Annotated in this window: 48 protein-coding genes; 25 read left to right on the top strand and 23 right to left on the bottom strand. The window is 70.9% G+C overall.

The window, feature by feature from the left end; genetic code table 11:
- Positions 1 to 214: 214 nt before the first annotated feature.
- Together manB and V2J85_RS37050 are read right to left on the bottom strand one after the other, a co-directional pair.
- A complete protein-coding gene (gene manB / locus V2J85_RS37055) occupies positions 215 to 1,297 on the bottom strand; it encodes a mannose-1-phosphate guanylyltransferase (protein WP_330824034.1) in 1,083 nt (360 codons plus the stop codon).
- Positions 1,298 to 1,549: 252 nt separating this feature from the next.
- Positions 1,550 to 2,893: a peptidoglycan recognition protein family protein gene (locus tag V2J85_RS37050; protein WP_261951116.1), complete on the bottom strand. Its 1,344-nt coding sequence runs from the start codon at positions 2,891 to 2,893 to the stop codon at positions 1,550 to 1,552.
- 129 nt (positions 2,894 to 3,022) lie between these two features.
- Between V2J85_RS37050 and V2J85_RS37045 the strand changes: the two genes are divergently transcribed.
- The 4 genes from V2J85_RS37045 (at position 3,023) to V2J85_RS37030 (ending at position 8,973) form a co-directional block, all read left to right on the top strand.
- The gene (locus V2J85_RS37045; RefSeq protein ID WP_330824033.1) at positions 3,023 to 3,787 is read left to right on the top strand and encodes a TIGR03089 family protein; all 765 of its coding nucleotides are present in this window, start codon (positions 3,023 to 3,025) and stop codon (positions 3,785 to 3,787) included.
- Positions 3,788 to 3,977: 190 nt separating this feature from the next.
- Positions 3,978 to 5,201: an LCP family protein gene (locus V2J85_RS37040; protein ID WP_419836867.1), complete on the top strand. Its 1,224-nt coding sequence runs from the start codon at positions 3,978 to 3,980 to the stop codon at positions 5,199 to 5,201.
- A gap of 237 nt (positions 5,202 to 5,438) precedes the next feature.
- Positions 5,439 to 7,205, top strand: a complete 1,767-nt coding sequence (locus V2J85_RS37035) for an LCP family protein (protein ID WP_330824032.1) — start codon at positions 5,439 to 5,441, stop codon at positions 7,203 to 7,205.
- A 70-nt stretch (positions 7,206 to 7,275) separates the two neighbouring features.
- A complete protein-coding gene (locus tag V2J85_RS37030) occupies positions 7,276 to 8,973 on the top strand; it encodes an LCP family protein (RefSeq protein WP_330824031.1) in 1,698 nt (565 codons plus the stop codon).
- A gap of 93 nt (positions 8,974 to 9,066) precedes the next feature.
- Here the strand turns inward: V2J85_RS37030 and V2J85_RS37025 are convergent, their stop codons facing one another.
- A complete protein-coding gene (locus V2J85_RS37025) occupies positions 9,067 to 10,101 on the bottom strand; it encodes a glycosyltransferase family 2 protein (protein WP_261951112.1) in 1,035 nt (344 codons plus the stop codon).
- Positions 10,102 to 10,316: 215 nt separating this feature from the next.
- On the opposite strand from V2J85_RS37025, the gene V2J85_RS37020 reads away from it, so the two are divergent.
- From V2J85_RS37020 to V2J85_RS37010, 3 genes are read left to right on the top strand one after another with little or no spacing between them, the layout of a single operon-like run.
- The gene (locus V2J85_RS37020; RefSeq protein WP_261951111.1) at positions 10,317 to 11,768 is read left to right on the top strand and encodes an LCP family protein; all 1,452 of its coding nucleotides are present in this window, start codon (positions 10,317 to 10,319) and stop codon (positions 11,766 to 11,768) included.
- Between the two features lie 22 nt (positions 11,769 to 11,790).
- Positions 11,791 to 12,249, top strand: a complete 459-nt coding sequence (locus V2J85_RS37015) for a hypothetical protein (RefSeq protein ID WP_261951110.1) — start codon at positions 11,791 to 11,793, stop codon at positions 12,247 to 12,249.
- Between the two features lie 42 nt (positions 12,250 to 12,291).
- The gene (locus tag V2J85_RS37010) at positions 12,292 to 12,873 is read left to right on the top strand and encodes a VanZ family protein (RefSeq protein WP_330824030.1); all 582 of its coding nucleotides are present in this window, start codon (positions 12,292 to 12,294) and stop codon (positions 12,871 to 12,873) included.
- Here the strand turns inward: V2J85_RS37010 and V2J85_RS37005 are convergent.
- The gene (locus V2J85_RS37005) at positions 12,824 to 13,378 is read right to left on the bottom strand and encodes an acyl-CoA thioesterase (RefSeq protein ID WP_261951108.1); all 555 of its coding nucleotides are present in this window, start codon (positions 13,376 to 13,378) and stop codon (positions 12,824 to 12,826) included. The genes V2J85_RS37010 and V2J85_RS37005 overlap by 50 nt on opposite strands.
- A 643-nt stretch (positions 13,379 to 14,021) precedes the next feature.
- Here V2J85_RS37005 and V2J85_RS37000 point away from each other — a divergent pair.
- The 6 genes from V2J85_RS37000 (at position 14,022) to V2J85_RS36975 (ending at position 18,549) form a co-directional block, all read left to right on the top strand.
- On the top strand, positions 14,022 to 15,305 hold the full coding sequence (locus V2J85_RS37000; RefSeq protein WP_261951107.1) for an LCP family protein: 1,284 nt from the start codon (positions 14,022 to 14,024) through the stop codon (positions 15,303 to 15,305).
- Positions 15,306 to 15,711: 406 nt separating this feature from the next.
- Positions 15,712 to 15,903: a hypothetical protein gene (locus tag V2J85_RS36995; protein ID WP_065960306.1), complete on the top strand. Its 192-nt coding sequence runs from the start codon at positions 15,712 to 15,714 to the stop codon at positions 15,901 to 15,903.
- On the top strand, positions 15,887 to 16,411 hold the full coding sequence (locus V2J85_RS36990) for a DUF6879 family protein (protein WP_261951106.1): 525 nt from the start codon (positions 15,887 to 15,889) through the stop codon (positions 16,409 to 16,411). Before V2J85_RS36995 ends, V2J85_RS36990 begins: the two co-directional genes overlap by 17 nt.
- Positions 16,408 to 17,238 (top strand): helix-turn-helix domain-containing protein, encoded by an 831-nt coding sequence (locus V2J85_RS36985; protein ID WP_261951105.1) that lies wholly within the window; start codon positions 16,408 to 16,410, stop codon positions 17,236 to 17,238. The genes V2J85_RS36990 and V2J85_RS36985 overlap by 4 nt, the downstream gene beginning before the upstream one ends.
- Before the next feature lie 527 nt (positions 17,239 to 17,765).
- A complete protein-coding gene (locus V2J85_RS36980) occupies positions 17,766 to 17,990 on the top strand; it encodes a DUF397 domain-containing protein (protein WP_261951104.1) in 225 nt (74 codons plus the stop codon).
- Between the two features lie 82 nt (positions 17,991 to 18,072).
- Positions 18,073 to 18,549, top strand: a complete 477-nt coding sequence (locus V2J85_RS36975) for a hypothetical protein (protein WP_261951103.1) — start codon at positions 18,073 to 18,075, stop codon at positions 18,547 to 18,549.
- A 422-nt stretch (positions 18,550 to 18,971) separates the two neighbouring features.
- Here the strand turns inward: V2J85_RS36975 and V2J85_RS36970 are convergent, their stop codons facing one another.
- The 3 genes from V2J85_RS36970 to V2J85_RS36960 all read right to left on the bottom strand — a co-directional run bounded on the left by V2J85_RS36970 (position 18,972) and on the right by V2J85_RS36960 (position 21,713).
- On the bottom strand, positions 18,972 to 19,598 hold the full coding sequence (locus V2J85_RS36970) for a hypothetical protein (protein WP_261951102.1): 627 nt from the start codon (positions 19,596 to 19,598) through the stop codon (positions 18,972 to 18,974).
- A 1,321-nt stretch (positions 19,599 to 20,919) separates the two neighbouring features.
- The gene (locus tag V2J85_RS36965; RefSeq protein ID WP_261951101.1) at positions 20,920 to 21,090 is read right to left on the bottom strand and encodes a helix-turn-helix domain-containing protein; all 171 of its coding nucleotides are present in this window, start codon (positions 21,088 to 21,090) and stop codon (positions 20,920 to 20,922) included.
- A gap of 80 nt (positions 21,091 to 21,170) precedes the next feature.
- On the bottom strand, positions 21,171 to 21,713 hold the full coding sequence (locus V2J85_RS36960; protein WP_330824029.1) for a hypothetical protein: 543 nt from the start codon (positions 21,711 to 21,713) through the stop codon (positions 21,171 to 21,173).
- A 131-nt stretch (positions 21,714 to 21,844) separates the two neighbouring features.
- On the opposite strand from V2J85_RS36960, the gene V2J85_RS36955 reads away from it, so the two are divergent.
- Positions 21,845 to 23,020, top strand: coding sequence for a tyrosine-type recombinase/integrase (locus tag V2J85_RS36955; RefSeq protein WP_261951099.1), 1,176 nt, complete (start codon positions 21,845 to 21,847; stop codon positions 23,018 to 23,020).
- 199 nt (positions 23,021 to 23,219) lie between these two features.
- Here V2J85_RS36955 and V2J85_RS36950 read toward each other — a convergent pair whose 3' ends face one another.
- Positions 23,220 to 24,392, bottom strand: coding sequence for an acyl-CoA dehydrogenase (locus V2J85_RS36950; protein ID WP_261951098.1), 1,173 nt, complete (start codon positions 24,390 to 24,392; stop codon positions 23,220 to 23,222).
- Positions 24,393 to 24,599: 207 nt separating this feature from the next.
- On the opposite strand from V2J85_RS36950, the gene V2J85_RS36945 reads away from it, so the two are divergent.
- A complete protein-coding gene (locus V2J85_RS36945) occupies positions 24,600 to 25,940 on the top strand; it encodes a UDP-glucose dehydrogenase family protein (RefSeq protein WP_261951097.1) in 1,341 nt (446 codons plus the stop codon).
- A gap of 301 nt (positions 25,941 to 26,241) precedes the next feature.
- Here the strand turns inward: V2J85_RS36945 and V2J85_RS36940 are convergent, their stop codons facing one another.
- A complete protein-coding gene (locus tag V2J85_RS36940; RefSeq protein ID WP_330824028.1) occupies positions 26,242 to 26,787 on the bottom strand; it encodes a CGNR zinc finger domain-containing protein in 546 nt (181 codons plus the stop codon).
- 72 nt (positions 26,788 to 26,859) lie between these two features.
- On the opposite strand from V2J85_RS36940, the gene V2J85_RS36935 reads away from it, so the two are divergent.
- The gene (locus V2J85_RS36935; protein ID WP_261951095.1) at positions 26,860 to 27,228 is read left to right on the top strand and encodes a VOC family protein; all 369 of its coding nucleotides are present in this window, start codon (positions 26,860 to 26,862) and stop codon (positions 27,226 to 27,228) included.
- 9 nt (positions 27,229 to 27,237) lie between these two features.
- Here V2J85_RS36935 and V2J85_RS36930 read toward each other — a convergent pair whose 3' ends face one another.
- The 3 genes from V2J85_RS36930 to V2J85_RS36920 are packed head-to-tail and all read right to left on the bottom strand — an operon-like array spanning position 27,238 to position 30,097.
- The gene (locus V2J85_RS36930; protein ID WP_330824027.1) at positions 27,238 to 28,425 is read right to left on the bottom strand and encodes a dipeptidase; all 1,188 of its coding nucleotides are present in this window, start codon (positions 28,423 to 28,425) and stop codon (positions 27,238 to 27,240) included.
- Entirely contained in the window at positions 28,422 to 28,961 is a 540-nt protein-coding gene (gene purE, locus V2J85_RS36925) for a 5-(carboxyamino)imidazole ribonucleotide mutase (RefSeq protein ID WP_261951093.1), read from the bottom strand. Before purE ends, V2J85_RS36930 begins: the two co-directional genes overlap by 4 nt.
- Entirely contained in the window at positions 28,958 to 30,097 is a 1,140-nt protein-coding gene (locus tag V2J85_RS36920) for a 5-(carboxyamino)imidazole ribonucleotide synthase (RefSeq protein ID WP_315975376.1), read from the bottom strand. Before V2J85_RS36920 ends, purE begins: the two co-directional genes overlap by 4 nt.
- Positions 30,098 to 30,275: 178 nt before the next feature.
- On the opposite strand from V2J85_RS36920, the gene V2J85_RS36915 reads away from it, so the two are divergent.
- Both V2J85_RS36915 and V2J85_RS36910 read left to right on the top strand, forming a co-directional pair.
- Positions 30,276 to 30,689 (top strand): protease inhibitor I42 family protein, encoded by a 414-nt coding sequence (locus V2J85_RS36915; RefSeq protein WP_330824026.1) that lies wholly within the window; start codon positions 30,276 to 30,278, stop codon positions 30,687 to 30,689.
- A gap of 89 nt (positions 30,690 to 30,778) precedes the next feature.
- Positions 30,779 to 31,309 (top strand): GtrA family protein, encoded by a 531-nt coding sequence (locus V2J85_RS36910; protein ID WP_261951091.1) that lies wholly within the window; start codon positions 30,779 to 30,781, stop codon positions 31,307 to 31,309.
- Between the two features lie 33 nt (positions 31,310 to 31,342).
- On the opposite strand, the gene V2J85_RS36905 is transcribed toward V2J85_RS36910, so the two are convergent.
- Both V2J85_RS36905 and V2J85_RS36900 read right to left on the bottom strand, forming a co-directional pair.
- On the bottom strand, positions 31,343 to 32,590 hold the full coding sequence (locus V2J85_RS36905) for an ATP-binding protein (protein ID WP_261951090.1): 1,248 nt from the start codon (positions 32,588 to 32,590) through the stop codon (positions 31,343 to 31,345).
- Positions 32,591 to 32,596: 6 nt separating this feature from the next.
- Positions 32,597 to 33,277 (bottom strand): response regulator transcription factor, encoded by a 681-nt coding sequence (locus tag V2J85_RS36900; protein ID WP_030416075.1) that lies wholly within the window; start codon positions 33,275 to 33,277, stop codon positions 32,597 to 32,599.
- 508 nt (positions 33,278 to 33,785) lie between these two features.
- On the opposite strand from V2J85_RS36900, the gene V2J85_RS36895 reads away from it, so the two are divergent.
- Positions 33,786 to 35,291, top strand: coding sequence for a peptide MFS transporter (locus V2J85_RS36895; RefSeq protein WP_261951089.1), 1,506 nt, complete (start codon positions 33,786 to 33,788; stop codon positions 35,289 to 35,291).
- Positions 35,292 to 35,372: 81 nt separating this feature from the next.
- Here V2J85_RS36895 and V2J85_RS36890 read toward each other — a convergent pair whose 3' ends face one another.
- From V2J85_RS36890 to V2J85_RS36870, 5 genes are all read right to left on the bottom strand, one after another.
- The gene (locus tag V2J85_RS36890) at positions 35,373 to 36,842 is read right to left on the bottom strand and encodes a hypothetical protein (protein ID WP_330824025.1); all 1,470 of its coding nucleotides are present in this window, start codon (positions 36,840 to 36,842) and stop codon (positions 35,373 to 35,375) included.
- The gene (locus V2J85_RS36885; RefSeq protein ID WP_410011317.1) at positions 36,842 to 37,897 is read right to left on the bottom strand and encodes a hypothetical protein; all 1,056 of its coding nucleotides are present in this window, start codon (positions 37,895 to 37,897) and stop codon (positions 36,842 to 36,844) included. The genes V2J85_RS36890 and V2J85_RS36885 overlap by 1 nt, the downstream gene beginning before the upstream one ends.
- A 1,038-nt stretch (positions 37,898 to 38,935) precedes the next feature.
- Positions 38,936 to 39,652 carry an LPXTG cell wall anchor domain-containing protein gene (locus V2J85_RS36880; RefSeq protein WP_261951087.1) on the bottom strand — a complete coding sequence of 239 codons (717 nt, stop codon included), beginning with the start codon at positions 39,650 to 39,652 and terminating at the stop codon, positions 38,936 to 38,938.
- Between the two features lie 232 nt (positions 39,653 to 39,884).
- A complete protein-coding gene (locus V2J85_RS36875; RefSeq protein WP_030416080.1) occupies positions 39,885 to 40,388 on the bottom strand; it encodes an ATP-binding protein in 504 nt (167 codons plus the stop codon).
- Positions 40,389 to 40,561: 173 nt separating this feature from the next.
- On the bottom strand, positions 40,562 to 40,930 hold the full coding sequence (locus V2J85_RS36870) for an STAS domain-containing protein (protein WP_030416081.1): 369 nt from the start codon (positions 40,928 to 40,930) through the stop codon (positions 40,562 to 40,564).
- A 262-nt stretch (positions 40,931 to 41,192) separates the two neighbouring features.
- On the opposite strand from V2J85_RS36870, the gene V2J85_RS36865 reads away from it, so the two are divergent.
- Complete coding sequence (locus V2J85_RS36865) at positions 41,193 to 42,131, top strand: RNA polymerase sigma factor SigF (protein ID WP_410011316.1); 939 nt, start codon at positions 41,193 to 41,195, stop codon at positions 42,129 to 42,131.
- A 120-nt stretch (positions 42,132 to 42,251) separates the two neighbouring features.
- On the opposite strand, the gene hutI is transcribed toward V2J85_RS36865, so the two are convergent.
- The 4 genes from hutI to hutU are packed head-to-tail and all read right to left on the bottom strand — an operon-like array spanning position 42,252 to position 47,699.
- Positions 42,252 to 43,433 (bottom strand): imidazolonepropionase, encoded by a 1,182-nt coding sequence (gene hutI / locus V2J85_RS36860; protein ID WP_330824024.1) that lies wholly within the window; start codon positions 43,431 to 43,433, stop codon positions 42,252 to 42,254.
- Positions 43,434 to 43,450: 17 nt separating this feature from the next.
- On the bottom strand, positions 43,451 to 44,809 hold the full coding sequence (locus V2J85_RS36855) for a formimidoylglutamate deiminase (RefSeq protein ID WP_261951084.1): 1,359 nt from the start codon (positions 44,807 to 44,809) through the stop codon (positions 43,451 to 43,453).
- Complete coding sequence (locus V2J85_RS36850) at positions 44,800 to 46,017, bottom strand: allantoate amidohydrolase (protein WP_261957099.1); 1,218 nt, start codon at positions 46,015 to 46,017, stop codon at positions 44,800 to 44,802. The genes V2J85_RS36855 and V2J85_RS36850 overlap by 10 nt, the downstream gene beginning before the upstream one ends.
- A 17-nt stretch (positions 46,018 to 46,034) precedes the next feature.
- The gene (gene hutU, locus V2J85_RS36845; RefSeq protein ID WP_261951083.1) at positions 46,035 to 47,699 is read right to left on the bottom strand and encodes a urocanate hydratase; all 1,665 of its coding nucleotides are present in this window, start codon (positions 47,697 to 47,699) and stop codon (positions 46,035 to 46,037) included.
- Positions 47,700 to 47,927: 228 nt separating this feature from the next.
- On the opposite strand from hutU, the gene V2J85_RS36840 reads away from it, so the two are divergent.
- The 5 genes from V2J85_RS36840 (at position 47,928) to V2J85_RS36820 (ending at position 52,315) form a co-directional block, all read left to right on the top strand.
- Positions 47,928 to 48,449, top strand: coding sequence for a hypothetical protein (locus V2J85_RS36840; RefSeq protein ID WP_261951082.1), 522 nt, complete (start codon positions 47,928 to 47,930; stop codon positions 48,447 to 48,449).
- Complete coding sequence (locus V2J85_RS36835; protein ID WP_261951081.1) at positions 48,446 to 48,829, top strand: transcriptional regulator; 384 nt, start codon at positions 48,446 to 48,448, stop codon at positions 48,827 to 48,829. The genes V2J85_RS36840 and V2J85_RS36835 overlap by 4 nt, the downstream gene beginning before the upstream one ends.
- Positions 48,826 to 49,791 carry an ABC transporter ATP-binding protein gene (locus tag V2J85_RS36830; protein WP_261951080.1) on the top strand — a complete coding sequence of 322 codons (966 nt, stop codon included), beginning with the start codon at positions 48,826 to 48,828 and terminating at the stop codon, positions 49,789 to 49,791. Before V2J85_RS36835 ends, V2J85_RS36830 begins: the two co-directional genes overlap by 4 nt.
- Positions 49,792 to 49,830: 39 nt before the next feature.
- Positions 49,831 to 50,796, top strand: coding sequence for an ABC transporter permease (locus V2J85_RS36825; protein WP_330824023.1), 966 nt, complete (start codon positions 49,831 to 49,833; stop codon positions 50,794 to 50,796).
- A 196-nt stretch (positions 50,797 to 50,992) separates the two neighbouring features.
- A complete protein-coding gene (locus V2J85_RS36820; protein ID WP_330824022.1) occupies positions 50,993 to 52,315 on the top strand; it encodes a type III PLP-dependent enzyme domain-containing protein in 1,323 nt (440 codons plus the stop codon).
- Positions 52,316 to 52,590 lie beyond the last annotated feature (275 nt).

The following is a 52,590-nucleotide window of genomic DNA, read 5'->3' as shown; positions in this document are numbered from 1 at the left end:
CTGCGGGCGGGGGGGCGGGGGCGCCGGGGCGGGGGCGCGGGCCGCCGGGGGTGGGGGTGCGGGACGCCGGGGGCTGGGGCGCGGGCCTTAGGGGCGGGGCGAACGGATCCCGTAGGGGGTGCGAGGGCCCCCTGCGGGGCCTCAACCGGCCGGGTGGGGGCGGTATTCCCGGTGTCCCGGCCACCGGCCCGGCCCGGCCACCGGCCCGGCCCCGCTACTGGTCCGACGAGAAGCGCACCGATCCGGCCGGGATCTCCGCGTCGCACCAGATGCGGATGCCGTCGCGGAGTTCGTTGTCGGCGCCGATGCGGGCGCCGTCGCCGATGACCGCGCCGTCGAGCACCGTACGGGCGCCGATGCGGGCGCCCGCGCCGATCAGGGAGTCGCGGATCACGGCGCCGGGTTCGACGACCGCGCCCTCCAGGACGGCGCTGCCGTCGAGTTCGGCGCCGGCGCCGATGACGGTGCGCGGGCCGACGACCGTACCGCCGGTGAGCTTGGCGTCCGGGGCGACCTCGGCCGTCTCCAGGACGAGGCGGTCACCGCGGCGGCCGGGCACCGCCGGGGACGGGGCGCGGCCCAGGACCAGGTCGGCGGAGCCGCGGACGAAAGCCTGCGGGGTGCCGAGGTCCAGCCAGTACGTGGAGTCGACCATGCCCTGGAGGTGCGCGCCGTCGGCGAGCAGCCCGGGGAAGGTCTCGCGTTCGACGGAGACCGGGCGGTCGGCCGGGATGGTGTCGATGACCGACCGGTTGAAGACGTAGGCGCCGGCGTTGATCTGGTCGGTGACGATCTCCTCGGGCGTCTGCGGCTTCTCCAGGAAGGCGGTGACCCGTCCGGTGCCGTCGGTGGGGACGAGACCGAAGGCGCGCGGGTCCTCGACGCGCGTGAGGTGCAGGGAGACGTCGGCGCCGGAGGTGCGGTGGGTGTCGACCAGGGCCTTGATGTCCAGGCCGGTGAGGATGTCGCCGTTGAAGATCAGGACCGGGTCGCCGGGGGCGGAGTGCAGCCGTTCGGCGACGTTGCGGATGGCGCCGCCGGTGCCCAGCGGTTCCCGCTCGGTGACGTACTCCAGGTGCAGCCCGAGCGCCGAGCCGTCGCCGAAGTACGGCTCGAACACCTCGGCGAGGTAGGAGGTGGCCAGGACGATGTGCTCGACGCCGGCGGCCCGGGCGCGGGCCAGCTGGTGGGTGAGGAACGGCACGCCGGCCGCCGGGACCATGGGCTTGGGCGTGTGCACCGTCAGCGGGCGCAGCCGGGTGCCCTTGCCGCCGACCAGGAGGATCGCTTCTGTCACCTGTCGTCTCTGCTTCCTGCTGGGGTCGGCCGGTCGGCGGACCAGTGTAGGCAGACGGGCCCCCGGCCGGCCCCGGCGGAGGGGCGGGTTCCGGCCGCGGGCGGACGCCGTCATCCCAAGTCGTGGTCGCTAAGACGTGTCTGCCGCAGGAACGGTTCAGTGGTGCCCGGGACGACCCGGAAGGCGGCCTTCCTCCTCGTCCGGCCGGCGGCGGTCTCCCGTCCCCGGGGGTGCCCCCTACCGGTATCCCGTTCAGCGCCCCTGGAGTTGCGCGGCGGCGAGCCGGGTGGCGGCGAGTTTGTTGTAGAGGTGGTTGCCGGGGCAGTCGGTGGTGAAGCCGTCGCGGTGGCCGGAGATGACGTGCAGGCCGACCTTGGTTCCCTTGGGATAGCGGTTGCCGCCGCTGGAGACCATCTTTGTGGTGGCGCGCGGATCGGCGTTGGACAGGCCGAGCTTCCAGGCCGTCAGGTGGGCGACCGCGGCAACGGCGGCCTTGGGCGGTTCGGTGTCGGTGAAGGTGCCGAGGACGGCGATGCCGGTGGAGTCGTTGTTGAAGCCGAGGGTGTGGGCGCCCATGACGGGCTTGGCGACGCCGCCGGCGCGGCCCTCGTAGACCGTTCCGCACTTGTCGATGAGGAAGTTGTAGCCGATGTCCCGCCAGTGGTTGCTCTTGACGTGGAAGCGGTACATGGCGCGGATCAGCTTGGGGGCCTGGGCGCAGGTGTAGTTGTTGCCGGAGCCGCTGTGGTGGACGAAGGCGGCGCGCACCGCGTGGGTGTAGAGGAACGACTTCTCGCGCAGCTTCTCGTTGGCGCCCCAGCCGGCCCGGGTGACGATGCGGGGGCGCGGTCCGACGTAGGTCGGGCCGGCGGGCCGGCCACCGCCGGCCGCGGCGATGTCGGCCTGGGAGGCGGCGCGGTCGAGGGCGGGGATCTCGGTGGCGCCGACCGGGGCGAGGGCGGCGTTGGCGACGGAGGCGGCGGTGGCGTCGGGGCCGAGGGGGGCCGGCGGGCCCTGGATGCTGCGCCGGGCGGGCGGTGCGCTGCCGGGGTCGACGAGTTCGAGGCGCAGTCCGCGCGGGACGGCGACCGGTGCGCGGTTGCGGGTCTGCGGGGTGATGCGCAGTTGGACGGCGTCGGAGTCGCCGACCCACAGGGGCGCGGTGCTGCCGCGGACGTCGCTGTCGTGGCGTTCGGCGGCGTCGAGGTCGGGGGCGTCGTCGTTGTGGGTCTGGACGTCCTGCCAGCCGGACCAGGCGCCGGTGCGGGTGGCGCGGGTGCGGACCTGGACCCGGCCGTGGAGTGCGGCGCCGGCGTCCTCCCAGACGACGCCGAGCAGGGAGAACGGCCGTACGCTGCGGGCCGGCAGACCGAGGGTGCGGGGCGCCGGCGCGGTGGCGGTGTCGCGGTCGGTGGGGCGGGGCGCGCCGGTGCCGAGGGCCGCGACCGGCAGGGACTGGGTGCTGCCCGGGAGGTCGGCGATGCGCGCCGCGGCGGGGCCGGGTGGCCGGCGGGCGGCACCGGCGTCCGGCGCGAAGGGCAGGGCGAGGGCGGCGGTGCACGCCGCGCCGAGGCAGCTCGCGAGGAAGGGGCGCATGAACAGCATCGTGAACACGGGCGGCGGCAACGCGCCAACGGTGACCTGACGGGGCATCGGCCGATCCGGTGGCCCGGGCCGGCCGGGCCCGACCCACCGTCAGCGGCCGCCGCGCGTACCCTTGCCGCGATGAACGCCATCGATCGCACCCCCGCCGACCTGCTGGGTTCCGCGCTCGCCGCGGACCCGGCCCGCCCGCTGGTGACCTTCTACGACGACGCCACCGGCGAGCGCGTGGAACTGTCCGTCGCGACCTTCGCCAATTGGGTGGCCAAGACCGCCAACTATCTGCAGGGCGATCTGGCCGCCGAGCCCGGTGACCGGCTCGCGCTGCTGCTGCCGGCCCACTGGCAGACCGCCGTCTGGTTGCTGGCCTGTTCGTCGGTGGGCGTGGTGGCGGAGATCGGCGGGAATCCGGCGGCCGCGGATCTGGTGGTGGCCGGTCCGGACCGGCTGGCGGAGGCGCGGGCCTGTTCCGGGGAGCGGGTGGCGCTGGCGCTGCGTCCGCTGGGCGGGCGTTTCCCGCAGCCGCCGGAGGGGTTCGCCGACTACGCCGTGGAGGTGCCGGGGCAGGGCGACCGGTTCGTGCCGTTCGTCCCGGTGGAGGCGGATGCGGTGGCGCTGGTGGTGGCCGGCGAGGAACTGACCGGTGCGGAGGTCGTGGACCGGGCGCGGGCCGATGCGGCCGCGGCCGGGCTGCCCGCGGCGCCCCGGGTGCTGTCGGGGCTGGGGTACGACACCTGGGAGGGCCTGTCGTACGGGCTGTACGGGCCGCTGGCGGCCGGCGGCTCGGTGGTGCTCTGCCGGCACCTCGGCGGGCTCGACGCGGCGGCCGAGGCGGCCCGGGAGACCAGCGAGAAGATCACCTTCCGGGCGCCGCGGGCGGCCGGGTAGCGCGTGCCGCGGGGGCGCTCCCGGGAGCGCTCCCCCGTCCGGCGGACCGTGGGGGCCCAGCGCAGGCCCGGGCGCCGGTTTCCGTTCATGCTCGTGAGATACGTACGACCCGGCGCGGGTTCCGTCCGTCCGTCGTGACGCGGGGCCCGCGCACGGGCGCTACGCCGACTCCGTGAGGATGGACGCACAGGTGACCGAGACCCCCGAGCCCCCCAGGTTCACCGGCTGGGCCGAGCGCCCGGGCAGGGGGCCGGGGCCGCGGCGCACCCCGCCGGACGGGCGCTGGCGGCGCCGGCTGGTGTTCGGGGCGGTCGGGGTGCTGCTGGTCGGGGCGGGTGCCGGCGCGGCGCTGTACGCCAAGCTCAACGGCAATATCCACACCGACAGCGACGTCGAGGCCGAGCTGCGCAAGTGGGAGTCGGAGCGGCCGCCGGCGGGCCCGCCGAACGCGCAGAACCTGCTGCTGATCGGCTCCGACAGCCGCACCGGCGGCAACAGCGCGTACGGCCGGAGCAGCGGCCAGCGGTCGGACACCACGATGCTGCTGCATCTCGCTGCGGACCGGAGGAGCGCCACCGCGGTGAGCATCCCGCGGGACCTGGTGGTGGAGGTGCCGCACTGCAAGGGGGCCGACGGCCGGGAGACCGGTCCGCAGACGACCCAGTTCAACTCGGCGTTCGCGTACGGCGGGGCGGCCTGCACGATCCGGACGGTGGAGAAGCTGACCCGGATCCGCATCGACCACTACATGATCATCGATTTCGTGGGCTTCAAGCGGATGGTGGACGCGGTGGGCGGGGTCGAGGTCTGCCTCCCCCGGCCGGTCCGGGACGCCGAGGCGCACCTCGATCTGCCCGCGGGCCGGCAGACGCTGCAGGGCGAGGCCGCGCTCGGATACGTGCGGGCCCGCAAGAGCCTGGGGGACGGAAGTGACACCGAGCGCATGGAGCGCCAACAACGATTTCTTGGTGCTCTCGTGAAGAAAGTGCAGAGCAATGGTGTCCTGCTGAATCCGACCCGGCTGTATCCGGTTCTGGATGCCGCGACGAGTTCGCTGACCACGGACGGCGGTCTGGCTTCGCTGCGCGGGCTGTACGAATTGGTGCGCAGCACTCGCGGCATTCCGACCGGGCGGGTGCAGTTCCTGACCGTGCCGCGCCGGGAGTACCGCTTCGATCCCAACCGCGACGAGCTGGTGGAACCGGATGCCGACCAGCTCTTCGGGCGGCTGGGCAGGGATCTTCCGGTGACCGTGCGGCCGGCGCCGGGCGGTGCGGAGCGGCCGGTGCGGTCCGGGGGCGGGGCGCCGGGCGGTGGGTCGCCGGACGACAAGCCGGGCCCCGAACCCTCGCCTTCGGCGGGTTCAGGGCCTACCTTTCCCGGTACGACGGCGGAGCGCGGGATCTGCGAATAAAGATGCCGCAAAGTACGCTCGGCGACTCGAATGGATTGGGCGGATTGCCCAGTTGTAGGGAAGTGGAATTTGTCACGCGCGTCGCGTGGCGCTGAACTGGGCGGATAGTGTGAGCGATCCGGTCCGCACATTGCCGGACCGATGACCATGCACCTTTGACCATGCACTGCACGATCGACCTACCGAGCGCCTTGAGGGGATGGCGCCGCGTGGCACCGACGGAGGACTCAAGGCACCGTGGACGCGCAAGGCCGTGGGCAGGCGGGCGACGACAACGTGGATCCCGCCGATCAGTGGGTGTTCGATCCGAACACCGGCAATTACGAGCTGCGGCTTGACCCGGCCGGTCAAGCCCCCGCTCGGCCCTCCGACCCCAAGGCCCCCGGGTCCAGACGCGCCGCGCGGCGGCCGGGTGCCGGGGACGACACCGACACCCGGCCGCTGCCGACGCAGCGCGGGCGCCGCGGTGAGCGGGGCGAGGACGGTGCGGACGGGCGGCCGGCCGGTGGCCGGGCGGCGCGGCGGGCGGCGGGGCGTACCGCGACCGGCTCGCCCTCGGTGGCGGGTCCGGCGAGCCGCCGCAAGCGCAAGCCGAAGGCGTCCGGGAAGAAGAAGGTCCTGTACTGGACGGCGGGCGTGGTCGGCTTCGTCCTCGTCGCCGGCTGCGGCGGCGCGTACTACCTGTACCAGCAGCTGGACGGGAACATCTCCAAGGTCGACGTCGGCGTGGAGAACGAGGCGGTGTCCGACGGCCCGGTGAACCTGCTGATCATCGGCACGGACTCGCGGGACGGCAAGGGCAACTCCGGCTACGGCGACGCCGGGAGCGTGGGGCACGCGGACACCACGATCCTGATGCACATCTCCAAGGACCGGTCCAACGCCACCGCGCTGAGCATCCCGCGCGACCTGATCACCGACATCCCGGACTGCCCGACGGCGCAGAAGGACGGCTCGAAGAAGGTCATCCGCGGCGAGCACCAGGTGCGCTTCAACACCAGCCTGGGCCAGGAGGGCCGGGACCCCGGCTGCACCTGGCGCACCGTCCAGAAGCTCACCGGCCTGAAGATCGACCACTTCATGATGGCGGACTTCAACGCGGTCAAGGAGCTGTCCGAGGCGGTGGACGGTGTCGAGGTCTGCGCCGCCAAGGACCTCAACGACCCCAAGTCTCACCTGCACTTGAAGGCCGGCCGGCACACCGTCAAGGGCGAGCAGGCGCTGGCGTTCGTCCGCACCCGGCACGCCATCGGGTTCGGCAGCGACCTGGACCGGATCAAGATGCAGCAGCAGTTCCTCAGCTCGCTGATCCGCAAGCTGAAGTCGAGCGCGTTCTCCAGCCCCGGCAAGCTCTACGACGTCAGCCAGGCGGCGACCAAGGCGCTCACCGTCGACACCGGCATCGGTACCGCCAGCAAGCTGCTGGACTTCGGCAACGACCTGAAGCGGGTCAACATCGACAAGATCACCTTCGCCACGGTGCCGGTGCTGGACAACCCCAACGACCCGGCCACCGTCATCCTGGACAAGGCGAAGGCGGACCCGCTGTTCGCGATGGTCCGGGCCGACCACCAGCTCGCGAAGAAGCACAAGGGCAAGAAGAGCTCCGGATCGGTCAAGAAGGCCCCGCCGGAGCTGGTGCGGGTCGACGTGACCAACGGCGGCGGGCCGATCGGCTCGGCCCAGGAGACCGTGGACTGGCTGCAGAACAGCAAGGGCGCCCGGCTCTCCACCAACGCCGGCAACGCCCCGCAGAAGCTGGCCGCCACCCGCCTCGAGTACGCCCCCAACCAGGCCGACCAGGCCGCCGCACTGGCCGACTGGATGGGCCTGCCCAAGAGCGCGCTGAAGAAGTCCGCACAGGACGCCGGTGACCGGGTGCCGATGAAGCTCATCCTCGGCAAGGACTTCAAGGCACCGGGCACACCGATCTCGGCGCCGACCGAGATTCCGGACAACGTGCAGAACGTCAACGCGGACGACAAGAACGTCTGCGCGAAGTAACGAACGTGACCCGGCCGCCCCGCACGGCGGCCGGGAAGCACCACCGGACTGACAACGGGGAGAGGGCCCAATGCGGCAGAGCAGTGTGCGTGGTGACCGATCACGCCGGCGACGGCAGCCGGAAGCACAGGAACTGGGCTGGGACGACAGCCTCTACGAGAACAAGGGGCTGCCGCCGGACGCACCCGGCTGGACGCCGCCGGAGGGCGGCGAGGTGCCGCCCGGCGACGAGGACGGGCCCGAGGAGACCGGCGGCCACCGCAAAGGGGGCCGGCCGCGCCGCAAGAAGGGCAAGGGCCGCAAGGCCCTCCGTTGGACCGCCATATCCCTCGCCGTCCTGATAGTGGGCACCGCGGGCGCCGGCTACTGGTACTACGAGCACCTCAACGCCAACCTCCGCAAGGCCCCGCGGTCCCTGGGCGGCAACGGCCTGAAGAAGCCGGACCCCAACGCGTTCGGGCAGAGCCCGCTGAACATCCTGCTGCTCGGCTCCGACGGCCGGAACAGCAAGAAGAACATCGAGCTCGGCGGCGCCCGGCAGGACGCGGACCGCAAGCCGCTGGCCGACGTCCAGATGCTGGTGCACGTCTCCGCCGACCGCAGCAACATGTCGGTGGTCTCCATCCCGCGGGACACCCGGGTGACGATCCCCAAGTGCACCGACCCGAAGACGCACGAGGTCTATCCGCAGACCACCGCGCCGATCAACGAGTCGCTCCAGCACGGCGGTCCGGGCTGCACCCTCTCCACCTGGCAGGAGCTCACCGGCGTCTACATCGACCACTTCATGATGGTCGACTTCTCCGGCGTGGTGGACATGGCGGACGCCATCGGCGGCGTCCCGGTCTGCGTCCGGGCCAACATCTACTCGCACGACAGCAGGGGCCACGGCAGCGGCCTGCGGCTCACCAAGGGCACCCACTCCGTCAAGGGCGTCCAGGCGCTGCAGTGGCTGCGCACCCGCTACGGCTTCGAGGACAACACCGACATCGGCCGGGCCAAGGCCCAGCACATGTACATGAACTCGATGGTCCGCCAGCTGAAGAAGGGCACCAAGCTGTCCGACCCGGGACAGCTGCGGGACCTGGCGGAGGCCGCGACCAAGGCACTGACCGTCGACGACGGGCTGGACACCGTCAAGAAGCTCTACGACCTGGGCGGTGACCTCAGCCGGGTGCCGACCAAGCGCATCACGATGATCACCATGCCCTGGCAGTACGGCCCCGGTGAGCGCTACGTCGTGCCCAAGCCCGGCGACGCGGACGCGACGTTCGCGATGCTGCGCAACGACACCGCGCTCGACGGCAAGGACGCCAAGAAGAGGCCGGCGCCCGACCCGAAGGCGTCAACTCCCAAGGACCAGCTGAAGATTGTCGTGCAGAACGGCACCAACAGCACGGTGACCGGCCCGGCCTCCGGCCGCGCCAACGACGTCCAGCACCAGCTGGCCGGGCTCGGCTACTCCGCGGCCGGCACCACCACGGTGCTCACCAGCCAGGCCGACACCACCCTGACGTACCACGGCGCGGACCGGCGCGGCGATGCGCTGGCCGTCGCCAAGGCGCTCGGCCTGCCCAAGAGCGCGGTGCGGGAGTCGAGTTCGGTGAGCGGGCTGCAGCTGGTGGTCGGCAACGACTGGCGGGCGGGCACGACCTACCCGAAGACGTCCGGCAGCGACAAGCCCGCCGACAAGGCGCCCGCCAGCGCGGACGCCCTCAACGGCGAGTCCAAGGGCTGCATGCGGGTGAACCCGGACTACACGTTCTAGCTCCGTCCCGCGCATCGGCATGCGAGCGGCCGCCGCCCCACCGGATCCACCCGGCGGAGCGGCGGCCGCTCGTCGTCGTGTCGCCGGCCGGGGTCAGTCCGTGCGCGTCGCCGCCGGGGCGACGACCGCCGGGCGGCGGCTGGCGATGACCTTCCTGGCCAGCGCGCGGGGGCTGGTCAGGAAGCCGAAGCCCCAGGACATGTGCATGGTGGCCAGCGCCACGGGGATCTGGGCGCGGGCCTTCAGGGAGAGCCCCTTGCCGGCGGGCAGCGAGCCCGCGGTGATGGCCGCCAGATAGCCGGCCGGGACGACGAGGCCCCACGGGGTGACGGCGGCGCCGACCACCAGGCCGGCCGCGATCGCGCAGACCGCGGTCGGCGGGGCGAGGTAGCGCAGGTTGATCGAGCCGGCGTGGTAGCGGGCCACGACGTGGCGCCACTTGCCGTAGTCCTTGTACTGCTTCGCCAGCGCCTTGATGCTCGGCCGGGGGCGGTACTGGACCTTCAGCTCGGGCGAGAACCAGATCTGGCCGCCGGCCTCGCGGATGCGGAAGTTCAGCTCCCAGTCCTGGGCGCGGATGAACTCCTCGTTGTACCCGCCCTGCTGTTCCAGGGCCTCGCGGCGGAAGACGCCGAGGTAGACGGTTTCGGCGGGGCCCGCCTCGCCGCCCGTGTGGAAGGCGGCGTTGCCGACGCCGATCCGGGAGGTCATCGCGGCGGCCACCGCGTCCTCCCAGGCGTTCTCGCCCTCGGCGTGCATGATCCCGCCGACGTTCGCGGCGCCGGTCTCCTCCAGGAGGCGCACGGCGGTGGCGATGTAGTCGCGGGAGAGCATGCCGTGACCGTCGACCCGGACCACGATCGGGTGCCGGGACGCCTTGATCGCGGCGTTCAGGGCGGCGGGGGTGCGACCGGTCGGGTTGGGCACGGTGTGCACCCGGGGGTCCTCGGCCACCAGCTCGGCGGCGATCTCGTCGGTGCGGTCCGCGGAGGGGCCCAGAGCGATCACCACCTCCATCTCGCCGGCGTACTCCTGCTCCAGGATGTGCCGGACCGAATTGCGCAGGTGACGTTCCTCATTGAGCACCGGCATGATCACGGAGACGGCCGGGGGCGGCTGCTGCGGCATGGTTCCTCGGGGGTACGGCCCGTGGCGGAGCCGCCGGGGCGGCAGCGCCCGCCGGGAGACTGCAGAATCGCGCCTCACGTTACCGCGAATGGCGGACCGGCCCGGACGCAGCCGGGTGGCCGGCCGGTCGATGCCCGGCGTGTGGCGCTTTGCACCAGATCATATGGACCTACGGTGTTCTCGCCGGTTCCGTCCGTACCGCGGAGGTGTCCCCCGTGACCGCGCCGTTCCGCTCCGCCCGCCGGGCCGACCGCTCCGGCGCGCACCGCCGCCCGGCGGGCCCGCGCTGGGGGCTGCGGATCGGCGCGGCCACGTCCGTGCTGCTGCTGTCGGCGAGCGGGGTGGGGCACGCCATGGTCACCGGCGTCGAGACCGGCATCGGCCGGGTGGACGCGTTCCAGGGGATGAGCAACCGGCCCGGGGGCGGCGACGGGCTGAACTTCCTGGTCGTCGGCACGGACGGGCGGGACAAGCTCACCCAGGAGGAGAAGGAGAAGTACCACCTGGGCGGTCAGCCGTGCCATTGCACGGACACCCTGATGCTGGTGCACCTGTCGGCCGACCGGGACCGCGCCAGCGTCGTCAGCCTCCCCCGGGACTCCTATGCCGAGGTGCCCGCCCATACGGACGCGGCCACCGGCCGGGCCCGCGCCGCGCACCCGATCAAGCTGAACGCGGCCTACGCCGAGGGTGGCCCCAACCTGACCGTGCGGACCGTCGAGCACATGACGGGCGTGCACATCGACCACTACCTGGAGGTCGACTTCACCAGCTTCATGCGGACCGTGGACGCGGTCGGCGGGGTGGAGATCTGCACCGTACGGCCGCTGCGCGACAGCTACACCGGGCTGAACCTGCCGGTCGGCAAGGCGCAGCTCAACGGCGGGCAGGCGCTGCAGTACGTGCGCTCGCGCCATATCGACGGCTCCGCGGACCTCGGCCGGATGCAGCGCCAGCAGCGCTTCCTGGCCGCCCTGATCCACAAGATCACCTCCTCCGGGGTGCTGATGAACCCGATCCGCTTCAAGGACGTCGCCGACACGATGCTGGCGTCCGTCCGCGCCGATCCGGGGTTCGAGGCGAACGACCTGGTCGACCTCGGGCAGGCGATGCGCGGCTTCACCCCGTCGTCGTCGGAGTTCACCTCCGTCCCGCTGGGCGACGTGGCGCAGCCGGTGCCGGGCGTCGGCTCGACCGTGCGGTGGGACCCGGTGCGGGCGCCGAAGCTCTTCGAGGCGATCCGCGAGGACCGGCCGCTCGCGGAGCACCGGGACCGGCACCGGCCGCGCGCCGCGGTCGTGGACGTGCCGCCGGGCCGGGTACAGGTGCAGGTCGACAACGGCAGCGACCGGGCCGGGCTGGCCACGGCGGTGGCCCGGGAGCTGCACGCCACCGGGTTCGCGACGGTCGGCACACCGGGCAACTCCGGGCTCGGCCGGCTGGCCCGTACGGTCATCGCCTACGACCCGCGCTGGGACCGCTCGGCCCGCTCGCTGGCCGCCGCGCTGCCGGGCGCCGAGCTGCGGCCGGTGACCGGGCAGGGGTCGGTGATGCGGGTGACGGTCGGGCAGGACCACGAGGCGGTCCACCGGGTGCGGGCCGAGGAACCGTCGCCGCCGGCCGGCGCGGTCTCGGCGGTCACCGGCGACCAGGCGGTGTGCCCATGAGCGAGCGAAGCGAGGTCCCGGCATGAGTGTCCCCGCGCCCCGCCGCACCCCGGCCGCATCGCCCGCGCACCGCCCGGACGCCCGCCGCCGGGTCCGCCGCGCGTTCGTCGCGGCGGCCGCGCTGTGCCTGGTCGCGGCGACCGCCGCCGCGGCACCGCCGGCACCCGCCGCCCCGACCGGCTGCGGCGACCTGGTCCGCGGCCAGCTGTGCCTGCGCGGCCCGGTGGGGTCCGACGGGACGTACACCGCGACCTACCGGCGGCACGGCGCGGCGGCCGGCCTCCGGGAGATCCCGGTGCGGCTGGGCTACCAGCGCAAGAACACCCGGATCACGGCGTTCCCCGGCTGGTTCGGCACCCGGTGGACCCGGCACGGCGCGGTCACGCTGAGCGGCCGGGTGGAGATGCTCGCGGACGAGTGCATCCGCGGCGTCATGGAGCACGCGGAAACGGTCTACGTCACCAAGTGGAGCTGCGGCTGACGCCCGGCGGGCGCCACGGACCTACTCGGAAAGGTGCACCTCGTGTGGCAGGTTGTGCTGGGCATCACCCCCACCACGGTGGCGTTGTTCCTGCTCGCGGCGCTGGCGCTGGCGGCGGGGTTCGCCCTGTGGACCGCGCTGTCCCCGGCCGGCCCCGCGCCGCGCACCACCGCCCGGGTGCTGCTGGCCGGCTGGCTGCTGCTGCTCCTGGTGGCGACGCTGGCGCCGGCCCAGCCGATCGGCTCGGGGGACGCGACGGTGTGGTGGCGGCCCGGTGAGGGGCTGTTCGAGCTGGGCGCCCAGCTGGAGCCCGGGGAGCTGGCGATGCTGGTACGGCGGCAGACCGCCAACGCGGCGCTGTTCGTGCCGGTGCCGCTGCTGCTGCGGTTCGCGGTGCCGCGGGTCCCGGTCGCGCTGGCGTTCCTGCTCGGGGTCGGGCTGTCCCTGGTGATCGAGACGGCGCAGCTGCTGATGCGGGCCGGGCGGATCGCCGACATCGACGACGTGCTGTGCGCGGCCGCCGGCACCGTGATCGGGGCGGGGCTGGCGCTGCTGGGGCAGCTGGCGGTGGCCGCTATGCGTCGTCGAGGCCTTCCGCGGCGCGCCGTTCGCGCAGCTCCTTGATGGCGCGGCGGCGGGCGAGCCGGTGCGTACGGCGGATCTGCGCCTCCTGGTAGCGGCGCTTGTCCCGCTCGGTCTCGGGGATCACCGGCGGCACCGGGCGCGGCTTGCCGTGCTCGTCGACGGCGGCGAAGACGAGGTAGGCGGAGCCGACCTGCTGGGCCGGGCTGGACTCGTTCCAGCGCTCGGCCAGGACCCGTACGCCGACCTCCATGGAGGAGCGGCCGGTCCAGTTGACCTGGGCGCGGACGTGGACGAGGTCGCCGATCCGGACCGGCTCCAGGAAGGCCATCTCGTCCATGGAGGCGGTCACCGCCGGCCCGCCGGAGTGCCGGCCGGCCACCGCGCCGGCGGCGTCGTCGACCAGCTTCATGATCACGCCACCGTGCACCGACCCGAGGAGATTCGTGTCGCCGGCCGTCATGATGTGGCTGAGCGTGATGCGGGACACGGAGGTGGGCTTGCCCACGGGTTCACGATCGGGGTCGCTGGCGACTGGTTCGGTCATGCGCCCCAGCCTAAGCGGCTGCGCCTTGTCTCCTTCCCACGTACCTGGCTGTCCCGCCGCGGGGCTTGCTCGCCGTTGCGCGCTTTGCGGCGCCCCGCACGTACCTGGCTGTCCCGCCGCGGTTGTTGTTCGCCGTTGCGCCTGCGGCGGGCTGGGTGGGTGTCGGGTGCGGTGACGGACCTCCGGCCCGCCCCCTCCCGTGAGAGGGAAAGAAAACGATGGTGGGGGTGCACGTAACGCCCACACGCGTACGGTCAACAGACAACGCACGCCCCCAACCACCTCTCACCTCCCACTCACGGGAGGGGCTGGACCGGAGGACGAAGTCTGGAGGGCCGGCACCGCACCCGACAACACCACGCCCGCCGCCAGGCGCAACGGCGAGACGACCCGCGGCGGGAAAGCCAGGTACGTGGGGAGGAGACAAGGCGCAGCCGACTACGTGGGCAATGCCACAAAGTGCAACGAGTACGTGGGGAGCATCCGGAATCGTAGATTCCGTTCGTGCAGGTCGGAATGGTCACGGGCCCTTGCGATATGCGGCGGAACGCCGCCGTCGCTTTGCATCAGGTCTGCAACAGGCCTGGCCCGATCCCGCACCCGCCCTATGGGACGGGCCCCTGGGCCGTGCACACTGCCCGGTATGAATGAGTGGCCCAACGGATGGTCCGGCGACCGGAACGGCAACGGGTACGGGCGCGGCAGCGGCGCCGACCCGGAGGGTGCGCGTGCCATGCCCCAGGTGCGGCGTGACGCGGCACCCGGCTATCGGCGACAGGAGCCCCCGCTGCCGCCGTCGATGTCCCCACGCAGGGGCGCGACCGTGCCGCCGCAGCAGTCCCAGGGCTACGACGACGCGTACGACGGTTACAACACCGGCCAGGTCTACGGAGGCGGCGGCGGTGGCGGGGACCGCTACGGCGACGACTACGGCGGCGGGCGGCCGCGGCCGCGCTGGGGCCGGCGCATCAAGTGGACGATCATCACCCTGGTCGCCGTCCTGGCGGTCGCCTCGGTCGCCACGTACTTCTGGGCCGACGGCAAGCTCCGCCGCCAGGTCGACCTCAGCAAGGTCATCGACCGGCCGGCGACCGGCGACGGCACGAACTACCTGATCGTCGGCTCGGACAGCCGCGAGGGCATGTCCGCCGAGGAGAAGAAGAAGCTGCACACCGGCTCCGCCGAGGGCAAGCGCACCGACTCGATGATGATCCTGCACGACGGCAGCAACGGCCCGACGCTGATCTCGCTGCCGCGTGACTCGGACGTCGAGATACCGTCCTTCGTCGGCTCGGACTCCGGCAAGAAGTACCCGGGCACCGGGCGGCACACCAAGCTCAACGCGGCCTACGCCGAGGACGGCCCGGAGCTGCTGGTGCGCACCGTCGAGGCCAACACCCACCTGCACATCGACCACTACGTGGAGATCGGCTTCGCCGGCTTCGCCAACATCGTGGACGCCATCGGCGGTGTGGAGATGGACATCCCCAAGGCGTTCAAGGACAAGTGGTCCGGCGCCGACTTCCCGGCCGGCAAGCAGACCCTCAACGGCCAGCAGGCGCTCGCCTTCGTCCGCACCCGGCACGCCTTCGCCGGCAGTGACCTGGACCGGACGAAGAACCAGCAGAAGTTCCTGTCGTCGCTGGCCAGCCAGACCGCCACGCCGAGCACCGTGCTCAACCCGTTCAAGCTCTACCCGGTGATGGGCGCCGGCCTGGACACGCTGATCGTCGACAAGGACATGAGCCTGTGGGACCTGGGCGAGATGTTCTTCGCGATGAAGGGCGTAACCAGCGGTGACGGCAAGTCGATGAACATGCCGATCTCCGGCTCCACCGGCGGCAACCTGGTGTGGGACAAGGCCAAGGTGCAGCAGCTGGTCCAGCAGCTGAACAACGACGAGAAGGTCACGGTCAGCAGCAACTGACGCAGGGACCCGGCCACGGGAAGGGGCCCGGACCGCGACGGCGGTCCGGGCCCCTTCCTGTCTGCCGTGGTGCTTACTGGGGCAGGTTGCGCGCCATCACGATGCGCTGGACCTGGTTGGTGCCCTCGTAGATTGTGTGCTTTACAGGTCATATGGTCCTGACCTGCATGAACAGCCCTCTCAGAGGAGGGCTCCCCAGCATTTCCCCATGATCGTCAACAGTCTGCGCAGGTCACCCCAGCCGCCTTGAAGCCGAGCCTGAGAGGGCAACAGACGAGCAGGCTTGGAGGGCGTCACGCGGTTTCCCGTCCCGTCAACCGTGATCGCTTGACCCACACGCCCGGCCCTCGGGAGCATCAACCCAGACGCGAGGCACTGACAGCGGCATGGGAGGGGAACCCAGACCATGAAGGTCACCAAGCTGGTCAGCACCTGCGACATCAAGGACTGCCCTACGATCTACGCGACGGATCGCGGCACTTTCCTGGTGCAGGGCGAGACGCCAACGGACCACGGGCTCCAGATTCCCGCTCACGAAACCCTGGTCGAGATTCCGATGGAACTGCTCCAGAAGGCCATCCGTGACAAGCTCATCTAAGACCCTCGGCGACCTCTTCGACTCGTTCCAGCGTGAGGCTTTCCGTCTGGAAACCCTGGACGACTACAGCAAGTCCGGGAACGTCGACGCATATCACGCCTACCTGGCCGGGGAGCCGCAGCCCGAGGACTACAACGCAGGATGGGTGGAAGAACTCCGCTCGCACACCGAGAACGGGAAGCGGGTGTATCGGGTGCACATTCTGTCGCGCCCGCTCACAGACTATCTTTTGTTCGAACTCGGGTGGGGCTACCGGAAGAACATGACCGGAGGTGAAGAGTTCTTCATCCTCGACGTCACCGAGGAACCCAATCCCCTGGCCGGCGTACCGGACTTCTGGTGCTTCGATTCCGAGTCCGTGGCCGTGATGAAATATGACGGGGCAGGAAAGTACCTGGGCTCGGAAGTGCTGGAGCCGGAACAGGTGGCAGAGTTCACCAGGTACCGCGACATGGCACTCGCCCATGCGGAACCATTTACCGAATGGTGGGCCAAGTACGGGGCGTGAACAGAGCACAGCTTGGGGCCGCGCTGCGGGCGCTGCGAATGGCATCTGGAAAAGAAGCCAAGGCAGTGGCCCGCAGCGCCCTCATGTCTCCGTCCAAGCTGTCCAAGATCGAGAATGCCAAGCTCGCACCGAGCGCCACGGATGTTGAACGCATCCTGACCGCCATCGGCGTATCGGATGAAGTCAAGGCCGAGTACACGGAGGCTGCCCGCGCGTCCGCGACCGAAGCTACAGCGTGGCGGCTGCTGAAGCGCATCGGCGTCCACAAGGGGCAGCAAGCCGCCAAGGCCCTGGAAGCCCAGATGTCGACGCTGCGGCTCTTTCAACCGGCACTGATCCCCGGCCTGCTCCAAACCCCGGAGTACATCCGGGCCGTTCTGAAACGGCACAACCTGGGTGAAGACGCCCTCACGCGCACAATCAGCGGAAGGCTCGAACGGCAAGCGGTTCTGTACGACAGCACGAAATCACTTCAGTTCGTCATCACGGAACCGGCACTAAGGTGGAGAATCGTCCCACCGCAGATGATGGCGGCGCAGCTCGACCGCATCGCCTCCATATCGCGCCTGCCTCACGTGGATGTGCGAGTGGTGCCGCTGGCGATTCAGCAACACGACATCGCCAATCACGCGTTCGTTATCCGCGATGACCACATGGTGACGATAGAGACCGTGCACGCTGAAGTGGTCGTTACGGACCCGAGAGACGTTGGGCTGTACGTAGATAAGTTCAATGGGTTCGCGGCCGTAGCTCTGTCGGGGGACAGAATGCGAGGCCTACTCGAAGACATTCGCAACGACTTTTTGCGGGAACAGGAAACAGCCTAGAGGCGCGCCCCCGGCCAGCCGAAGATGGCGTCATGGGGAGCGAAGAGAGAACTTCCGATCCGGAGTCGACCGCATCGGCAATTAGCCTGATGAACGGGACAAGTGAGCCGTCCCCTAAGCCCGGATGCCGTACGTGCCTCTCGCTGTCGGTGGCTCGCGAGAACGCGCGATCCGCAGGGAACTACAGCGGGGTTTCAGACGGCAACGTAAGGCTCCGCCGCCACCAAGCCGAGGTACACGCGTGACGCGTAAGGGAGCGGCGCAGCGTCTCTTCGCTGACCGGCCGCTGATGACGATGCGCGTTTCCCGTGACTCCGGGCGATCGCGGGGGCCCGAGCAGGCAGTATCCGCGAGCGATGATCTGGCACCTCTCATGACTTCCGCGTGGCCGCCGTGCGAGTGCACGCGGTGCGCCGAGTACGGCAAGCGTTCCAACCGCTGAAGCGCGGCTCTCCCCCTTTGACTCCCGCCCGTTCGGGCGGCGACGGCCAGCCATGGCCGTGATCAGTTAGCAGGAAGGTGCAGTGATGCAGAACGGAACCGACCTGTACGCGCTCGACATCAGCGGGGCCTCGTTCGTCCAGGCGTGCGGCGGCCCCTGCACGGAGGGGTGCGTGACCCTGGCCCGGATCGGCGACGGTCTCTGGGCGCTCGGTGACAGCAAGCGGCCGAGTGCGGAGCCGCTGCGGTTCACCACGGAGGAGCTGAGCGCGGCCGGCATCGACCCGGCGCGCTTCGGCCTGAACATCTGATCCCCCCTCCCGCCAGTCGGGCCGGGAACATCCCCCGTCCCTGGGTCCGGCCCGGCTGGCACCACTCGAACGGGAACGACTGGTGCACCACCACGGCTACCTATGGACCGGGCCGAAAGAGCGCTTCGACAACGAGGCTCTACGACGTCCCCCGCACCCTGACCCACCCCCGGCCGGCAGCAAGCCGGAACTGATCCAGCGTTACCGCGAGGCCGCCCTAGAGTTCCCCACATCGGACCTCCCGCCTCTCGAAACGGCGTACTGGCTTATCAAGCCCCCTTCAGCGGTTCGAGGCACCTGGGATGAGGCAAAGGAGGCGGCATCATGGCTCGGTGAGCGGCTGGCCGAGTACGCATCTCGGTTCGCGTCGGAAAGGTACCGCGACACCACGGGCCTGGCCCGGATAGTGCATGCTGCTGCCGAAGAACTGCACTCAGGTGCTGATGTGTCATACGGCTTCTACCTAGAACGCCCCTGCTACCTGTCCCTGGCAGTTGTGACCTGCTCCCCGAACCGTTATCACGCTGCCCTGGGCTGCCCGATCGCGACGTCGAACTAACAAAGCAAAGCGTCTTCACATACTGGGCCCACCTCAAAGGGCGGGGCAATTCAGTAAACGGAATATACAATTGCCTGGGGTAATGCCCGCCTGAAATTTATTAGGACCCACCGGGGGTGCCTCCCTTGGATCATGTACGGGTATCGATTTTCCTGCGAAGAAGAAGGAGCCGACCCTCAGGCTGAGGCGCTCTCCCTAGATACCCGCTGCCGCACACAGAGGCATCCTTAAGCCTTCTGCGCCCTCGCTTCAGCCTTATTACACAGCGAATTAACCGCCCCGCCGGGAGATGAATGACTCAATGTGTGAGCTCGCCGCACTTTTTGGTTGACCCATCACGCATGAGGTCCGACGGCACCTGCTTTATTCGCAGGCAGGACTTTATACACATTCTCCTGAGAACCATGGCAACTTACGCTCGATCACCTGCTCTCATCTCCAAAGAACCCGTGACCGACTCTTCCCCAGAAATCTGCCAGTTCGCGCCAGAAGTACTTTTGTTTGTAGCCGCGAATCAACGGGAAGTACATGTCCGACAATTGAAAACACCACTTGGGCGAGTTGATGGGACGGTTGGGGTTGTCTGGATTCCAAACGATGAGAGCCTTCTCCCTGAATTCATGAAGGGTGCGCCGACGAATCGTCTCTCTGGTGTTCGGCTTGTAGTGAACCCCATAGAATTCTCCGATCCACCGCATAGCATCAACCGTCTGCCGCACTGGTCGCTCCACCTGATGCCAATCCCTATCTGGAGTTAAATTGAGCAAGGACAAGAAAATGAGTCCAGAGCGCTCACCTGTAGCTTCATCCAGGAAGCCAAGGATTCGGAGAAGTTCACGCGCCTCTCGAAGCCTCACATGAGCTGAAGTTCCAGAAGGAAGGACACTCCGTTCCTGGGTCTCGACCTCTTGGGAGCGGGCCGATGGTTGGGGCGGCGAAGCCAGGGCTCGTTGTTGCGCCGCCAACTTCGCGAGTGTCTCCTCTGTCCGGCCTCTAAGCTCCAACCACTCCGCGACCTCTCCGCCCCATGCTTTGACCGTGCGCTCCAAGGCGTCTCTTCCTGGAAGTTGCTTCCCAGCCAGCCATGCGTAGTACGTCGTGGGTGAGATGCCCACTCGTTGGCACGTCGCCTTGGTGTCCCCTGCTGTCCCGGCCGCGTCCCTGAGTTGCCTCAGTCGCAGGGCGAACACATGCAGAGGGTTCTCTGCGTCGAGCGGCTCCAGTCGTCGCCCCATGTAGTCCCCCATACTCCTGCGAAGTCCTGCATAGTCCTGTGATTTATCGAGGTAGTCCGGAATGCTAGTTCAGCAGCCGGCCTGCACGGAAGCTGAGTGTGTTCATCTCGCTTGTGTGCAACGGAGGTTGAAGTGGGACTGCCCCTCTACGTCAGGCTGCTGCTTATCCTGGCGGCGGTGCTGGCAGCGATCATTGTCGGCATGGTGGCCGGCCTACTCGCTCGGTGGGAAGGAGCCCGCACGCCAGCCTGCATCCGAGGCGGTTCAGCCGCGGCTGGCGCCGCACTGACGCTCTTCCTCCTAGTGCTGACGAGCCTCCGCGCCCTCGGCTGACCCGCCGATAACGACGGGGCAGTTGTACACGGCTAGCGGGGGCACATGCCATGGGCGCGCGCTCCCTCGCCAGTTGGTACGAGACTCCCCTGAGTCTCGTTGGCAACCGGTTGCCTAACTCTACTTTCCTTGGCTGGTCGAGACTCCCAAGAGTCTCCGCCAGAAAGAAACAACAGCCCGCCCCTCTGATGGGGCGGGCATGTTCTATTAGATGTTGTATTGGATGTTCAATGAAATGTTTGGAGGGGTGACCTCCCCCTATCCAAGGGGCTCGAACACCCCTACCCAAGAGGGTAAAAGACCCCTACCTATCGAGCGGGAAGCCCCGGCTTACTTGGGTCTGCCGATCCGATAGACCTTGGTGCCGGAGGTGGCCCCGGCCTTTGGAGTTGTCCAACCGTCGTGGCGGATCAACTTCTTCTCCTCAAGGAGTCTGAGCCGCTTCCGTACGTCGCGACGGTCATCCTCGTTTCATCCGCGAGGGTGCCGACCGAGGCTGAACAACCGTGACTGTTCGGCCCGCAGTGCAGGGCAACGGCGGTGGCCAAGGTGCGGTTCGCGTGAGGCAGGTCTGAGGCCAGCACATGCCCGATGAAGTCGTAGTGGCGCGTCGTCATGTCCTCCCACCTGTCTTCGCGCTCCGCGCTGGCCGGCGGGGACGGACGGTGAAGAGAACCGTCTCCCGCCTCCCTGGAGCGCTCCTCCCCATCCTGACGACGTTGCATTTCCCACGGAGCCTCGCCACCGAAAGGGTCGAAGGGGTCGACAGCCCAAGAGTCGCTGTCTGGAGTCTTCTGGCGCATCACATGGCCTCCCGGTCGTCCAGCCAGCAGTCCAGATCGGCAGGACGGCATCGAAGCGACTGCCCTACCTTCCTGAACGGGATCTTCTCGTTTCTCCAGTTCTCATACACCCACGACCGAGGCTTGTTCAGGTACTCGGCCACGTCGCCAACAGTCATCAGCTTGGTCAATCAACTCTCCAGACAAAGAAAGCCCCCGAGTCATCTCGGGGGCCATTGCGATGCGGGATTAGGAATTTGGGCCGTGCAGGCTACGCTTCCGCAGACGGCATGCACTTCAAGATCGCCAATGCCTTCTCAGTCAGCTCCCCTCCGGCCTTTCCTGCGACGGTGCTGAGGTAGCCCTCGCGCCGTGTCTTCTTCAAGTGGTCCTTGACGGTCTCTGGCTGACGGCCGATGAGCCGCGCCAGATGTCGCACGGGGGCCACAGCCCCTGTGTCCGCCAGGGCCTTATAAGTAGCCGCGAGCAAAACCAAGTACCTCTCCGAGACCCCTTCATTGGCCAGCAGAAGCCCCGCCGCCTCACCAGACTCGCTCAGCTTCTTGGCCGTGTTTTCAAGAGTGCTCTGGGCCTCCGGCGCCATCTTGGCAAGGTTCAAAGCCGCCGCGAGGTCGAGCCTGCGCAGCACGGTCGTGGAGATGCCCCGTGCCACGTCACGTGCGGGCGCATCGGCAGCCGGCTCGATGGTGATGCGCTGGGGGCCACCCGTCACAGTCCCCACGGGCCACCACATCCGGACCGTCCACCCCCCTTGCTGCTGCTCGATCTCAAAGCCGCTCTCATCTGCTCGCATACCCTCACCATACACCACTCTGAGTGACCCACCCAGGGTTGACAACTCAGGGTGGCCAAGTTCAGTCTGAGGTCAGATGCTCCCGGCGCACCGGTCGAGCACTCCCCTTGAACAGAAAGGCCAGCACCTCCGTGGCTAGAGCTTGGGTTGCGCGGTCGAAGGACGACCCGAAGAAGTGGACGACGTTCTGGTACGACCCGGACGGCAAGCAGCGGCAGAAGACGTTCGAGACCAAGAAGCGGGCTGATGACCAGCGCAAGCGCAAGGAGCAGGAACTCGACGCCGGGACCTACCTGGACGACCGGTTGGGCAAGCAGCCGGTGACGGCGGTATGGGAGCAGTGGACGAATCAGAGGAAGCTGGAGAACAGCACCAAGAAGCAGTACCGGTCGATCCTCAACACGACCATTGAGCCGTTCTTCAAGGCCCGTTCCATCGTGTCCCTGAAGATCGCTGACGTTGAGCAGTGGCTCTTGTGGATGGAGCAGGATCGGAAGCTGTCCGCCCGGACTCGGCGTCAGCGGTTCTCGTTCTTCTCCGGGATGATGGACTGGGCTGTCGCCAACGAGATCATCGGCCGGAACCCATGCAAGGAGGTCAAGGGCGCGGGCAGTCGCGCCAAGGAGATCCGGGAGCACAAGAGCACCGCTCGACGGCTCACGACGCGGGAAGTACTGGCGATGCTGGATGCAGCCCCACCGCGTTACCGCGCGATGCTCTGGCTCATGGCTGGATGCGGCCTGCGGCTGGGTGAGGCCATGGCGGTGTCCCGCGATCAGATCGACTTCAAGGCCGAGACGCTTCGGGTCGACTTCCAGATTGCGGAGGACGGAGACACCGAGTCGGGGAAGAACAGCGCGATCCAGCGTCGGCACATCAAGGCTCGTGACGAAGGCGAGCCAGGGCGTACCGTCCCCCTCCCGCCGAACGTCGCCTTCGAGCTTCGGCGGCACATCAAGAACCACGGCGTATGGGGGCCTGAGCGGCTTCTCTTCCCCAACGTGACGCGGACTGGATACCTCTACGCGTCGTACTTCTACCCGAAGATCTGGATGGAGGCTCTGGGGAAGGGACAGGTGAAGTACTGCAAGACGCACTCACTCCGGCACTACTACGGGTCGCGGCTGCTGTACGCCGGAGTCCCCGAGAACGATGTGGCCGACTGGATGGGCCACAGCAGTACGGACGTGCTGAGGGAGCACTACCACTACATCTTCGAAGGGGCCGAGCAGCGCGGCCGGGCCGCCATCGCAACGATGTTGACGCCCGGCGCTGACGATCCCACGGAGGCATCAGAGGTCGCCTGAACCACCTACGACAACAGCCCCCGGCCACGCGCCGGGGGCTGTGCTGTTTACGCAGGTCAGAGGCCGTTTCCAGCCAGGCGTCTACCCAGGATTTCCCCAGCATGACGCCCAGGAACGGGCCTGATCGGGCCGCAACGGACAGGAAGCCGTGACTGACTCGCCGGGCCGTCGAAACAGCTTCTGACCTGCAAAAACCCTGCTAGGGAAGGTTCCTTGCCATCACGATCCGCTGAACTTGGTTCGTGCCCTCATAAATCTGGGTGATCTTGGCGTCCCGCATCATCCGCTCCAGCGGGTAGTCGCGGGTGTAGCCGTAGCCGCCGAGCAGCTGGACCGCGTCCGTGGTGATCTCCATGGCGGCGTCCGAGGCGTAGCACTTGGCCGCGGCGCCGAAGAAGGTCAGGTCCTCGCCCTTGCCGCCGGCCGAGATCCGCTCGGAGCGGGCCGCCGCGGCGTAGGTGAGCTGACGGGCCGCCTCCAGCTTCATCGCCATGTCGGCGAGCATGAACTGGATGCCCTGGAAGTCGCCGATCGGCTTGCCGAACTGCTTGCGCTCCTGGACGTAGCCCTTGGCGTAGTCCAGCGCGCCCTGGGCGATGCCGAGCGCCTGGGCCGCGATGGTGATGCGGGTGTGGTCCAGGGTCTTCATGGCCGTGGCGAAGCCGGTGCCCTCCTCGCCGATCATGCGGTCGGCGGGGATGCGGACGTTGTCGAGGTAGACCTCGCGGGTCGGGGAGCCCTTGATGCCGAGCTTCTTCTCCGGGGCGCCGAAGGAGACGCCCTCGTCGCCCTTCTCGACGACGAAGGCCGAGATGCCCCGGGAGCGCTTCTCCGGGTCGGTGACCGCCATCACCGTGTAGTACTCGCTGACGCCGGCGTTGGTGATCCAGCGCTTGACGCCGTTGAGGACGTAGTCATCGCCGTCGCGGACGGCCTTGGTCTTCATGCCGGCCGCGTCGGAACCGGCGTCCGGCTCGCTCAGGCAGTACGAGAACATCGCGTCGCCGCCCGCGAGCGGACCGAGGTACTTCTTCTTCAGCTCCTCGGAGCCGGAGAGGATCACCGGCAGCGAGCCGAGCTTGTTGACGGCAGGTATGAGGGAGGACGAGGCGCAGACCCGGGCGACCTCCTCGATCACGATGACGGTCGCCAGCGCGTCGGCGCCGGCACCGCCGTAGGACTCCGGTACGTGGACGGCGTGCAGGTCGTTGGCGACCAGCGCGTCGAGCGCCTCCTGCGGGAAGCGGGCCTCCTCGTCCACCGCGGCGGCGAACGGCGCGATCTTCGCCTCGGCGAGCGAGCGCACCGACTCGCGGAGCATGTCGTGCTCCTCGGACGGCCGGTACAGATCGAAATCAGCGGTTCCCGCCACTAACTCTCACTCCCCTGTGAGCTCCGGCAGTGCTAACTACCGTTAAGTAACCCTTTACCTCTCCGGATTCTAGGCGCCGGGCCCGGCCTGCGGATACGTGAGGTTGCCGACAGTTACGGTCCTGCCCACCGCGCGACTGGAGTAGGCCATTCCCCTCGCGACTATGCTCGGTCCGGCCGTTTTCGTCAGCATGCGTCTGGAGCACCCATGGCCCTCAAGATCACCGTGATCGGCACCGGCTACCTCGGCGCCACCCACGCCGCAGCCATGGCCGAGCTCGGCTTCGAGGTGCTCGGGCTGGACGTGGTCCCCGAGAAGATCGAGATGCTGCAGCGCGGCGAGGTCCCGATGTACGAGCCGGGCCTTGCGGAGCTGCTGCGCCGCCACGTCGCCGGCATCGAGGGCTCCACCGGGCGGCTGCGCTTCACCACCTCCTACGAGGAGGCCGGCGCGTTCGGCGACGTCCACTTCGTCTGCGTGAACACCCCGCAGAAGCACGGCGAGTACGCCTGCGACATGAGTTACGTGGACAGCGCCTTCGACGCGCTGGCGCCGCATCTGACCCGGCCCACGCTGGTCGTCGGCAAGTCGACGGTGCCGGTGGGCAGCGCGGCCCGGCTCGCCGAGCGGCTGGCGGCCGCCGCCCCGGCCGGCCCGGCGGCCGAGCTCGCCTGGAACCCGGAGTTCCTGCGCGAGGGCTTCGCCGTCCAGGACACCCTGCACCCCGACCGGATCGTCGTCGGTGTGGCCGGCGAGAAGGCCGAGGAGCTGCTGCGCGAGGTCTACGCCAAGCCGATCGCCGAGGGCTCTCCGTTCATCGTCATGGACTACCCGACGGCCGAGCTGGTGAAGACCTCCGCCAACTCCTTCCTGGCGACGAAGATCTCCTTCATCAACGCGATGGCCGAGGTCTGCGAGGCGGCCGACGGCGACGTGGTGAAGCTCGCCGAGGCGATCGGGCACGACGAGCGGATCGGCAAGAAGTTCCTGCGGGCCGGCATCGGCTTCGGCGGCGGCTGCCTGCCGAAGGACCTGCGGGCGTTCATGGCCCGCGCCGGTGAGCTGGGCGCCGACCAGGCCCTGACCTTCCTGCGCGAGATCGACTCGATCAACATGCGGCGCCGCGGCCACATGGTCGAGCTGGCCCGGGACGCGGTGGGCGGCGGCTTCCTCGGCAAGCGGGTCGCCGTCCTCGGCGCGACCTTCAAGCCGGACTCCGACGACGTACGGGACTCCCCCGCGCTCAACGTCGCCGGCCAGATCCACCTCCAGGGCGGCCAGGTCACCGTCTACGACCCCAAGGGCATGGAGAACGCCCGCCGGCTCTTCCCGACGCTGGGCTACGCGGACACCGCCCTGGAGGCGGTGCGCGGCGCGGACGTGGTGCTGCACCTGACGGAGTGGCGCGAGTTCCGCGAGCTGGACCCGGCAGCACTGGCCGAGGTCACCGCCGAACGCCGCATCCTGGACGGCCGCAACGCCCTCGACCCCCAACTCTGGCGCAAGGCAGGCTGGACCTACCGAGCGCTGGGGCGGCCTCGGGCTTAATCTCCCCCAGACTTCGTCCTCCGGTCCACCCCTCCCGTGAGTGGGAGTTTCCAAGCTGGTCGGGGGCGGCCCTGACCCGATACCTGCGCGCCCGTAGGCGTTACCTGCACCCCCACCGGCCTCAACTTCCCCCCAACGGGAGGGGACGGGCCGGAGGGGCCGGTTGTGTGGACGTAAAGCGTCAGCAGTCCACACAACCGGCCCCGGAGGCCCGCCACCGCACCCAACAACCACCCAGCCCGCCGCAGGCGCCACGGCGAGACGACCCACGGCGGGACAGCCAAGTACGTGGGGATCAGCGCTACACGCGCTTCGCGCGATACGTCCGCATCTTCGCCCGACTCCCGCAGACCGCCATCGTGCACCAGCGGCCGCGGGCGGCCGGGCTGCGGTCGTAGAAGGCCCAGCGGCAGTCGTGGGCCTCGCAGGCCTTGAGGCGGGTCCAGGTACCGTCGGCGACCGCGGTCGCCACGGCGGCGGCGATGTGGGCGGTGAGGTGGGCGGTGCCCCGGAGGCCGTCGGCGGGGCGGAGCGCGGGGTGGCCGTCTTCGGCCACGGCCAGCACCAGGGGGGCTTCGGCCAGCAGCCGGTTCAGCGTGCGGGCGGCCGGAGTGGGGAGTGGGCTGCCCTCGGTGTGGGCCAGGCAGGCCGCGCGCAGTGCCTCTCGTAGCTGCTGGAGGCCGGTCAACCCGTCGTCGTCCAGGGCGAGTTCGGGGAGCCCGTGGTCGCGCAGGAAGGCGCGCGGACCGCCGTCCGCACACAGCGTGTCCGCGCCGGTCTCGATGTCGAGGGTGTTCACCAGGTCCTGTACGAGGAGCAGGGAATCCGGGGCCGTTCGGGATGCCACCTTGCAATGTTACCGATAGCTGCCATCATGCAGTAACGAAGTTACCGGTTGGACGCGCATGGAGGTAACGTCATGATCACGCTCGGTGTCACCGTGCTGGACTGTCCCGACCACGCCGCGCTCGCGGAGTTCTACGCGCAGATGCTCGGCTGGCGGGTGACGGAGGGCGCGGACGACGACTGGATCGAGGTCGCCGGGCCGAACGGGCGCACGTTGGCCTTCCAGCGGGTGGAGAGCGGCTACCGGCCGCCGCAGTGGCCGGGCCAGGACGTGCCGCAGCAGCTCCACCTGGACTTCGACGTGGCCCGGGCGGACATCGACGAGGCCGAGCGCAAGGTCGTCGGGCTGGGCGCGAAGCTCGTGCAGCACGACGAAGGGGTGCGCGACTTCCGGGTCTATCTCGACCCCGCCGGGCACCCCTTCTGCCTCTGCCTCAAGTAACGGCCGCGGTCAGCCGTCCAGTTGGCCGATCGTCGCGTGGGACGGGCCGCGCCGCTGCCGCTCGGCGCGCGCCACGTCCTCCGCGGCCCGCAGCGTGCGGACCGCGTTCTGCCAGGTCAGCTTGGCCAGGTCGGCCTCGGACCAGTTGCGGTCCAGCAGTTCGGCGATCAGGTTCGGGTAGCCCGCGACGTCCGCCAGGTCGTCGGGGGTGAAGGCGGTGCCGTCGAAGTCGCCGCCGATGCCGATGTGGTCGACGCCGGCGACCTCGCGCATGTGGTCGAGGTGGTCGGCGACGGTCGCCGCGGTGGCCCTCGGCCGCGGGTTGGCGGCCTCGAAGGCCCGGTGGACCGCCATGCCCTCCTCCGTGGTGTCGAGGTGGTGCAGGCCGTGGGCGCGCATGTTCTCGTCGGCCCGCCGCGTCCACTCCACCGCCTCGGGCAGCACGAACTTCGGCACGAAGGTGGCCATCGCGATGCCGCCGTTGGCGGGCAGCTGGGCCAGCACGTCGTCGGGGACGTTGCGCGGGTGGTCGCAGACGGCCCGCGCGGAGGAGTGCGAGAAGATCACCGGCGCGGTGCTGACCCGCAGGGCGTCGCGCATGGTGTCCGCGGAGACGTGCGAGAGGTCGACCAGCATCCCGCAGCGGTTCATCTCCCGGACGACCTCCTCGCCGAAGGCGGACAGGCCGTCGTGGCGCGGCTCGTCGGTCGCCGAGTCCGCCCAGTCGATGGTGTCGTTGTGGGTGAGCGTCATGTAGCGCACGCCCAGTTGGTGCAGGGTGCGCAGGGTGGCGAGCGAGTTGTTGATGGAGTGGCCGCCCTCGGCGCCCATCAGGGAGGCGATCCGGCCCTCGGCGCGGGCCGCCTCGATGTCGTCGGCGGTGTGTGCCAGGCGCAGCGCGTCGGGGTAGCGGGCGACCAACTGCCGTACCGCGTCGATCTGTTCGAGGGTGGCGCTGACCGCGGTGTCGCCGGCGTAGTCGGCGCGTACGTACACCGACCAGAACTGCGCGCCGACCCCGCCGGCCCGCAGCCGCGGCAGGTCGGTGTGCAGGGTGGCGGACTGGTCGGTGGCGATGTCCCGCCGGTCGAGGTCGTAGCGGACCTGCTCGCGCAGCGCCCACGGCAGGTCGTTGTGGCCGTCGACGACGGGCCAGCGGGTGAGCAGCTCCCGGGCGGTCTCCCGGGAGCTGCTCACTTGGCGCCCCCGAAGCCGAAGCCGCCCGGGGTGGCGACCTTGTTGCGCAGCCGGCGGCCCTTCTCGGTGGCCTGTTCGTTGAGCTCCTGCTGGAACTCCCGCATCCGGGCCTGGAGTTCGGGGTCGTGCGCGGCGAGCATCCGGGCGGCGAGCAGCCCGGCGTTGCGGGCCCCGCCGACGGAGACGGTGGCGACCGGCACGCCGGCCGGCATCTGCACGATGGACAGGAGGGAGTCCATGCCGTCCAGGTACTTGAGCGGTACGGGGACGCCGATGACGGGCAGCGGGGTGACCGAGGCGAGCATTCCGGGGAGGTGGGCCGCGCCGCCCGCGCCGGCGATGATCACCTTCAGGCCGCGGTCGGCCGCGCCCTCGCCGTACGCGATCATCTCGCGGGGCATCCGGTGGGCGGAGACGACGTCGACCTCGTGGGGCACCTCGAACTCGGCGAGGGCCTGGGCGGCGGCCTCCATGACGGGCCAGTCCGAGTCGGAGCCCATGACGATGCCGACCAGGGGGCTTGCAGGGGAAGTCATTCGGTGATCGTTCCTCGCAGGTAGCCGGCGGCGTGCGCGGCGCGCTCGCGCACATCCGCCAGGTCGTCGCCGTAGGTGTTGACGTGCCCGACCTTACGGCCGGGCTTCACGTCCTTGCCGTACATATGGATCTTCAGCTGCGGGTCCCGCGCCATGCAATGCAGATACGCGTAGTACATGTCGGGGTAGTCGCCGCCGAGGACGTTGGCCATCACCGTCCAGCGGGCGCGCGGGCGCGGGTCGCCGAGCGGGAGGTCGAGCACGGCACGGACGTGGTTGGCGAACTGCGAGGTGATCGCGCCGTCCTGGGTCCAGTGGCCGGAGTTGTGCGGGCGCATGGCGAGCTCGTTGACGAGGATCCGGCCGTCGGCGGTCTCGAAGAGCTCGACGGCCAGGTGGCCGACGACGCCGAGTTCCTGGCCGATCCGCAGCGCGAGTTCCTGGGCCTGGCCGGCCAGCTCGGGGTCGAGGTCGGGCGCCGGGGCGATCACCGTGTCGCAGACGCCGTCGACCTGGATGGACTCCACGACCGGATAGGCGACGGCCTGGCCGTGCGGGGAGCGGACGATGTTGGCCGCGAGTTCGCGGGCGAAATCGACCTTTTCCTCCGCAAGGACGGGCACCCCGGCACGGAACGGCTCGGCGGCCTCCTTGGAGGATCGCACGACCCAGACACCCTTGCCGTCATAGCCCCCGCGGACGGTCTTGAGGACCACGGGAAACCCGTCACCCTCCGCCGCGAACCGCACCACGTCCTCGGGGTCCGAGACGATGCGGTGGCGCGGGCAGGGCGCGCCGATCGCGTCCAGCTTCGCCCGCATCACGCCCTTGTCCTGGGCGTGCACCAGCGCGTCGGGACCGGGGCGGACGGGGATGCCGTCGGCCTCCAGGGCCCGCAAATGCTCGGTGGGGACGTGCTCGTGATCGAAGGTGATCACGTCGCAGCCGCGGGCGAAGGCACGCAGGGTGTCGAGATCGCGGTAGTCGCCGATGACGACTTCGCTGACCACCTGGGCCGCCGAATCCTGCGGTGTGTCACTGAGGAGCTTGAACTTGATGCCGAGGGGGATACCCGCCTCGTGGGTCATACGGGCGAGCTGGCCGCCGCCGACCATGCCGACTACCGGGAACGTCACGCCCCCCAGGGTATCCGTAAGCCATCGTTCCGCCTGACCCGACCTTGGATGATCCTCTGAGTTCGCACGTTCGAAGATCGCCGGTGGAAGATCACCACCGGCCGTGGGTCCCGGGCCGGGGCAGCCGGTACGGGGCGGTGCCCGGTGCCCGGCGCGGGCCCGGCGAAGGGGAGGCCGGATGGAGAACAGCGACATATCCAGGGGCGGCAGGAGGCTGGTGATCGCCATCGCGATCGCCGCGCTGCTGATCGCCCTGCACTCGGTTTTCAGCCAATTGTCCGGGCCGAAGGTCTACGGGCCGGACGACACCGAGATCGCGGTGTCCGCCGGCGACCGCTTCAGCGTGGCGGTCGCCGACGACCCCGGCGGCTTCCGCTGGGTCGTCGCCGCGCCCCGGCCCGACCCGGCCGTGCTGCGGCCCGCCGGCGCCCACGAGGCGAACGGCAGCACCGGCCCGGCCCGCTACCTCGACTTCGAGGCGGTCCGGCCGGGGCGTACGGACTTACGTCTGGTGCGCTGTCGGCGCTGCTCGGCGGGGGCGGCCGACGAACCGGGGGCCCGCACCCTCAACTTCCGCGTCACGGTCGGCTGAGCGCTTCCGGCGGGCGTGGTTAGCATGAGGGTGCGGACCAAGGTTGACGGCCGCGGACACCGCCCACGACGGGGAGCTGAACGAGCACCATGAGTGAACGGAGCGCACTGCGGTCGAGGCTGGAGGCGCTCACCCGCGAAGTGGTGAAGTTCGGTGCCGTCGGGGGCGCGGGCGTCGTGGTCAACTTCGTGGTCTTCAACCTCGTACGCCACCTGACCGAGGTGCCCGTGGTGCGGGCGAGCATCATCGCCACGGTCGTGGCGACCGGCACCAACTACGTCGGCTACCGGTACTTCACCTACCGGGACCGCGACAAGCAGGGCCGCACGAAGGAGCTGACGCTCTTCCTGTTGTTCAGCGCGGTCGGCCTGGTGATAGAGAACGGCCTGCTCTACATCGCGACGTACGGCTTCCACTGGGACACCCCGCTGCAGAACAACTTCTTCAAGTTCCTCGGCATCGGGCTCGCCACGCTCTTCCGCTTCTGGTCGTACCGCACCTGGGTCTTCCGTACGCTGCCGGCCCGCGAGGCGATAGAGACGGCCGAGTCGTTCCTCGCCGAGGACGCGGACGCGCCGCACCGCACCCCGCACGTGCGGCGGCCCGCCTCCCGCAAGTAGCCCGTCCACGGCGCCCGCAGCGCCCCGCGGGCGTCACTCCTCGGTGGGCTCGGCCTCCCGGGCCAGGAACAGCGCGAAGACCGGCGGATGCTGCTGCAGCAGCTCCAGCCGCCCGCCGTCCGCCTCCGCCAGGTCCCGTGCGACGGCCAGGCCCAGTCCCGTGGAGTTGCGGCCGGAGACGGTCCGTTCGAAGACCCGGGAGCCGAGGTCCGGCGGCACCCCGGGCCCGGCGTCGGTGACCTCGACGACGGCCTGGTTGCCGGTGACGCGGGTACGCAGCGCGACCGTGCCGTCGCCGTGCATCAGGGAGTTCTCGATCAGGGTGGCCAGCACCTGGGCGACCGCGCCCGGGGTGCCGACGGCCCGCAGGCCCTTCTTTCCGGAGCGGACGATGGCCCGCCCCGCGCTGCGGTAGGCCGGCCGCCACTCCTCGATCTGCTGCTTGACGACCTCGTCCAGGTCGAAGGCGACCGCGGAGCCGCTGCGCGGGTCGCGGGAGTTGGTCAGCAGCCGCTGCACGACGTCGGTCAGCCGCTCCACCTGGGCCAGCGCGATGGTGGCCTCTTCCTTCACGGTGTCCGGGTCGTCGGTGAGGGTGATCTCCTCCAGCCGCATCGACAGCGCGGTCAGCGGCGTCCGCAGCTGGTGCGAGGCGTCCGCGGCCAGCCGCCGCTCGGCGGTCAGCATCCGCGCGATCCGCTCGGCACTGGCGTCGAGCACGTCGGCGACCCGGTCCAGCTCCTGCACGCCGTAGCGGCGGTGGCGCGGGCGGGGGTCGCCGGAGCCGAGGCGTTCGGCGGTCTCGGCGAGGTCGGTCAGCGGCGCGGTCAGCCGGCGGGCCTGGCGGACGGCCAGCACGACGGCCGCGAGGATCGCCAGCAGCGCGACGGCCAGGATGACCAGCAGCGTCCGGCCGATCTCCGCACTGATCGTGGACCTCGACTCCTGGACCGTGACGGATTCGCCGCGGTCGCCGCGCACGGTCGACTGGATGACGTCGCCGGCGGGGCGGTGCCCGATCTCGATCGGCGCTTTACCGGGCACCTTGATCTCGGCGTGCCGCTTGGCGGTGATCTGCTCGGAGAGGACGTCAGGGGTGATCTTCTCCCCGCTGCCGAGCCGGCTCTCCACTATCCCGACCAGCCGGACCGCCTCGGACGCCACGCTCTCCTGCGCGCCGGCCTGGATCGTCCGGGTCTCGACGATGACGAGGGAGACGCCGAAGACGGCGATCACGACGAGGACCACGGCGAGCGTGGAGTTGATCAGGCGGCGGCGCACGGGCCCCTAGCTCTTTTCGAAGCGGAAGCCGACACCGCGGACGGTGGCGATGTAGCGGGGGTTGGCGGCATCGTCCCCGAGCTTCTTGCGGAGCCAGGAGATGTGCATGTCCAGCGTCTTCGTGGACGACCACCACGTGGTGTCCCAGACCTCGCGCATGAGCTGGTCGCGGGTGACGACCCGGCCGGCGTCCCGCACCAGGACCCGCAGCAGGTCGAACTCCTTCGCCGTGAGCTGGAGTTCCTCCTCGCCCATCCAGGCGCGGTGCGATTCGACGTCGATGCGGACGCCGTGGGTGGCCGGCGGCTGCTGGGGCTCGGCGGTGGAGCCGCGGCGGAGCAGGGCCCGTACCCGGGCGAGGAGTTCGGCGAGCCGGAAGGGCTTGGTGACGTAGTCGTCGGCGCCGGCGTCCAGGCCGACGACGGTGTCCACCTCGTCGGCGCGGGCGGTCAGGACCAGGATGGGGAAGGAATGGCCTTCGTTGCGCAGCCGGCGGGCGACCTCCAGGCCGTCCATGCCGGGCAGGCCCAGGTCCAGGACGACGAGGTCGATGTTGCCCTGGATACCGGCGTCGAGCGCCGTCGGGCCGTCCTCGCGCACCTCGACTTCGTAACCCTCGCGGCGCAGGGCGCGGGCGAGCGGCTCCGAGATGGACGCGTCATCCTCGGCGAGCAGTACACGGGTCATGGGCCGATGGTAGTCCGATGTATCCGGCCCGAGGGGAGGACCAGCACGGATGGCCGACGGCGGACCGTTCCTGCAGCGTGGCCTGCGGCGCACCCGTGCGGGACGGGCGCGCGCGGTCGCCCGGAGGGGCGCGCGCGGTTCCCCACTTCAGTGTGAGCGTTGTCTCACGGGCCCCACCGGGGGCGGTTCGAGTCGTATGGTGAACGAACGTCCAACGCACAACCAACGGGACCGTGACGCTCAACTGACGTCACCGGTCCCTGTTGTGTGCGGGGCTGGTACCACCAGCCCCGGTACACAGTGATTGACCTGTCGACCGGGTCCACCGCGCGAGCAGCACGGGGGGCGTGGATCCCGGTGTCGGACCGTCCTGCCGGTGCTGCCTTCGATGAACGGCGTGCGCACCGAACCCCCGGGCGTGGGGGCGGGCATGTCCGCACCGGTACCGGTCATCCCCCACCGGGCGCGTCACGGCCTTCGCGCGCGTCCCGAGCAGCAAGGAACCATCATGGCGTCCAGCCTGACGAAGGACGCGGCCAAGCAGGGAACCCCTGCGAACGGCGGCAAGACCTTCTTCGGCCACCCCCGCGGACTGGCCACGCTCTTCATGACCGAGATGTGGGAGCGCTTCAGCTTCTACGGCATGAAGGCCCTACTCCCGCTGTACCTGATCGCGCCCGGCGGCATGCACATGCAGGCCACGACGGCCACGGCGATCTACTCCGTGTACATGGCGATGGTCTACCTGCTCGCCATGCCGGGCGGCTGGATGGCCGACCGTTTCTGGGGGCCGCGCAAGACGGTCGCCATCGGTGCCTGCGTCGTCATCGCCGGTCACATCACGCTCGCCCTGCCCACCGCGGCGACGTTCTTCGCCGGCCTCATCCTGGTGGCGCTCGGCTCCGGCCTGCTGAAGGCGAACATCTCCACGATGGTCGGCCACCTCTACGACGGCCCGGAGGACCCGCGCCGTGACGGTGGCTTCACGCTCTTCTACATCGGCATCAACCTCGGCGCCTTCCTGGCCCCGCTGACCATCGGCACCGTCGGCGAGAGCGTCAACTGGCACTTCGGCTTCACGCTCGCCGCGGTCGGCATGGCCCTGGGCCTCGCCCAGTTCCTGCTCGGCACCCGCCACCTGAGCGCCGAGAGCGACGTCGTGTCGCAGCCCGCGTCGCCCCAGGAGAAGGCGTCCGTGCTGCGCAAGGGCCTGGTCTGGCTGATCGTCGCGGCCGTGTTCTACACCCTGCTCGGTGTGACCGGTAACTTCGCCGACTGGGCGCTGATGCCGATCACCATCGCCGGCCTGATCATCCCGATCGCCGTGCTGTTCCGCATGAAGCGCGACAAGGAGCTCTCGGAGCTGGAGCAGTCCAAGCTCTCCGGCTACATCTGGTTCTTCGTGGTCGCCGCCGTCTTCTGGATGATCTACGACCAGAACGGCTCGACCCTGTCGATCTTCGGCGAGCACTCGACCACCAACGACCTGCTGGGCTTCCACTTCCCGACGTCCTGGTACCAGTCGCTGAACCCGATCTTCATCATGGCGCTCGCCCCGGTGGTCGCCTCCGGGTGGCTGTGGCTGAACAAGCGCGGCAAGGAGCCGAGCACCGCCGTCAAGTTCGCGTCCAGCCTCGCGCTGATCGGCATCTCGTTCGCCGTCTTCCTCTTCCCGCTGCTGGACACCGCGGCCAACGGCGGCAAGGTCAGCCCGATGTGGCTGGTGGCGATCTACTTCATCCAGACCATCGGTGAGCTCTGCCTCTCGCCGGTCGGCCTGTCGGTCACCACGAAGATGGCGCCCGCCAAGTACAGCTCCCAGATGATGGGTGTCTGGTTCCTCGCGGTCACCGCCGGTGACTCCGTGGCGGGTCTGCTGACCTCGCCGCAGCTGAACGTCGACCTGAACACCTCGGGTTCGGTCGCCGTCGAGGCCGCCCTCGCGGTCGTCGCCGGCGTCGGCATCTGGATGTCCCGCAAGCGCGTCAAGCAGCTGATGGGCGGCGTCAACTGACGCCTGCCGGCCCCGGACAGCGGAAGGGGGCGTCGCACCGCCGGTGCGACGCCCCCTTCGTCGTGCGGTGGACCTGCCGGGTCAGCGCAGCCGTGCCCGGCGCCGCGGCAGGAACGTGAACACCGCGCCGCCCAGCAGGACGGCCGTGCCGGCGAGCAGGCCGAGCGCGGTCAGCGCGCCCCGTCCGCCCGCGCCGGTGTGGGCCAGCTCGCCCCCGCTGCCGGCCGAGCCGCCGGCCGATCCGGTCGCGCTGCCGCCGGAGGCCGTACCACCGCCGGACGCCGTGGTGCCGCCCGTGGTCCCGCCCGACGAGCCGCCGGAGGTGCCGCCCGGCTGCGCCGCGGTGTCGAGGGTGAGCGAGGCCCCGGGGTCCTTCTCCGGGGTGCAGGTCGTCGTCGTGCCCAGGGCGTTGACGGTGAGCACGCCCGGGCTCAGCGTGGCCTTGCCGGTGGCGCCCGGCGTGTAGGTGCCCTTCAGATCGGGGATCTCGATCGGGTCGCCCGACTTGATGGGTGCGGGGTTGGCCGGGCCCTCCACCTTGACCGTTCCCTTGTCCGCGCCGCCCACCTTGACGTCCATCGACGGCTTGACGGAGTCCTTGGGGATGTCCGCCGGGCTGTTCATCACGGACTTCTTGAACTGCACCGTCAGGTCGTAACCGCCGCCCTTCTTCACGGCGTTGATCTGTACCGGGGAGGTCGCCTTCTTGTCGCCGATGGGCGTCTTGCAGGCGTAGGGGACCTGGATCTCCTTGCCCTTGTACGCGGTGCCGTCGGGGTCACCACCGGAGCCGCCGGTCGAACCGCCGGCGCTCGAACCGCCGGTGGCCGAACCGCCGGTGGCCGAACCGCCGGTGGCGCCGCCGTCCGTGGAGCCGCCGGTGGTGCCGCCCGCGGAGCTCCCGCCGGCGCTGCCCCCGGAGGTGCCCGCGGTGGTCCCGCCCGTACTGCCGCCCGTCGTGCCACCCGTACCGCCGCCGGTCGTTCCGCCGGTGGAGCCCCCGCCGTCGGTGACCTTGATCGTCACCGCGGGCTTCACCTCCTCCTTGGGCGAGCACTTGGTGTCCGTGGAGATCGGCCGGTTGACGTTGATGTTGTAGAAGCCGGGGGTCAGCGTGACCTCACCGGGCTTGGTCAGCTTGAGCTTGCCCGTCATGTCGGACAGCTTCATCGGGCTGCCCTTGGGGATCGGCGGGTTCTGCCGCGGCCCCTGCATCGGCAGGTCCCCGGTCTGCGCCCCGGCCACCTTGATCGTGCCGGTCGGCTGGACGGTGTCCTTCCCCAGATCGAGGATGTCCGGGTTCTTGGACGCGCCCTCGACGGTCTTCCAGACCACCTCGATCTCGTCCCCGACCTTGGCCGTCGCGGGCGCGCTGACGTCCACCTTCGTGGTGCCCTCGATCGGCGGCAGCCCCGATATCGGCGGCGGCAGACACTCCGTCCGGTACGAGACCTCCGCTGCCTCGGCGGCACCGGCCGCGGCCATGATGCCCGCTCCCGCGAGCGCCAGCGCGGCCACCGAGGCCACCGCGGCTCTCCTCCGTTGCCTCATCACGCAGAACCTTTCGACGTCGGTCGTTCGGTTGATGTGGTGGTGGACGGTGCGGTGTCCGGGGTGAACCACGGCAGCGCGGCACGGTCGCCGGCCGACGTGGTACGACGGGTGCGGATGCGGGGGCGGGCGTGACCTGCCGTGCGGCGCGGGCGTACCCGGTCCACGACCGCCATGCCGATACGGAACACGGCGGTCGGGACCACGACGCACAGCAGCACCCAGAAGAGCGTCACGCCCCAGGGCCGGCCGACGCCCCACGGCTGCTCGGCCAGCACCTTGCCGCCGTACTCGAGGGAGACCAGATAGTCCCCGTGTGCGCCGGCCGCCAGCTCGACCGGCAGCTTGACCTGGACCTTCTTGCCGGGCGGTACGGTCCCCCGCCACTGCTGCTCCTCCCACTGCGGGGCGAAGACGCCGTGCGAGGTGCCGACCTGGAAGACCGGGTTCCGGGCCGGCGCGGAGCCGAGATTGCCGACCGTGACGGTCAGTTCACGCTGCGGCGGGGCGCCGAACCAGGTGAGCAGCCCGCTGCTGCCGGCCAGCCGCGGCGGGGACAGCACCGCCAGCCGGCCACCGGTGCGCTCCCTCGGCAGCGGCGCCACCGGGTGGCCCGCCACCTTGAACGCGGCGTCCGCGGCGGCCGCCGCCCCGGTCACCGTCGCCACGTGCACCACACAGGGGCAGGGCTTGGGCGGTTCGGCGACCGGCAGGCGCTTGCGGAAGGTGCCGTGCGCGTCGGTGGTGACCGCCCGGCCGTCCCCGTTGGCGCAGGAATTGGTCCCGCCGATCATGTTCTGTCCGCAGATCAGCAGGGTGAGCAGGGCCTTGGGCCGCCAGCCGCGCCCGCTCACGGTCAGCGTGCCGCCCTTTCCGGCCTCCTTCCGGGAGAGCTGGACGGTGGGACGGCCCCCGGGCGCCTCGGCCGGCGACGCGGCGCGGGCGGTACCGGACAGGGACGCGGTACCGGCCGGGGACGCGGCGCGGGCGCTGCCGGCCGCCGACGGGGCCAGGACGAGGGCGGCGGCGAGGGCCGTGGCGACGGCCGCGGGCAGGGCGGCCGGCGGCGCGGGCCGCTCGTTCCCGCCGCCGCTGCCGCCTCCCCCGTCCCGCCGCTCGTCCCCCTCGTCCCCGCGCCGGCGCCGGCGGCGCCGCCGTACGGACAGCAGACCGGCCGCGCCCGCCACCGGGACCAGCGCCGCCCCGGCCGCGACGCCCCACGGGACGGCGGTGTACGAGGCCGTGGCCGCGTCGTGCGCACCGCCGCCCGCCGTCACCGTGAGCCGGAGGTCCACCGCGTCCAGGGCCGGCGGATCGGGCCAGTCCGCCGTCAGACGGGCCCGCTGACCGGGCTCCAGGGTGAGCGGCAGGGTGTGTGCGGCGCGCCGCAGCACCGGCCCGAGGAGGCCGTCGGCGCGCACCGCCAGCCGCGGCGTGAGCACCGTGTTGCCGCGGTTGACCAGCGTGTAGTGGATGACCGCCGCGCTCCCCCGCCGCCGCACCGACACGTCCTCGGCGGTCAGCGCGGACAGCGCCGGGCCGGCCACCCGCAGGTGGACCGGTACGGTGCGCCGGACCGCGGGCCCGCCGTGCCGCGCCGGTCCGCCGGTCGCCGTGATCGTGCCGGGGTGGTCGCCCAAGGCGGCGTCGCGCGGCACGGTCACCGTGAACGGGACGCTCGCCCGGGTCCGCGGCGGGACCGTGACCCGCCCCGCGGCGAACCGCAGCCAGGAACCGGCGCCGCCGCCCGTCCCGCCGCCGGTGCCGCGCAGCCGCACGGTGACGGCCCGGCGGGTGGGGTTGCCGAGGGACAGCCGGTCCGCCAGCACCGTGCCCGGCGCCCCCTCCAGGTAGAAGTACGGGCGGTCCTGCGCGCTCGGTGCGGCGCCGCGACCGGGGGCGGGCGCGGCGGACCAGCCCGGCCCGGCCGGCGCGGCGGGGCGGGCCTGGGCCGCGGCGGGGCACAGCAGTACCGCTGCGGCCGCGAGGACCGCACCGCTGACCGCGGGGCGAGGACGGAACGGCATCGGCGGCTCCTGGTACTCGTGGTGCACAGGCTGCACGTGGTGCGGAGGCTGCGGTCCGGATGCGGTTCAGACGCGCTGGTGACGGCGGGTCAGCCAGAGCACCCCGGCCGCGCCGGCCAGCAGCACCGTGCCGCCCAAGGTGCCCAGCGCCACCGCGGAGTCGGCCGGTCCGGTCTGCGGCAGTTGTCCGCCGGAGGAGCCGCCCGTGCCGCCGGAGCCGCCGGTGGCCGCACCGCCGCTGCCGCCGGAGCCCTTCACGTCGAGGGTGAGCGAGGGCTTGGGGTTGTTGCTGGGGGTGCAGGTGGTCGTGGTGCCGAGCGCCTTGATGGTGAGGGTGGCGGCGGTGAAGGTGACCTTGCCGCTCGCCTTGGGGGTGTACGTCCCGCTCAAGTCACTGATCTTGATGGGGGTGTTGGCCGGAATCGCCCGGTCGTTGGGCGGCCCGGCGACCGGGACCGTACCGCTCTCCGCGCCGCCCAGCTTGATCAGCGCACTCGGCTTCATGGCGCCCTTGCCCAGCTCGACGGGGCTGGAGGACACCCCCTTTTGGAAGGACATCACGAGTTTGTACGCGCCACCGCTGGGGGTGCTCTTGATGTCGATCGGCGAGACCGCGCCCTTGTTCCCGATCGGCGTCTTGCACTGGTAGTTGACGTCGACGACCTCGGCGTGGGCGGCCGGCGCGGTGAGCAGCACCGCGGACCCCGCCGTCATCGCCACGGCGGCGGCGAGGCCGGCCGCCCGGCGCGGTCGCCGGCCGTGCTGTGCGTAGAAGCGGGCCACTGTCCGTTCCCCTTCTCCCGGTGGGCGCACCGCCGACTGTTACTGACGGCACATCAGATTGGCCGCTCAAGGTACGCCGGGGACCTTGCCGAGGGAAGGCACAGCACAGCCCCGATCGGTCCGGGGCCGCACCGGCGGGCACATCCGGCCGCCCGGCGGTGGTGAACACGGGCCCGGGAACGGCAAAAGCGCGGGCCCGCGGACCCGCGCTCCTCTTCTGCCGTGGCCTCGGTCAGGCCGGTGCGGCGAGCTCCGCCCAGACGGTCTTGCCCGTGCCGTCGGGGTTGCGCACCACGCCCCAGTCCAGGCAGAGCCGCTGCACGATGAACATGCCGTGGCCGCCGGGGCGGCCGGGGCGGTGCGGGCTGCGCGGCGCCGGCGAGCCCGCGCCGAGGTCGGTGACCTCCAGCCGCAGCATCTTGGAGGTGCAGCGCAGCCGCAGCTCCTCGGGCCCCTCGGCGTGCAGGCAGGCGTTGGTGACCAGCTCCGAGACGACGAGCAGCACGTCCTCGGCGGCGGCCCGCTGGTCGGCGTTGGCGGCCGGCAGCCAGCCCCAGTCGTGCAGGGCCTGCCGGGCGAAATCACGGCCACGTGCCACGGCGCCCCGGGTGCCCGCCAGGCGCAGCCGGCGGATCTGGCCCGCCGGCATGGCGGCGGACGGAACGGCGGCGGAAGCACCGGCGCCGCCCGGCTCCGGGCCGAGATCGCCCGGCGGGTACGGCCGGGTGGTGCTCATCAGCGCTTCACCTCACCGATTCGCCTATTCACGGAGAACAGATAGCGGACTGCTTGCAACGGATTCAGATGTCTCCTGCCCGACCGGACCGTGAGAACACCCACTTCTTGGGTACGGAAGTTGTGACACGGACTACGCGCCCGGAACAGATCGTTCCGGACACCGTCGTCAGGTCACTCGGCCAGGGCCGCGTCGACGGAATCGTGCACCGTGAAGACTGCCTCAGCGCCGGTGATCTCGAATACCCGGGCGACCACCGGTTGCATCCCGGCCAGATGGACCCCGCCCCCCTCGGCCTCCGCCTTCAGGCGCGCGCCGAGCAGTACGTTGAGGCCGGTGGAGTCCATGAATTCGAGCTGTGAGCAGTCGACCACCAGGCGTGCGTAACCGTCGTCCACACAGCCTTCGAGTGATTCCCGCAAGAGATCCGCGGTGTGGTGATCGAGCTCACCTGTGACCGTCACGACAGCGCTTGCGCCGTGATGGCGGATCTCGACGTGAAGCCGGCCCCGGCTTGCACTGCCGACCGTCCCGCGGTCCATGCGAAGCGCACCCCTTTTGCTGTCTAGACGGCTGGATTGCTTGCGACTGCGCTCGTCGAACCCTACGCCTTCCTGACGCGCGCCGGTAGCCGAACAATCCGCATATTGCCCAATATACGGACAACGCTTACTTGCCATCTTCCGGCAAAGACAGGTAGGCGTAGAAGAACACATTCGCAACGGCCGGCTTTGGAGGCGCCGCACACCGAAGGCTTCACGTAGAGGCATCGGCAGCCATATGCCGAGAACGATGGAGGAGACCATGTCACCCCGGCTCGACGAACTGCGTACCGACGACACCCGGCAGTCCGCATCGTCGACATCCCCGTCCGACCCGACCGGGCACATCCCTTCCCAGTCGATCGCTGCCGAATCCGATCCGGCGGTTTTTCCCGAGATCGACGATCTGCCCGAGATCCCGCCGTTCGACGAGGTGGGTCCGGTGGACGCGAGGGCTCTGTCCAAGACCCTCTTCGAGCGGCTCGAATCGCTCGAGGAAGGCACCCACGAATTCGCTTACGTCCGCAACACCCTGGTCGAGCTCAACCTCGCCCTGGTGAAGTTCGCGGCCTCCCGCTTCCGCTCCCGCAGCGAGCCGATGGAGGACATCGTCCAGGTCGGCACGATCGGCCTGATCAAGGCGATAGACCGCTTCGAACTCAGCCGCGGGGTGGAGTTCCCGACGTTCGCGATGCCGACCATCGTCGGCGAGATCAAGCGCTTCTTCCGCGACACCAGCTGGTCGGTGCGCGTCCCGAGGCGTCTGCAGGAACTGCGTCTGGACCTCGCCAAGGCGGGCGACGAACTCGCGCAGAAGCTGGACCGCGCCCCCACGGTGCACGAACTCGCCGAACGCCTCGGCATCACCAATGACGAGGTCGTCGAGGGGATGGCCGCGAGCAACGCGTACACCGCGAGCTCGCTGGACGCCCAGCCCGAGGAGGACGACAGCGAAGGCGCGCTGGCGGACCGGATCGGCTACGAGGACCACGGACTCGAAGGCATCGAGTACGTCGAGTCGTTGAAGCCGCTGATCGCCGAACTCCCGCCGCGCGACCGGAAGATCCTGTCCCTGCGCTTCGTGGCGAACATGACGCAGTCCGAGATCGGCGAGGAGCTGGGCATCTCCCAGATGCACGTCTCCCGTCTGCTCTCCCGCACGCTCGGCCGGCTCCGCAAGGGGCTGATGGTCGAGGAGTGAGGACCGCGGTCGCCCCTGCCGGTCCGCGCGGCCGGCACCGCCCGCGCGGAGGAGGGCCCGCCCCGGGGTACCGGGACGGGCCCTCCTCCGCGTCTGTCGGCCGTCCGGGGCCGGGCGGCGTCAGACCAGAACTCCCTTGTGCCACACCGCCGAGACGAGCGGGACGCCCGGGCGGTAGGCGAGGTGGACATGGCTGGGCGCGTCCAGGAGGGCCAGGTCGGCGCGGGCGCCGGGGGTGATGCGGCCGACGTCGGTGCGGCGCAGCGCGCGGGCGCCGCCCGCGGTGGCCGACCAGAGCGCCTCGTCGGGGGTCATGCCCATGTCGCGGACGGCCAGGGCGATGCAGAACGGCATGGAACTGGTGAAGGACGACCCGGGGTTGCAGTCGGTGGACAGCGCGACGGTGGCGCCGGCGTCGAGCAGCGGACGGGCGTCGGGCCACGCGGCGCGGGTGGAGAACTCGGCGCCGGGCAGCAGCGTGGCGACGGTCTCGGACTGGGCGAGGGCGTCGATGTCCGCGGGGCTGAGGTGGGTGCAGTGGTCGGCGGAGGCGGCGCCGAGCTCGACCGCGATCTGCACGCCGGGGCCGTGGCCGAGCTGGTTGGCGTGCACCCGCGGCGCGAGGCCCCGGGCCTTGCCGGCGGTGAGGATCGCGCGGGCCTGGTCGCCGTCGAAGGCGCCCTTCTCGCAGAAGACGTCGATCCAGCGGGCGTGCGGGGCGCAGGCGTCCAGCATCGGGCCGGTGACCAGGTCGACGTAGCCGGCCGGGTCGTCCGCGTAGTCGGGGGAGACGATGTGGGCGCCGAGGAAGGTGACCTCGTCGGTGTGCGCGGCGGCGATGCGCAGCGCCCGGGCCTCGTCCTCGACGGTCAGGCCGTAGCCGGACTTGGTCTCGAACGTGGTCGTGCCCTGGCGGAGGGCCTCGGCGAGGTGGCGGGTGAGGTTGGCCTCCAGTTCCCCGTCGGTGGCGGCACGGGTGGCGGCGACGGTGGTGCGGATGCCGCCGGCGGAGTAAGGGCGCCCGGACATCCGGGCGTTGAACTCCTCGGTGCGGTCGCCGGCGAAGACGAGGTGGGAGTGGGAGTCGACGAAGCCGGGGATGCCGGCCCGGCCGGCGGCGTCGACGGCGTTGTCAGTGGCGGGTGCTTTGCTGGAGGCACCGACCCAGGCGATGCGGTCGCCGTCGATGACGACCGCGGCGTCCTGGATCAGACCGAGGGGGCCTTCACCGAGGGAGGGGTCGTTGGTGACGAGCTGGGCGATGTGGGTGATGGCGGTGGTCGGCGCGGAGGTCGTCGTCATCGCGGGGGTGTTCTCCTTCAGCCGCGTACGGCGGCGATGGATTCGGCGAGGGCTGTGGGCACGTCGGGGACAAGAGTGTGCACACCGTCCCGGACGATCTGCCGCCCGCCGACGATGGTGTGTCGCACGTCCGCCGCGGAGGCGGCGAATACTGCCGTTTCGGCGGCCAGCCGGGGCAGTGGTCCGGCGGTGCGTACGGAGTCCAGTGCGATCGTGGTGAGGTCGGCGAGCGCGCCGGTCTCCAGGGTGCCGGCGTCGTCCCAGCCGAGGGCGGCATGGCCGTCGGCGGTGGCGGCGCGCAGCAGGGCGGCGGCGGTCCAGTGCCCGCGGGTGCGGGTGCGCAGCCGCTCGTCGAGCTCCATGGCGCGGGCCTCTTCGAGCAGGTCGATGACGGCGTGGCTGTCGCTGCCGAGGGACAGCGGGCTGCCGGCGCCCTGGAGGCGGGCGGCCGGGCCGATGCCGTCGGCGAGGTCGCGCTCGGTGGTGGGGCACATGCACACGCCGGTGGTGGAGCCGCCGAGCAGGGCGATGTCCTGGTCGGTGAGGTGCGTGGCGTGCACGGCCGTGGTGCGCCGGCCCAGCGCGCCGTGGTCGGCGAGCAGTTGGGTGGGGGTGCGGCCGTGGGCCTCGCGGCAGGCGTCGTTCTCGGCGGTCTGCTCGGAGAGGTGGACGTGCAGGGGTGCCTGCCGTTCGCGGGCCCACTCCGCGACGGTGCCGAGCTGCCCGGCGGGCACGGCGCGTACGGAGTGGATGGCGGCGCCGACGCGGACGTGCTCGCGGTCCTCCTTGAGCGCGTCGGCGCGCTGCGCCCAGCGGTCCGCGGTGCCGTCGGAGAAGCGCAGCTGGTGCCGGTCGGGCGGGGCGCCGAAGCCGGACGAGAGGTAGGCGGTGTCGAGCAGGGTGATGCGGATGCCGGCGTCCGCGGCGGCCGCGATCAGCGCCCCGCCCATCGCGTTGGGGTCGTCGTAGCGGGTGCCGCCGGGCGCGTGGTGGAGGTAGTGGAATTCGCCGACGCAGGTGATGCCGGCCAGCGCCATCTCGGCGTAGACGGCGCGGGCGAGGGCGTAGTAGCTGTCCGGGGTGAGCCGGTCGGCGACGGCGTACATGATCTCGCGCCAGGTCCAGAAGGTGCCGCTGCCGACCTGGACGGTGCCGCGCAGCGCGCGGTGGAAGGCGTGGCTGTGGGCGTTGGCCAGGCCGGGCAGCGTCAGGCCGCGCAGGACGGTGGCGCCGGGCGGCGGGGTGGCGTCCCCGGTGCGGACGGCCGTGATCCGGCCGTCCGCGGTCTGCAGGGTCACGCCCGGCTCGACGTGGCTGCCGAGCCAGGCGTGTTCGAGCCAGTACGTCGTCGGTGTTGCCTGCGTGGTCAGCGGCACGCCAGCCCCTCCAGTACGTCGGCGAGTGCGAGGACCCCGGCGGCGCAGTCGTCCTCCTCCGCCGCTTCGGCGGGCGAGTGGGACACGCCGGTCGGGTTGCGCACGAACAGCATGGCGGTGGGGACGGTTCCGGACAAAATACCGGCGTCATGGCCCGCGCCGGTGCCGAGGACGGGTACCGGGCGCTCCGCCGCCTTGCCCAGGAGGGCGCTCAGCTCGTCCCGCAGGGCGTGCTCGAACTCCACGACCGGGGTGAAGGATTCGCGGACGACGGTCAGGTCGACCCCGTCGCGTGCGGCGCGTTCGGCGGCGGCCTGCTCGATGCCGTGGATCACGGTGTCCAGGGTGTCCTGGTCGGGGGCGCGGGAGTCCAGCCAGCCGCGGACGAGCGAGGGGATGGCGTTGACGCCGTTCGGCTCCACGCTGATCTTCCCGAAGGTGGCCAGGGCGCCGGCCAGCCGGGCCTGTTCCCGGGCGGCGAGGACGGTCGCGGCGTAGCTGAGCATCGGGTCGCGCCGGTCCTCCAGGCGCGTGGTGCCGGCGTGGTTGGCCTCGCCGTGGAAGTCGAACCGCCAGCGGCCGTGCGGCCAGATGGCGGAGGCGACGCCGACCGGGTCGCCGGACAGGTCGAGGGCGCGGCCCTGCTCGACGTGGAGCTCGACGAACGCGCCGATCGCGGCGAGCCGTTCGGGGTCCGGGCCGATGGCGTCGGGGTCGTATCCGGCGCGCTCCATGGCCTGCGGCAGCGAGATGCCGTCGGCGTCGCGCAGCTCGTGCGCGGCCTCGGGGGTCAGGGCGCCGGCGGTGAGCCGGGAGCCGACGCAGGCCAGGCCGAAGCGGGCGCCTTCCTCGTCGCCGAAGTTGACGATCGCCAGCGGCTTCGCGGGGTCGGCGCCCCGGCGGCGGAGTTCGTCGAGCGCGGCGAAGGAGGAGACGACGCCGAGGGGGCCGTCGAAGGCGCCGCCGTCCGGCACGGAGTCCAGGTGGGAGCCGGTGACGACGGCCTCGCCGGGGGCCACGTCCTGGTGGCCGGTGGCGCCGAGCCAGGCCCATTGGTTGCCGTTGCGGTCGAGTTCGTAGGCGAGGCCGCGGGCCTCGGCCTGCGCCCGGAACCACGCGCGGCAGTCGGCGTCCGCGGCGGTCCAGGCGTAGCGGCGGTATCCCCCGGTGGCGGAGTTGCGGCCGAGCGGCCGCAACTCCTGCCACATCTCGTGGAACGAGGCGGTCACGCGCCCTCGCCCTCGCGCATCGGGATGCGGACGCCGCGCTCGGCGGCCACCTCGTCGGCGCGCTCGTAGCCGGCGTCGACGTGGCGGATGACGCCCATGCCGGGGTCGTTGGTGAGGACCCGGCGGATCTTCTCGCCGGCCAGCGGGGTGCCGTCGGCGACGGTGACCTGTCCGGCGTGGATCGAGCGGCCCATGCCGACGCCGCCGCCGTGGTGGAGCGAGACCCAGGAGGCGCCGGAGGCGACGTTGACCATGGCGTTGAGCAGCGGCCAGTCGGCGATCGCGTCCGAGCCGTCCTTCATGGCCTCGGTCTCGCGGTAGGGGGAGGCGACGGAGCCGCAGTCGAGGTGGTCGCGGCCGATGGCCAGCGGGGCGCGCAGGGTGCCGTCGGCGACCATCTCGTTGAACCGCTCGCCGGCCTTGTCGCGTTCGCCGTAGCCGAGCCAGCAGATCCGGGCGGGCAGGCCCTGGAAGTGGACCCGCTCGCCGGCCATCTTGATCCACCGGGCGAGCGACTCGTTCTCCGGGAAGAGGTCGAGGATCGCCTTGTCGGTGGCGGCGATGTCCTGGGCGTCACCGGACAGCGCGGCCCAGCGGAACGGCCCCTTGCCCTCGGCGAACAGCGGCCGGATGTAGGCGGGGACGAAGCCGGGGAAGGCGAAGGCCCGCTCGTAGCCGGCGAGTTGGGCCTCGCCGCGGATGGAGTTGCCGTAGTCGAAGACCTCGGCGCCGGCGTCCATGAAGCCGACCATGGCCTCGACGTGCCGGGCCATCGACTCGCGGGCGCGGGTGGTGAAGCCCGCCGGGTCCTTGGCGGCGTAGGCGGCCATGTCGTCGAAGTCGACGCCGGTCGGCAGGTAGGCCAGCGGGTCGTGGGCGGAGGTCTGGTCCGTCACGATGTCGATCGGGGCGCCCTCGGCGAGCATCTGCGGGAGCAGGTCGGCGGCGTTGCCGAGCAGGCCGATGGAGAGCGGCTTGCGGGCGTCGCGGGCCTCGACGGCGAGCTGCATGGCGTGCTGCAGGTTGTCGGCCTTGACGTCGAGGTAGCGGTGCTCGATCCGGCGCTCGATGGCGCGCGGGTCGCAGTCGATGCAGATGGCGACGCCGTCGTTCATGGTGACGGCGAGCGGCTGGGCGCCGCCCATGCCGCCGAGGCCGGCGGTGAGGGTGATCGTCCCGGCGAGGGTGCCGCCGAACTTCTTCGCCGCGACGGCGGCGAACGTCTCGTAGGTGCCCTGGAGGATGCCCTGGGTGCCGATGTAGATCCACGAACCGGCGGTCATCTGGCCGTACATGGTCAGGCCGAGGGCCTCCAGGCGGCGGAACTCCTCCCAGTTGGCCCAGTCGCCGACGAGGTTGGAGTTGGCGATGAGCACCCGCGGCGCCCACTCGTGCGTCTGCATCACGCCGACCGGCTTGCCGGACTGGACGAGCATCGTCTCGTCCTGCTTGAGCGTGGTGAGGGTGCGCACCATCGCGTCGAAGGAGCGCCAGTCACGGGCGGCCTTGCCGGTGCCGCCGTAGACGACGAGCTGGTCCGGGTGTTCGGCCACCTCCGGATCGAGGTTGTTCTGCAGCATGCGCAGCGCGGCTTCCTGCTGCCATCCCCGAGCACTCAGCTCCGTACCGCGCGGTGCCCGCACGGGTCGCGGTCCCGACATGGGCCGTGCCTCCCTGACATCGAATGGATTGAGCTATTCACATCTTGGAGGCGGTGAATAGCGCTAGTCAACAGGACGTGGTGAAGGTTTTCCACACCCCGGCCGTTCGACTTGCCCGGCCGGAAAGTCGGTGTTAGCTTTCCCAGTAGGAAAGTTGAGGTGGGTTGTCTGCGTGGATCGCCGGCGCGGACCCCGCCCGTCTGAAACGCCAACGGGGAGGCGAAGGACATGACCACACCGGTTGATGCCGAGCGGGCCTGGCAGGATCTCCAGCGCATCCGGGTGCCACAGGAGCGGGTGTACGACGAGGTCGAGCGCTGCGCGCAGAGCGACCAGCGGGGCACCTACGTGACGGCGGGCCTCATGTGGCTCTTCCTCGCCAGCTGGGGGCTCGACCTCCCGAAGTGGGGCGGCTTCGCGCTCCTCGCCGTCTATGTGGGCGCCCTGGCCGCCCTGGCCGTGGTCTACAGCCGCCGGAGCCGGATGCGGCTGCACCGGTCGCGGTACGGCTGGCGCAGCGTCGTCACCTTCTTCGCGGGCGGGGCCCTCAGCGGCGGCATGATCATCCTCACCGGGCGCCTGACCGACTGGCTGGCGCTGCCCTACGGCAGCCTGATCCAGGCCACGCTCTCCGCCGGCGCCTTCGTGCTCTTCGTCGGCCCGGCCAACCGCTGGGCGGTCAGCCCGCTGCGCGGCCGGGGCCTGAGCGACCCCACCCTGAGAACCGTCCCCGAGGAGGCGGGCCGATGAGCACTCCATCGGGCTTCGACGAACTGATCCATCCCTCCACCCGACTGTCGGTCGTCGCCCTGCTCGCCGCGACGGAATGGGCCGACTTCTCCTTCATCCGGGACAGCCTCTCGCTCAGCGACTCCGCGCTGTCCAAGCAGCTGCACACCCTGGAGGAGGCCGGGTACCTGGAGATCCACAAGGAGGGCGGCGGACGCAAACGCCGCACCAAGGTACGGCTGACGAGCCGTGGCCGCACCGCCTTCGAGGGGCATGTGGCCGCGCTCCGGGCGATCGTCGAGGGCGCCGGCCCCACGGCCGCCCCCGCGACCCCACCACCCGATCCGGGACAGACCTCGGACCCGACCACCCAGCAACACCACGCGGAGGCACACCGATGACGACCACCGAGGGCGCGCCCGTGCCCCCGACCGCCGACGCCGCACCGCCGGTCATCCAGGTGAGCGGCCTGCGGATGTCCTACGGCAGCACCGATGTGCTGCACGGCGTCGACCTGGACGTCCGGCGCGGCGAGGTCTTCGCGCTGCTCGGTCCCAACGGCGCCGGCAAGAGCACCACCGTCGAGATCCTGGAGGGCTTCCGGCAGCGTTCCGCCGGGACGGTCCGGGTGCTGGGCACGGACCCGGCGCGCGGCGGCGACGCCTGGCGCGGCCGGATCGGCCTGGTGCTGCAGTCCTGGCGGGACCACCGCCGCTGGCGGGTGGCCGAGTTGCTGACACACTTCGCCACGTACCACGAGGCACCGCGCGACCCCGCCGAACTGCTGGCCCTGGTCGGCCTCACCGGGCAGTCCGGCAAGCAGGTGGACCAGCTCTCCGGCGGGCAGCGCCGCCGCCTGGACGTCGCGCTCGCCCTGGTCGGCCGCCCCGAGCTCGTCTTCCTGGACGAGCCGACCACCGGCTTCGACCCGGAAGCCCGCCGCGACTTCCACGACCTGATCGAGCGGCTGGCCCGCGACGAGGGCGTCACGGTCCTGCTGACCACGCACGACCTGGTGGAGGCCGAGCGGCTGGCCGACCGGATAGCGATGCTGGTCAACGGCCGGATCCGGGCCCACGGCACCCCGGCGGAGCTGGCCCGCAGCGCCGCCGCCCATGCCGAGGTCCGCTGGACGGCCCCGGACGGCACGGCCCGGCGGGAGCACACCGCGGACCCGTCCCGGCTGGTCTGGGAGCTCCACCGCGAGATCGGCGGCCCGGTCGCCGACCTGGAGGTGCGCCGCCCGACGCTGGAGGACACCTACCTGCGGATGGTGCACCAGGACGAGGTGGCGGGGACCGCGGCGGGACCGGTGACGGACGCCTTCGACGACGGCGTCGGCAGCGAGACCCGCGCCGCCTGAGGGCCGGGCGCGGAGCACCACAGACCAAGGGGGACGGACATGACAGCGGTCGACACAGTGACGGCAGCGACGAACGCGAACGGGGAAACCAGCATGGCGGACAAGGGAGTTGGAGACGGCGGGCAGGGCCCGGCCAAGAGCAGGCCCGGTTCCCGCCGGCGCTACTGGCGGGCCGGCTGGCAGCGCGGCGGGATCGAGATACGGCATCTGCTCCGCAACCCCAAGGAGCTGAGCGGCCACCTCATCAACGTCGTGGTCGCGCTGGTGGTCGCGGGTTACATGGACGACGACGTACCGGGGACGCATGTCCCGATGTCGCATCTGGCCCTCTCCGGTTTCGCCGCCTATCTGCTCTTCCAGATCGGACTGGTGAACCTCCCGCAGATCCTGGTGACCGAGCGGGAGGAGGGCGCCCTGCTGCGCCTGCGGACCACCCCGGGCGGCATACCGGCCTACCTCATCGCCAAGTCGGTGCTGGTCGTCGCGATGGCGCTGGCCACCCTGGTCGTCCTGCTGGGCGCCGGCGCGCTGCTGGCGAACGGACCGCTGCCGCACGGCGTCGACAACTGGCTGACGCTGCTGTGGGTCAGCGCGCTGGGGCTGCTGGCCGTGGTGCCGCTCGGTGCCGCCGTCGGCGCCGTCCTGCCCAATCCGCGCGAGGCGCTGGCGCTGATCATGCTGCCGGCCATGGGCCTGCTGGTGACGTCCGGCGCGATGTTCCCGCTCACCTCGCTGCCCGCGGTCGTCCAGAAGATCGCCTCCGTCTTCCCGCTGAAGTGGATGGCCCAGGGCGTGCGCTCGGCGCTGCTCCCGGACGCCGCCCGGGCCGCGGAACCGGCCGGCTCCTGGGAGCTGCCGACGGTCGCCCTGGTCCTGGCCGCCTGGGCCGTGGCCGGCTTCCTGCTCGCCATACCCCTGCTGCGCCGTGCCGCCCGCCGCGAGTCCGGCTCCCGCCTCGGCGAACGCCACCGCAAGGCCAACCTCGGAGCGGCCCCCGCAGCCTGACCGGGCTCGCCCGGTCCGCCCCGGGCCCGGCCGGCGCCCGTCCACCCCCGGGACAGCGCCGGCCGGGCCCCTTAGCCGATCTTTCGCCACTCCTTCCCCGCCCCTCCCCCGCCCCTTCGCCGTCCTTTCGTCCCCCACGGCCGCCCCGCCCGGTAAGCGATGGCGCGGGGCCCCCGGACGATGATGGAGTGGCCCCATGACGTACACGGACCGAGACCGTGCCGTACAGGCAGCCGTTGCGCAGGGACTGGTGGGGCCCGAGGAACCGGTGGCGGGGCTGCTCGACATCACCGGCGTCCGGCGATCGGCGGCCGAACTCCACGCCGCCTTCGAGGAGTTCGCCGCTCCCGGCACCCCGGTGCTGCACGCCTTCGCGGTGAAGGCGGCCTCGCTGGTGCCCGTGCTGCGGCTGCTGGCGCAGGAGGGGCTCGGCTGCGAGGTGGCCAGCCCCGGCGAGCTGGCACTGGCCCGGGCCGCCGGCGTGCCCGCCGACCGCACGGTCCTGGACTCACCGGCCAAGACCCCCGCCGAGCTGCGGGAGGCGCTGGCCCTCGGGATCGCGGTCAACGCCGACAACCGCGAGGAACTGGCCCGGATCGACCGCCTGAGGACCTCCGTGCCGAGCACCGCGCCCGTCGGCCTGCGGGTCAATCCGCAGATCGGCGGCGGCCGCATCGGGGCGATGAGCACCGCCACCGACACCTCGAAGTTCGGTATCGCGCTACGTGACGAGGGCGCCCGCGACTGGGTCGTCCGCGCCTGCCTCGACCGCCCGTGGCTGACCCGACTGCACGCCCACGTCGGTTCGCAGGGCATGCCGCTGGAGCTGATGGGCGCCGGGGTACGCGCCCTGTTCGACCTCGCCGAGGAGATCAACGAACGGGCCGGCCGGCAGCAGATCGACACCCTGGACATCGGCGGCGGCCTCCCGGTCAACTTCTCCTCCGACGTCACCACCCCCACCTACCGCGAGTACGCCGCGCTGCTCCGCTCGGCCGTCCCCGGGCTGCTCGCCGGGCGGTACGGCCTGATCACCGAGTTCGGCCGCTCCCTGCTGGCCAAGCACGGCACGGTCCTCGCCCGCGTCGAGTACGCGAAGTCGGCGGGCGGCCGCCCGATCGCGGTCACCCATGCCGGCGCCCAGGTCGCCACCCGTACGGTCTTCGTCCCCGAGGCGTGGCCGCTCCGGGTCGCGGCCTACGACGCCGAGGGGCGCCCCAAGGCGGGGCCGCCGGTCGCCCAGGACGTCGCCGGCCCATGCTGCTTCGCCGGCGACCTGGTCGCGGAGAACCGCCCGCTCCCCCTCCTGCAGTCCGGCGACCACATCGCCCTGCTGGACACCGGCGCGTACTACTTCTCCACGCACTTCGCGTACAACTCGCTCCCCCGCCCCGGCGTCTACGGCTACGCCGCATCCCCCGACGGCGTCCGCTTCGCGGTCATCCGCACCCCGCAGAGCCTGTCGGACCTCACCACGGAAAGCGGCGCCGCGCACGCGGAGTCGCTCCGCGCTTTGTAGCCCACGTACCTGTCTGCGGCGTCGCGGGTCGTCTCGCCGTTGCGCGCTTCGCGGCGCCCCGCACGTAGCCGTCTGTCCCGCCGCGGGGCTTGTTCGCCGTTGCGCGCTTTGCGGCGCCTCCCACGTACCTGTCTGCGGCGTCGCGGTTCGTCTCGCCGTTGCGCCTGGCGGCGGGCGTGGTGTTGTCGGGTGCGGTGCCGGCCCTCCAGACTTCGTCCTCCGGTCCACCCCCTCCCGTGAGTGGGAGGTAAGAGGCCGGTGGGGGCGTGCGTTGT

Origin of the sequence: Streptomyces bugieae (assembly GCF_036352915.1) — a bacterium.
GTDB classification, from domain to species: domain Bacteria; phylum Actinomycetota; class Actinomycetes; order Streptomycetales; family Streptomycetaceae; genus Streptomyces; species Streptomyces endophytica.
This window is presented reverse-complemented; position numbering and strand designations above follow the sequence as displayed.

Excerpts from the sequence above, each read along its gene's own strand:
- hutU (WP_261951083.1), bottom strand. The coding sequence starts at position 47,699 with ATGTCGGGACCGCGACCCGTGCGGGCACCGCGCGGTACGGAGCTGAGT.
- V2J85_RS36960 (WP_330824029.1), bottom strand. The coding sequence starts at position 21,713 with ATGCGAGCAGATGAGAGCGGCTTTGAGATCGAGCAGCAGCAAGGGGGG.
- V2J85_RS36865 (WP_410011316.1), top strand. The coding sequence starts at position 41,193 with ATGTCACCCCGGCTCGACGAACTGCGTACCGACGACACCCGGCAGTCC.
- hutI (WP_330824024.1), bottom strand. The coding sequence starts at position 43,433 with ATGACGACGACCTCCGCGCCGACCACCGCCATCACCCACATCGCCCAG.
- V2J85_RS36840 (WP_261951082.1), top strand. The coding sequence starts at position 47,928 with ATGACCACACCGGTTGATGCCGAGCGGGCCTGGCAGGATCTCCAGCGC.
- V2J85_RS36895 (WP_261951089.1), top strand. The coding sequence starts at position 33,786 with ATGGCGTCCAGCCTGACGAAGGACGCGGCCAAGCAGGGAACCCCTGCG.
- V2J85_RS36870 (WP_030416081.1), bottom strand. The coding sequence starts at position 40,930 with ATGGACCGCGGGACGGTCGGCAGTGCAAGCCGGGGCCGGCTTCACGTC.
- V2J85_RS36915 (WP_330824026.1), top strand. The coding sequence starts at position 30,276 with ATGGAGAACAGCGACATATCCAGGGGCGGCAGGAGGCTGGTGATCGCC.
- V2J85_RS37030 (WP_330824031.1), top strand. The coding sequence starts at position 7,276 with ATGCGGCAGAGCAGTGTGCGTGGTGACCGATCACGCCGGCGACGGCAG.
- V2J85_RS36995 (WP_065960306.1), top strand. The coding sequence starts at position 15,712 with ATGAAGGTCACCAAGCTGGTCAGCACCTGCGACATCAAGGACTGCCCT.
- V2J85_RS36945 (WP_261951097.1), top strand. The coding sequence starts at position 24,600 with ATGGCCCTCAAGATCACCGTGATCGGCACCGGCTACCTCGGCGCCACC.
- V2J85_RS36830 (WP_261951080.1), top strand. The coding sequence starts at position 48,826 with ATGACGACCACCGAGGGCGCGCCCGTGCCCCCGACCGCCGACGCCGCA.
- V2J85_RS36875 (WP_030416080.1), bottom strand. The coding sequence starts at position 40,388 with ATGAGCACCACCCGGCCGTACCCGCCGGGCGATCTCGGCCCGGAGCCG.
- V2J85_RS36850 (WP_261957099.1), bottom strand. The coding sequence starts at position 46,017 with ATGTGGCAGGAGTTGCGGCCGCTCGGCCGCAACTCCGCCACCGGGGGA.
- V2J85_RS36825 (WP_330824023.1), top strand. The coding sequence starts at position 49,831 with ATGACAGCGGTCGACACAGTGACGGCAGCGACGAACGCGAACGGGGAA.
- V2J85_RS37005 (WP_261951108.1), bottom strand. The coding sequence starts at position 13,378 with ATGACCGAACCAGTCGCCAGCGACCCCGATCGTGAACCCGTGGGCAAG.
- V2J85_RS36910 (WP_261951091.1), top strand. The coding sequence starts at position 30,779 with ATGAGTGAACGGAGCGCACTGCGGTCGAGGCTGGAGGCGCTCACCCGC.
- V2J85_RS36900 (WP_030416075.1), bottom strand. The coding sequence starts at position 33,277 with ATGACCCGTGTACTGCTCGCCGAGGATGACGCGTCCATCTCGGAGCCG.
- V2J85_RS37000 (WP_261951107.1), top strand. The coding sequence starts at position 14,022 with ATGAATGAGTGGCCCAACGGATGGTCCGGCGACCGGAACGGCAACGGG.
- V2J85_RS37015 (WP_261951110.1), top strand. The coding sequence starts at position 11,791 with ATGAGTGTCCCCGCGCCCCGCCGCACCCCGGCCGCATCGCCCGCGCAC.
- V2J85_RS36820 (WP_330824022.1), top strand. The coding sequence starts at position 50,993 with ATGACGTACACGGACCGAGACCGTGCCGTACAGGCAGCCGTTGCGCAG.
- V2J85_RS37050 (WP_261951116.1), bottom strand. The coding sequence starts at position 2,893 with ATGCGCCCCTTCCTCGCGAGCTGCCTCGGCGCGGCGTGCACCGCCGCC.
- V2J85_RS37025 (WP_261951112.1), bottom strand. The coding sequence starts at position 10,101 with ATGCCGCAGCAGCCGCCCCCGGCCGTCTCCGTGATCATGCCGGTGCTC.
- V2J85_RS36890 (WP_330824025.1), bottom strand. The coding sequence starts at position 36,842 with ATGAGGCAACGGAGGAGAGCCGCGGTGGCCTCGGTGGCCGCGCTGGCG.
- purE (WP_261951093.1), bottom strand. The coding sequence starts at position 28,961 with ATGACTTCCCCTGCAAGCCCCCTGGTCGGCATCGTCATGGGCTCCGAC.
- V2J85_RS36980 (WP_261951104.1), top strand. The coding sequence starts at position 17,766 with ATGCAGAACGGAACCGACCTGTACGCGCTCGACATCAGCGGGGCCTCG.
- V2J85_RS36935 (WP_261951095.1), top strand. The coding sequence starts at position 26,860 with ATGATCACGCTCGGTGTCACCGTGCTGGACTGTCCCGACCACGCCGCG.
- V2J85_RS36835 (WP_261951081.1), top strand. The coding sequence starts at position 48,446 with ATGAGCACTCCATCGGGCTTCGACGAACTGATCCATCCCTCCACCCGA.
- V2J85_RS37045 (WP_330824033.1), top strand. The coding sequence starts at position 3,023 with ATGAACGCCATCGATCGCACCCCCGCCGACCTGCTGGGTTCCGCGCTC.